The organism is Flavobacterium sp. 9AF (assembly GCF_902506265.1).
Taxonomy (GTDB): Bacteria; Bacteroidota; Bacteroidia; order Flavobacteriales; family Flavobacteriaceae; genus Flavobacterium.
In genome coordinates, this window is sequence record NZ_LR733556.1 from 2504136 (window position 1) to 2561806 (window position 57671).

The following is a 57671-nucleotide window of genomic DNA, read 5'->3' on the forward strand; positions in this document are numbered from 1 at the left end:
CAGTTCGAGTGTTTTTTATGTAAAGTAATGAAATAAAAAATGTATCGAGAATTGTAATTTCGTTTTATGAGTATTCGTCAGTTCGAGTGTTTTTTATGTAATGAAATGAAATAAAAAATGTATCGAGAACCTTTTGATTAATCAAATTATAATTAAATACTATTTTTTTTTAGAAGCACATAAATTAGTTTACAGTAGCATTATCTTACGCTAGTCACTGTATCTTTTTATTTTCTTTTGTTAAATAAAAAAGAAAATAAAAAGATTATTGTAGTAAAAAATTTCAAACCCCATTCATTTATAAACTTTACTATTTATATAAAGTTATCTATCCTAATTTATAACTGATTATTAAATAAAATAATCCATGTCATTTACCATTCACTAAAAGATAGGATAATTACTCAATTTCAGATGTATTAATTACAATATATTATACATTGATTATATGTTTAAAATAAAAACTGAAAAATAGTTGCTTATTGTTGTTGTATATATTATATTTGCGACAACAATAATTTAAATGATAAATAAATGAGACAATTAACTTTTGTATCACTGCAAGTGAAAGAAATAGAAGAATCTAAAAAATTCTATGTGGAGAAATTAGGATTTGAAATTGAAACTACGAATCCACAAGCGTGCGTTTTTAAGTACAATTCTGGAAAAGCAAGTTTTGCAATACGTACACCTCTCGAATCTCTTGAAGATAGACAAGTAGGAATAGGAGTTGCAGTTTGGTTTGCAGTTGATGAAAATGTAGATGAAATAAGAGAAAAATTACTTAAAAAGGGCATAGATACAATAGGAGGTATTATTGAAACTCCTTTTGGTAGAGCTTTTCATGTAAAAGATATTGATGGTTATAAACTTACTTTTTTAAATGAAAAATAAAGAATATGAATAATAAGATATTAATTACTGGAGCAACTGGAGGTTTGGGAAGTAAAGTTATTAATCTTTTAAAACAAAATGTAGCAAGTAAAAATCTAGTTGTTTTAGTTAGAGATTTAGATAATGAGTTAGTTAATCAATATAAAAATGACGGTCTTGAATTAAGAATAGGTGATTATGCTAACTTTGAAAGTTTAGAAAATGCTTTTAAAGACATAGATACTTTGTATTTTGTTTCAGCAGGAGATGATAATAATCGTTCAGAACTTCATAAGAATGTAGTGGATGTTGCCAAAAAAGTGGGTATAAAACATATTTTATATACTAGCGGAGTAAGAAAGAATGAGAGTAATGTATCACCTATAGCTACTTTAATTGCTTCTCATATTCAGACAGAAAATTTTATAAAAGATTCTGGAATAAATTACACAATTTTTAGACATAATTTATATGCTGAAGTGATAGAGATGTTGATTGGCGATAAGAATCAATTAGTAAAAAATAAGGCTATTTATTTACCTACCTCCAATGGAATAACTTCATTTGTTCCTAAAGACGATTTAGCAGAAGCTGAGGTAAAAGTTATTTTAAATCCTTACCTCTATTTAAATAAAACACTCGAATTTAATGGCAGTGAATCTATCTCGTTTTCTGAAATTGCTAAAAACCTCTCCAAAATCTTAAAGGTTACTATTGAGTATAATTCTCCAGAAGTACCTGAATTTGTTAATACTATGAATCGATTTGGTGTGCCAAATCATATTATTGAAATGTTGAGTTCATTCAGTTTAGCAATTGCACAAGGTGAGTTTGATCATCAAACAAATGATTTAGAGATGATTTTAGGAAGAAAAACAAAAACAATTTATGATTTTTTAAAACAGACTTATGAATAAATTGAATTTGAAATAAAATGAAAGAAAGAGAAATAAAATATTGGATAATTGTAGCTTCAAAAGATCATGTTAAAAAAGGAGTTTTTGAAGGTATTTCACAAGCTTGTCATGGAAAAGTGACTCCATTGAAAAAGATGAGAAAAGATGATTTTTTAATTTATTACTCTAGTAAACTAACAATGGATGGATTTGAAAAATGTCAAGAATTTACAGCCTTAGGAAAAGTTGTGGATAACGATATATATCAGGTTCAAGTTTCCGAAAATTTTTGCCCTTCAAGGCGTAATGTTATGTTTTTAAAATGTGATGATATATCGATACTTCCCTTAATTGATGAGTTAGATTTTATTCAAAACAAAAAAAATTGGGGTTATCCATTTCGATTTGGTATTTTTGAAATCAAGGAACACGATTTTCAATTAATCTCATCAAAAATGCTACAAAATTATGTCTAAAAAGATTGATTTCCATTTTAAATCACCTAATGATAGCCCTGGCTATTTATTAGGACAACTTACAATGTTATGGCAACGTAAACAAAAAAGAGTCTTAGATCCTTTAGATTTGACATCAACTCAATTTATTTTATTAGCTTCTTTAGGCTGGCTCTCAAAGAAAAGTAATGCAGTTACACAGGTTGATATTGCTAATCAAGCTAATTTAGATAGAATGATGGTTTCAAAAGTATTAAGAACATTAGAAGAAAAAGATTTTATTACGAGACAAGAACATGGAATGGATACTAGAGCTAAAATTATAGCGCTTACAGATAAAGGTGCAGAAGTTTTACAAAATGCTATAGTAGTTGTAGAAAATGCAGATATTGATTTTTTTTCAACAATTGAAAAAGATTTGGAGTTTTTTAATTTTAAAATGGTTCAGCTGATTAATGAAAATCAAGATGGGAGTTAATTTTTTTACAAAAATAATAACTAAAATAATCTATTTTAATAAATTAAAAAGAGTATCTTGAAATGTTTTATTCTTTAGAAAGATTTTTACTCAATCTAAAAAAATAAAACATACTACTTTATGTACCTCATTAGACATCATCAGGAAAATATCGTAAGCTTATGGAGTTTCAAAAGCATATAAAATATTGGACATTATGCACTTTATACTACTGCTGATTTAAAACTATCAGAATTTGATTTTTAAATGAAAGTAAATCAGAAATGAAAAGAAATAAGTGGGTAACCCTTATGAAGAGCTGTTTTTTATTTAAATTTATAACAATAAAATCAAATAGCTATGGCTTTTAACGAAAACACAATTCAGCGAATCAGGCTTTTTTTTCAGGAGAAAGATGTTCCCTTTTATGAAAAGAAGATGTTTAATGGCATTTGTTTTATGGTAGATGATAAAATGTGTTGCTGTAATCATATCGATAAAGAAACGGGTGAAGATTTTTTATTATGTAGAATAGGAGAAGAGCAGTATTCTCATGCTTTAAAAAAAGACAATGTAATTCCCATGGAATTTACAGGGAAATCAATGAAAGGATATGTATATGTCACCGAGAATGGTTTTTTAAAACCGAAGGATTTACATTATTGGTTGCAACGCTGTTTGGATTTTAATCCTTTAGCAAAATCAAGTAAGAAAAAGTAATTGCTACTTTATAAAACCGTATTTTAATATATCTTGGTTGTATGTTATTAATAAAAGTTTTTCATAAAAATGAGAGCGAGTAAAAGAAATAAAGAAATAAGTTAATTAAATGATAAAACTGCTCTAGAATGTCTGGAGCTTTTTTTTATTATAATAATATCAGTATTTTTGATGTACTAAAATAATTGCTAATGAACTCCATTTGGTATTTTGAAGATGTAAATTTATTCCATATTATGTGTCCCCATAAATTTAAAGATGCGGGTCATAATCATTCGTTTAAAAATTATAAAAAAAATGATTTGATTTATACTGAAGATGATGCTGCGGATAAAATTTATTTGGTAAGTAACGGTAAAATTAAAATTGGTTATATCAATGAAGAAGGAGAAGAAATCATATCGGCTATTTTATCTAAAGGAGAAATCTTTGGTGAAAAAGCAATTTTAGGAGAAGAAAGAAGAAACGAATTTGCATCTGTGCTAGAGAATAATACTACAATTTGTCCTATTGCTGCCGATGAAATGCTTGAGTTAATTAGAGGAAATCGTGAATTAAGTTTGAAAATTTATAAGTTTATAGGTTTTAGACTAAAACGATTGGAACGTCGATTAAAATTACTCTTATTTAAAGATACTAAAACCCGTTTAAAAGAATATTTAAATGAACTCGCGTTAGATTATGGATATAAAAATGCAGTTTCAGGTGATACGGTAATAAAACATCCTTTTACTCAAAAAGAAATTGCGACACTTATTGGTACCTCTAGACCAACGCTAAACATTTTGATAAACGAGTTGCAAGAGGAAGGTTATTTAAAATTTGATAGAAAAGAGATTATTCTAATAAGTAAAATCTCTGCCTAAAATATTTTATTTGATAGCAATTACAACATTATATCTTTTTAAAAAATCTAAGGCTTCTTTAGATTGATAATCGAATTTTTCTTCTAAAGAGGCTAATTTTTTCTTCTGATTAATACGTCTTAAGGCTTCATAAAAACGTCTCACTTCTTCTAAATGGTAGAGAATTAATTGCGGTACTTTTGTAGGATTACCCATTTCATCTTTGGCTACCATAGTAAAATAACTGGAATTGCAATGTTTTACTACGCCAGTTTGTATGTTTTCAGCAATGACTCGAATACCTACAACCATTGAAGTATTTCCTACGTAATTTACCGATGCTTTTAGTGTGACCAATTCTCCAATTTCTATAGGATTTAAAAAATCAACGGTATCTACCGAAGCTGTAACACAATAACAGCCTGAATATTTTGAAGCACTCGCAAAAGCTATTTGATCCATTAATTGTAGCAAATAACCGCCGTGAATTTTACCACTAAAATTAGTATGTGAAGGAAGCATCAATTCGGTTAAAGTAACTTTTGAAGCATCAACAGTGTTTGATTCTTTTTTATTCATTTGTTTTATAAATACCAAGTGTTAGTTTTCCATTTGTGTCAATTGCTGCTCGATACATGCCTGGAGTATTAAATTCCATAACTATGTTTCCTTTTTGATCTAAAGCAATAATGCCACCTGTTCCTCCTAATTGGGTTAGCTTTTTTTGAATCACTTCATGGCTGGCTTTTTCTAAAGAGATTTTTTTATATTCCATTAATGCGGCCATATCATAAGCTACTACATTTCGTATAAAAAATTCGCCCCAACCTGTAGAAGAAACACCACAAGTGTTGTTGTTGGCATAAGTGCCCGCTCCAATAATTGGGGCATCTCCTATACGCCCCCATTTTTTATTGGTCATACCACCTGTTGAGGTTCCAGCAGCAATGTTTCCATTTTTGTCTAGAGCAACACAGCCTACTGTGCCATATTTTGTGTCTTTTATAGTAGGATCATAATATTCGGCTTTATCGTTGTGATCCAATTCAATTTTTTCTTTTTCTTTAGCACGTAGCAAAGATTGATATCTATTCTCAGTGTAGAAATAGGACGGATCAACTAATTCAATTCCATTTTGGAGGGCAAAATATTCAGCTCCTTCTCTAGCTAGCATTACATGTTCCGATTTTTCCATGACAGCTCTGGCTAAATTGATTGGGTTTTTTACAGTAGTAACTCCAGCAATGGCACCTGCTTTCAAAGTTTTGCCATCCATTATAGAGGCATCCAATTCATTTTTACCTTGATTGGTAAAAACAGCTCCCTTACCTGCATTAAAAAGCGGTGAATCTTCAAGAACATTAATGGTTTTTTCTACAGCATCTAAACTACTTCCTCCATTTTGTAAAATAGTATAGCCTGTTCGAATGGCTTCTTCTAAAGCTTTTTTATATTCTCGTTCTAATTCGGGGGTGAGATTTTCTTTTAAAATAGTTCCAGCTCCTCCATGAATAACAATTGCAATTTTGTTATTTGAAATGGGTGAAATAGAAGTTTTACTCGATTTACATTGAGAAAAGATTACTAATAATAAGAAAAATAACACTCTTTTCATTACTCGCCATTATTAAAATAGGGAGAGGTTTCTTTTTCAACTTTGGTTACAAAATAACGGGTATCACCCCACCAAAAGAAAGTTCGTAAGCGCTCTACATATTCTACTTTTACAAATTTTCCTTGTAAAGATTTTAAACTATCAATTATAGGTTTGTCATTATCTAAAACAGAAAATTTGAAAATTTGTGCTCCAGAAATTCCTTGGCTTATTTCTCCTTCCCAAGTTTTGACAAAATATCCTTTGTGGCTAATTTTTATTAATTCTCCAGAACGAATTCCTTCACTGTATGGAACATAATACACATAAGACATATATCCTATTACAGATAGGACGGTTAATAGGGTTCCAAAAAAAACTATTTTTTTAAATACTGTCATGATTTATTCGTTTTCTATTGTTGCGTTACTATCATTTTCTGATGCTCGTTTTAATACATTTTCTGGCAATGCTTTTTTAGCTTTAGCTCCCATTTTTTTCAGTCGTTCAACACTTGTAATCAAATTCCCTTTTCCATCTACTAATTTGTTCATTGCATTGCCATATTCCGATTTTGCTTCGTCCATTTTTTTACCAATCTTAATTAAATCGGATACAAAACCTTCAAATTTATCATACAAAGCACCGGCTTGTCTGGCAATTTCTATAGCGTTTTCTTGTTGTTTTTGATTCGTCCACATGCTATCTATCGTTCGTAAAGTTGCTAATAGAGTAGAAGGTGTAACAATTACAATATTCTTTTCAAATGCTTTATTATATAAAGTATTATCTTCATTTAAGGCTAACGCAAAAGCAGGTTCTATAGGAATAAAAAGCAATACAAAATCAGGACTTTCCATATGGTAAATGTCGTGGTAGTTTTTTTCACTTAATTGATCCACATGACGTTTTACCGAAGTTACATGTTCTTTTAATATGACGGTTTTAGCTACCTCATCTTCTTCATTTACAAATCGTTCATAAGCCGTTAAAGATACCTTAGAATCTACAATCATTTTTTTACCATCAGGAAGATTGATAATTACATCGGGCATCATTCTGTTTCCTTCTTGATTGGTAAAACTTTTCTGTACTTCATATTCTCTACCTTTCTCTAAACCTGATTTTTCTAATACACGCTCTAATACCAATTCGCCCCAATTTCCTTGCATTTTGCTATCGCCTTTTAATGCTTTGGTTAAATTAATCGTTTCTTTCGACATTTTATCATTCATTTCTCTCAGACCTAAAATTTGCTGACGTAATGCTGCGTGATAATCGATACTTTCTTTATGTGTATCTTCTACTTTTTTTTCAAAAAGTTGAATTTTTTCCTGTAAAGGATTTAAGATTATTTTTAAGTTTTCTTTGTTTTGTTCTGTAAACTTGGTGGTTTTTTCTTCTAAGATTTTGTTAGCCAAATTTTCAAACTCTTTCGTAAACTTTTCTTGTAACTCATTTACTTCTTGTTTTTGCTCTTTATTACGTTCCAATAAATTATCAAAATCGTTTTCTTTTTTGGCTAAATGAATGGATAATGATTCTTTCTCTTTTTGAAGATTCTCTTTTTCGATAAGAACTTGCGCTAAGGCTTTTTCAAACTGTAATTTTTCGGATAACAATTGATTTTTAAGTTGCTCGATTTGGTTTACTAAACCAGAAACCCTTTCTTCTAAAGAAGATTTTTCAGCTTGTGCTTGAGTTTTAGAAAGTAATTTACCAAGGTAAAAACCTATGGCTAAGGCGAGGATGAATACGGCTAATACTAAAATAATTTGCGACATATAAAGTAAATAATTTCAATTGTAAATTTAAGGAATTAATTCAACTTTAAAACCAGAATTTATATAAATTGAATACTGTATTTTTGCAGTAAATAATAAAAATGAGTCACCAACATTTTATACTTCATAAACCGCATGGCTATTTGAGTCAGTTTATTTATGAACTGAAAAGAAAAAAGAAGTTATTAGGCGAATTGTATCCTTTTCCAGAAGGCACTATGGCAATAGGGAGACTTGATGAAGATTCGGAAGGTTTGTTATTGCTTACTACAGATGGGAGAGTGAGTGAACATGTGAGAAGTAAAACAGTTGAGAAAGAATATTATGCACAAGTAGATGGTGTAATTACTCAAGAAGCTGTTGACCAATTACAAAATGGAGTAGAAATAGGGATCAATGGAACCAAATACTTAACTCGAAATTGTAACTCAAAATTAATTACTTCATTACCAGATTATATAGGTTCTGGAAAACGAATAAGAGATAAACGACACGGACCTACTTCTTGGGTTTCTATAACGGTTGTCGAAGGTAAATTTCGGCAAGTAAGAAAAATGACAGCTGCTGTTGGCTTTCCCACATTACGATTGGTTCGCGTTAGAGTAGGGAAAATGCATTTGGAAGGAATAAGTGTAGGGGCTGTTCAAGAAGTTCAAGAAATTGTTTTATAAAAATATCCCTTCTTCTAGAAGGGATATTTATGGTTTAATTGAAAATTTCTGTAAAAAAGGCTTTCATCGCTTCCCAACTTCTTTTATTGGCTAATTCATTGTAAGCAGCGCCTTTACTATTGTCTGTACTTAAGTCTTTATGAGTAAATGCGTGTACCGCATTTGCATAAAAATTCATTTGCCAATCTGCTTTTCCAATTCTCATTTCATCTTGAAAGGCTAAGACTTCTTTTTGTGGTACATAAGGATCATCTGCACCATGTAGCACTAATATTTTTGGAGTAATGGGTTGTGTTTGACGCATTGGGTCCTTACCTAATCCACCATGAAAAGAAACCACTCCTTTTACTTTTAAATTTCCTCTTGCCGCTTCTAAAGCACCACTACCACCAAAACAATAACCAATTACAGCAATTTCATCTGGATTTGCTCCTTCTTTTATTAATTGATCAATAGCTAATTGTATTCTTCTTTGGTAATCTTTATAACTGTTTTTAAAATAGCCAGCTAATTTTCCAGCTTCAGTCGTGTTGTTTGGGGTGTTTCCTACACCATAAATATCTGCAACAAAAGCATGATATCCTAATTTAGCTAATGCTTCTGCAGATTCTTTTGCATGTGCATCGATGCCCATCCAAGCAGGTAAAACGATGATACCTATATTTTTTGGGTTTGCCGTTGTAGCTTTTGCAAAAAAACCTTCTAATTTTTGACCGCCATCATTATAAGCAACTGGTTTTAATTGCGCTTGCATAGAAAAATGAATAAGTGTGAGTAGTATTATAATTTTTTTCATATTTAAAATTTTTATAAAATTAGTGAAATAGAAGCGCAAATAGGAAAAACAAATCCTAAAAAATTTGTGGAATTATTGCACTTTAAATTTTCCCAACTCTTTATCGAAGGTAATGGCTTCATTTTGAAATAATTCATTAAAAACATTTTGTTCAATTAATTGACAGGGTTGTCCTTTTGTTAATTGGTTAGGTGTTAAAACTATCATTTCATCACACAGTTGTATGGCTAAATCGATATCATGGGTAGAATAAAGAATTGTTTTTCCAGTTTCTTGCGTTAATTTTTTTAGTAATTTCAGTAAGGATACTTTATGAAGTAAATCCAAATGTGTAGTAGGTTCGTCTAAAATGATAATGGCTGTGTCTTGTGCCAAAGCTCTCGTGATTAACGCTTTTTGAAGTTGGCCATCACTTATTTCGTAATGTTTTTTATCAATGAAATTAGCTATTCCAGTTAGTGCAATAGCTCGGTCAATTTTTTCTTTATCTTCTTTTGCTAATGTGCCTAACCAATTGGTATAAGGTTGTCTGCCAAGAGCCACAATTTCATATACGGATAAGTTACTTGGTGGTAAATGTTCTGTGAGAACGATACTTAATTCTTGCGCTAATTGGCTAGGGGTATATTTTTTTAAAGATTTCCCTTGTAATAGTATTTCACCTTTTAGGGGAGGAATAATTCCTGTTAATGTTTTTAATAAGGTGGATTTACCTATTCCGTTTGCTCCTATAAGTGCTACTAATTGACCTGCTTTTAAATCGATAGTGCAATTTTCAATAATAATTTTTGATCGATTTTTATGGGTATAACCGATGGATAAATTTTCGCTATGTAAAACAGTAGAAGACATTAATAAAAGCTAAATGTTGTTGCGCAAAGTTAAAGGTTTTTAAAGATAAATAATGTTATCTGGTCGTGAAGAGTTATAATGATTTATAATTAATTCATAATAATCTCCTATTAATACACTTGCAACCGATACTTCATTTTTAAATAAGAAAGTTGAAATACTTTTTTCCATATTTTCATCTGCTTCTAGAAGAATTTGAATTCTATTTTTAATTTCTGAGAGCTCTTCTTCTGTAATAGGGAATACATGCCTAGGTAAAGTTAAAGTAAGTCCGAATGCTAAATCTTCAGCAGAAGTATAACCCCAATATTCATAGATATCTTCTTTATCTATTCCTTTATCAATTAAAAGATTGATTTGATCTATTATATCATCCATTTTTTTTACATTAAAGGCATCGAAAGCCTCATCAAATTTTGAGATGAGATCTAATACTATAGGGAATAATCGTTCCGATTTCTCAATATTGGGTTCTAGTTCTTTCCTAAAATTCATATAATTGTTTTTAATTTTATTGAAGATTATTTTTAAACATTTTTATTTTTTTCAAAGACATTTGGGATACAATTCGAAATCCTATTTCTATAATGCTTCTAAATAGAAGCAAAATAAATATAAATGCGAATATTAAACCGTATTCTTTTCTGTTTAGCAAGTCAATTGAGATAAGTGCAACCGTTATTGAAAAAAGCGTAAAGAATATTTTTAGTTTCATACCTGTACAAAGATGCAATGTTAACTTGTTTGGGTATATCTGTCCTTTTATGATACAAAAATTGCCAAAGAAACTAGATAGTTGAATGGTAAATGTATTGGTTTCTATTTCACCTACAAACGTTTTATTTTCCCAATATCCTGTAAACTGTTTACTATCAATTGTATTTTTTTTTAAGTTTACAATTAGGTTATGATGATTTTCTGATAAGGGAATACTTATGTCTTTTTCTGGAAATAGTTTCATTATTTACTGATTTCTGAAAGGAGCGTTTTTAAAGCTTTAAAATTGACAAGTGAGAAAATATAACTTTAATCTTGTTTATAAAAATTAGTTTCCTTTTGGAAAATACAAATAAAAATTACTTCCTTCTTGTATATCGCTTTCAGCTTCAATCCATCCATTTATGTTTTCCATTATAGTTTTACAAATGGCTAATCCCATTCCTGTTCCCGCATATTCATCTTTTGAATGCAATTTTTTAAAGGGTTCAAAAATTTGGTATCGGTATTGGTTGTCAAACCCAATTCCGTTGTCTGCTATTTTAATTTTATAAAACGTTTTAATGGAAGGATTTGTTGGGAAATTAATTTGCTCCTGTGATAGGGTTTCCGAACTTATTTTTATTTGTAAAGGAACGTTTTCTTTACGGTATTTAATAGCATTTTCTATTAGGTTGATGATAAGTTGGGTAATTATCACTTTTGGACCTTTTATAGTAGGTAAATCATGAAATTCAATTTTAAAATTAACGGAATCATGATATTCTTTACAATATTCGCTGGTGTAATTGATCAATTCGTTTAAGTTGCAATCTTCTAATACTTGATTGATATCTTTGGCTGAAGAAAACTTTTGTAAAGATTCAATTAGGTTGCGCATTCTTTGATTGGCATCTAAAATACGGTTTAAGTAAATGTTGGCTTTGTCGTCTAAATCTGAATTTTCTAAAATAAGTTTGCTGAAAAAATTAATTTTTCGAAGTGGCTCTTGTAAATCATGACTTGCGATATGATTAAACATAGCCAGTTCTTTATTTCTTTTTTCTAACTCTATATTTTTCTGTAGTAATTCTTCCGTACGATAGCGAACTTTATCTTCTAATATTATATTTTGATTTTTAATTTTTGCTTCCGACAATTTAAGCTCTGTAATGTCTTTAGAAATTGATAGCAATTGATATACATCTCCTTTTTCTAAAGCAACAGGTGTAATAGTCACATGCCACCATTTAGGTGTGCCTTTTGCTGTTTCACAATAGGCCGAAAATTCTGTAACTTCTCCTGTTAAAGCTTTATTAACAGCATTTTTTACAAGTGTTTTGTTTTCATCTCCCCACAAATTCCACCAATATTGATGTTTGATTTGACTAAAATCATCTATTTCCATGGTGCACATTCCATTGAAATTCATAAATTGTAAACGACCTTCAGTGTCTAAAATTTTTAAACAATCGGAACTACTTTCTAATACAATATCTTTTAAAACCTGAGTTTCAATGAGTTTTTTCTCAATTGAGGGTGTTATATCTTCATTTTCCATTATAATACTAATAATAGATTCAAAATTAGAAAATAATTATTTAGTTTAAGCATCAAACAATTGTGAATAAAATAATAAAATGGGTGTAAATGATTTTGTAGCAATAAAAAACTGCCCAATGATAAATAAAACCATTAGACAGTTGAAAAAGCAAAATAGCAATTGGCTATTATTCTGGACCATTAATGGCATACACAGACGTTGTTTTTTGATTAGGCGTTTTAGGGTCATTAATCACAATGCTTGCATTTCCTCTTAACCCATCTGTTCCTAGAGATAAAACTAATTTTGGATTATTGGCAGGTGCGGCTAAAATATACATAATGGGCACATATACAATACTATTATAGGTTACTGTATCGTTGTTATTGGTATAAGTAATGCTACTTTTATTATTAATAATAACAGATTCACCTGTACTATTTGTCATTGGTACACCACCAAAAACTGTTAATGGAACAGGGTTAAATAAAGTATTTCCTGAAATAGGAGTAGTGCCAATTGTTCCTGAAACAGTGACTAATGAGCCTGTTGTAGCATCATATTTGCGGTTGAAAGTGAGTGTCAATTGTGGATAAGTAGCGGTTGCTGGAACTGTAAGTGTATTGGTATTATTATCAAAATGCATATCGGCTAAAAAATCGAAATAAAATCCTGTGGAAGTTTTGCCATCTAAAGAAAAACTGATCATCACAAAATAAAGATCAAATTCACCAATGATTTTTTCACTAATATATTGCGCTTCAATAGATACAAAAGCAAGTGGATGTGCAGGTAAAGGCGTTTGGTAATAACCACTAAAATCGGCTAAATTAATTCCGCTTAAATCAAACCATTTAGGTTGAGGAGAAGTTCCTGTTGGAATAGTTGTAAGGGATCTAGAAATTAATTTGTTATCTTTAATAATCATGTTGTTACAGGCAAAACCTTTAGCAGAAGCTGTTCCCATAATTAATTTTACTTGAGTTCCATCTTGCTGAAAAAATGAAAAATAATACATATTTAAATTGTATATGTATGTGGGTATTGGAAGTAACGTGCCGTTATTTGTGCCATTGTCATAATGTAATTGATTGTTTACATCAATTTGCATTACTTTAGTTATATTTTCATTATTGTTTTCATAATATTCTCCTGTAAATAATGCAACAGGAATAGGATTGTTATAAGTAGTTCCTTTCACACTAATTGGTGTTTTTTCTGGTAAGGTAATATTTCCAGAACAACTAACTGTGGGTCCACCTGAATTATTATTGCGAGCAAAAATTAGATTAATAGACAAACCATTGGACCATTTTTGTGTTAAGGATGTACCATCAAACTTACCTGTAAACGCATATCGAGTAGATGTTTTACCATCTAAAGATAGTAATAAAGATAAATCATATTCAGGATTTGTTGTAGTAGGTCTCACAATCATATTTGTATCGATTGCAAAAAATGCTCCTGGTGCACAATCTAGATTATAATATCCATTAAAAGGAATTAATTTAGGAGTGTCTGGATTAACAGGAATTAAAAATTTAGCATCATTGCATTGATTCAAAAGGTTTTGGATATACGAAGCAGTTTCGTTCTTAGTGTTCGAAACAGTAGCATCAGTAAAAATGGTGTTATTCATAATTTTAGTTTTAGGTGAATTAAATAATTGTATCAGAAACTAAAATTACTTTTTTATAGAAGTTTGTTTATAAAAATGGTTATGAGTTGCTTTTTTTTGTTAATAAGAACAGTAATTTGTAGAACGAGTCGTTTTATATAATATTGAAAAGGTAAATAGTTGGCTAATTTTTTAATAATTCTTTCCCAAGAAAGTGTTGAAAAAACAGCTACAAATACCATTATATATAGCTTTAAATGAAAACGGAACTCATTTTATTGATTTTCAATTTCTAGAACTTTCTTAAACATAGGGTCTTTTTGTATTAAGAAATTTTTTCCAAAAATGGCTTCCTCAGTAATAGTGCGTTCATGTAAGAAATCGATAGAGTAAGTGATAAAATGTTCTACTTGATTTTGGAATAAATCGGTTGTTGTTTTACAATCTGTAAAATCTATTTGTGGTTCAATTCTAAAAATTACCTTACTATAAGGTAAACAAAATACAGATGTAATGCTTTGCATACCACCCAAAAGATTTGGGGTTTCACCTATACTAATAATCCGATCCATTTTATATGCTAGACTAGATAAATTACTAGTTGCAGAATATATAAACCGGTCTTGTAATAGGTAAATGTTTCCTTCAAAAGGTAAAGTTTCTTTTTCAGGATAAAAATGAGAATAGTTTGGAATAATATTATAGAACATAGAAAGGTTCTTTAGTTTAATTCCATCTTTGGTTAAACTTAGACCATATTTTACAATTGAATCTTTATTCATTTCAAAATATTTACAGTTTAATGAACTAAATATGCGTCCCACGACTACATTAGATTGGAGAGTGTCTTTTATTATCTTTCCTAGAAATTTACCATAAGTATAATCGCTACCACCACCATTACCTCTCACATCTAATACAATAGATTTTATAGAAGAATGATTTAAGATATTTTGAAAACGATGAATTAATGTATCACCTAGTTTTTCTTCCATAGCAGGCAATTTGGCATAAAATATTTTTTCTTTTTCAAAATAATGTGTGATTACTGATGCTAAATTGTTGTTGTAACCAAAACTATTTTTTTTGTCTTCAAGAAAAGTAACGGTGTCATTTCTGACTAATTCTAAAATTTTTTCTTGCTTGTTTGGATCTTGAAAAGTGAATTTTAGTACATCATTGTTATAGATTTCTGCAACGGTATAAAAAGTTTCATTATACACCTTTTTATGAACTCTATCCCATCTTAAAGGAGATATCAGTTGCTCCATATTTTTTACAAAGGAATGTATTTTTTGATTATTACAACTTATTAATTTCATTGAAGCGGGATATTCTTTTCCTTTATAAGAAAAGGGTAATAGATTGTAATAGTCACCATCTATATATACTAATTCTAGTTTGGATTTAGTATAAAAATGGTCTTTAATATACTTATCATATTTATAACTATGAACAAAATCTGAAGTGTCTATCCCTGTAACTATGTTTTGTGGAATCCAAACCGTTTTAACTATATCTAGTAGAGAACGACCTAATCTATTACTGTGTCCATCTTGCGCAGCATTTAAAGTTTTTTCTATTAGAAATAAATATTCTTCTTTAGTTGTTTTTGAGTTAATTTTTGATCTAATTTTTTTAGCATGTTTGTTAAAATCTATGTTTCTTACTTCTTTATTAAATTGAACAATTGGACTTACCTGATTAATGTAAGAAACCAAAGAATCGTAATCAACTAACATTTGGGAAGTAGTAAGTGAAGGTGTGTCTTTAAGTAGATTAGAAATTGAGGTGCTGTTTTGTCCTTGAAAAGTAATAGTAAAACTTAAAAGAAGCACTATTAGAATATGCATTTTATAATTTTTCATTTGTTATCTTTTGATGATACAAATGTATCTTTCTTGAAGCTTTTGTAATTGTAAAAATCTGCCAAGTTTTATTCTAAATTCCAAATGAGTGTGTCTTCTACATGTGAGCTTGTTTGTTTAAATTGTGAAGGAGTTACATAAGTATATTTTTTAAATGTTTTTGTAAAATGGGCTTGATCTGTAAAATTTAATAGATCTGATATTTCTATAAGTGGAATATTTTTTAAAATCATTGGCATTGCTTCTCTAACTTTAATTATTTGTAAGTATTCTTTTGGTGTAGTTTGAAGTTGGTTTACAAAATACCTATGAGTAGATCGGTAGCTTTTGTTTAATAAATCATTTAATTCTTCCATTTGAGTAGCTTTTAAAGTTTTATTGAATAATAAAGTATTGTATAGCATTTTGTCTTGTATCAATGGAATAAAAAAATCTTCCATTTCGGTTACAATTTTCTCTAAAGGATTATTGCTAAACACTATTTCATACAGGGAATCCCAATTTTTATTTGTATTTAAAATATCATTTTGAAAAATATTTTTTGAGAAGCCTTCTCCAAAAAAAACTTCTAATCCCATAGGATTAAAATTGATGCATAATTCCTGATAAGGCTGATTTGCAATTATTTTTATGGGCTCTTTATAAATACCTGTAAGGTAACTACTGTTTTTTGTTGAAGATAGGATGTGATATTCTGAATGGTTTACTGCAACTATTTGCCCTTTTTTTATTAGACCAAGGCAATGATTTGTGTTAGGATAACATAACTGGCTAATATATTCATTATCGTTTTTAGTGATAAACAAAAAATATTGAATACACTCTCTTACTAAAGGATTTCTAGGATAAAATATTTTTGTTTGCATTGCTTAGTAGCTATTCTAAAATAGATTCAGAAATAGTTATCTAAAGTAAAAAAGAAATTAAAATAAAATACTTTAGTTTAAAAAAAAACAGAAAATATAATTATATTAGTGGGTATTTGTTCTTTTTTTAAAAAAAGCAAAACATCTTATTTGGATTTTCTTTCTAATATGTCTAATCTTTCTTTTTCTCGAAATTTCGATATATAAAATAAATTGGAATTTAAAATAGCCTTATGAGTAGCATGTTGTTCTATAAATGGAATAATCTTGGAATCTATTTCAACCAACCAATTATCGGTTGATTGTTCTAATTCTTTTTCTGTAACTCCTTTTATAGTTGGTTTTTTTATTTGTGCCATAACCAAATAAGTGTCCTCTTCTGTTTTTCCAAAATCGGAATCATAATAGGATATAGTAATGTCATAAAACCCTTTTCCAAATGTTTTGTATTCGAAATAAATAAATACAGTTAAATTGGATCCTAAATCTTTGTAAATTCTTTTGGTAGTTTTTGAATATCTGTCAAATCCTCTATTTTCAAAAAAAGGAACAATCTTTTCTTTGAATAGTATATCAAAACATTTTTTTCTCTGTTGAGTAGTTAATTTTTCTGTCATAGTTTTGATAGAATTAATAAATTCCCTTTAAAAGTATAAAATTATTCTAAAGTCAAAGAAAAATAATTTTAGCTATCACTCTATTTTAGTTTTTATCCTATTGATAGTAAATTAATATATTATCTCTTATTCCATAATTCTTCTCCAAAATAGAATTCTTTATTGGATAATAAAAATTCATACACCGAATTTACATTATCACCATTTAAGAAGATAACATATCCATTATTAGATTGAGGAAACCAAATTGCCAATGTGCTTACACCAGGATCTTTGCCTGTATGTAATAAAGCATATTCATTATTACTAAAACCAGTGAGTATTTCCCATCCTAAACCAAAAAAATCATTTTCTTTTAATTTAATCTGTTGTTTAATCATTTCTTGGAATAATTCATTAGAAATTTCCGCACCATTAATAACATAAGCTAAAAACTTTCCATAATCTTCTACTGTTGTAAGGAGGTTTGCAGCTGCATTTGCTTCATAATATTTATCGGTTTCAATTTTATCACCTGTCATATTAAAATTTTGAGCATATCTACTTTCTTCTACATTTGGCTCCCACCAAAAAAAAGTATCATTCATTTCAAGTGGATTAAATAATAATTCTTTGGCTAGTTGTTCTATGCTTTTGTTTAGCTTTTTTTCAATAGCAATTCTTAAATATTCAAATCCTTCTCCAGAATATTGATATTTTGTACCTGGTTCAAATTGAAACCTGAGTTTGTTTTTTTTGTCAAGATAACGCCAATTAGGAAATCCTGTTTGATGAGTTAAAATTATCTTAGGAGTTAGTTTAAGATATCTATTGTCGTCTTTAATGTCAGGATCAATCCAATATTTATATAGCGGTTCATTTAATTCTAATAAACCTTTATCTATTAATTTTAAAGTAATTAAAGTAACAATTGGTTTCGTTAAGGATGCAACTTTAAAAATAGTATTATAAGGAGCAATGTTTTTCTTGTCTAATGTTCCGTAAACAGCTATTTTAGTTAATTTACCCTTTTCTATTATGCCTAATCCTACTGCTGGAACATGATTTTGTTCTAATAGCTGTAAAATGTTTTGAGTATTATTTTCTAAAATAGGCTTTTGATGGTCGTAGCTTAAAACTTCACTTAATTTCCATGTTTCATTTTCTAGCACCCAAACATGTGTGAATTTTGCTGTACTTGTCCAAAGATCTTCTTTATCTTTTTGTCTAAGATAGAAATGATGAATTCCTTTTTGTATGACACCGTATAACTGTTCATCATTATAAAGCGGAAATACCTCAAGACTTTTAATGTCTACTTTACGAATGGGTTTGCTTTCAGTATTTGAACAAATATATTTTTCTATGTTTTCAAAGAAAGTCTTTTTGTCTTGAAAGCCACCTTGGTCATGATAAAATTTTAAATCGTTAACTACTTTGCTTTTTAAATAATTTAAGTCACATTGATTAAAACCTCTTTCAAAAAAAATACTGTCTTCTTTTTTTAAATCGGTAAATAAACTAGTGTTTTTGTCAATTTGGGCATCCAACCTCAAAATGGATAAAACGAAAATAAGAGTAACAATACGGATCATGTTTTTTTTTAGACAAAATTCAGAAGTTTTGATTGACTAATCTAAAAAAACACCCGTCAATAACCTGACAATGCCACGACAACAAGCTAATAATTAGATGAAATCGAAATTTAATTTGAAATACAGTTTTCCCTTTTGGTCTAATGCTGCAGCGTTTCTTAAAACTATAAATAGGTTGGTTATTACTAAGAAAACCATTATTAGTAAAGTGAATTTATTTCCTAGATTAAACCAGTTTTTAGCGAAAGCACTTAGCATGAATAAGACAGGAGCAATAATGGTCCATAGAATTTGAATTGAAATGATACCTTTTGTTAAGGCATTTTTTTGTTTTAAAAGATAGGTAAGGAGCAAAGGAGCAATAATATTAAAAGGAGGTATAAAAAATAAAATAGAAATAAGATTAATAATTTTAATTTTTGAGATTTGTAAAGAAGCAGTAGATGGTTTTTCTATTGTTTCTTCTGCCTCTTTTTTTAATATAGTTTCATCTATTTTTAATGCTTTTGAGAGAGCTTTAAGCGTGTGTCCTTTTGGTGTAATTCCTGCTTCAATTCTTTGAATGGTCCTAACAGAAATACCAGATTGGGTTGCTAACTCATCTTGCGTTAAATTGTTTTTTTCTCTTATCTTTTTTAGTTTAGACATTTGAAAATGTATTACTTGTTTACAATTGTTTTGTGCTTATTCTAAAAAAAAGTGAATTGTTTTCAAGAATAGGGTAAACAAATATATTACAAACATCCGATTTTTTGAAACAAAGAATTATTGACTTTTATAATTTGATATTAATAGGTCCACCATTCTTGCATCCATAGTTTTGAAACTTGTTTTGCCTTTTCTAAATGATCAGGAACAATGATGAGTTGGTTAGAATGGTCGCTATATTGAACTAAGATAGAAATATTTTCTTCAGCTAAACGTTTACAAAATTGTCCTAATTGTCCTGGAACATCTTGTCTAAGTTTTTGAATAATGACTTCATTTATTTTAATTAAGTTTATCCCAACTTCTTTAAGAACCTGTTTGGCTTTCTCAGCATCTTCAACTAAAAAATGCGCAACAGCAACATTTTTGTAAGTAAACACACCACCACCTTCTAAACTAATTTTATGTTTGCCTAATGTTTCGCCTAATAGGGCTAGTTGTCCTATTTTATTTTCTAAAATGATTTCGATATCTTTCATGATTATTTTTTTAAACGATGAACTAATTTACTGTCCTCAGGAGATTGTTCTCTTAGATTCATGCTGTAATCTCTAATAACTGTTGCTACTCGTATTTGATAATCATTAAAAATGCTATTTCTCCCTTTTTTTTGTACTTCTCTGTGCAATTCTAGTGTACGCCACTTTTGAATGCTAGCTTCATCTTTCCAAAAGGAGAGAGAAAGTATTTTGTTAGGATTTGATACGCTTTTAAATCGTTCAATAGCGATAAATCCTTCGATTTTTATTAATTCTGGTTTTAATTCTGTTGCTAAATCTAAATATTCTTCCCATTTATTATCAACAGGAAAAGCTTCAAAAAGTACGACTATCATAGTATTATTAATTTTGTTTGTACGAATGTAAAGACTTTGCTACTTTTACATTTCATTCAATAATGAAGTATGGAAGTTTTGCATCATTTTTCTAAAATTAGTGCATTAATTTGCGAACCTTCTCGATCTAAAATGTTATGGTTTTTATTAGATGGTAAAGCGTATACTGCATCAGAAATAGCCGCATTTGCAGATATTTCAATTACGGCAACAAGTAATCATTTGTCTAAATTATTAGAGGCCGAAATGCTAAAGGTAGAAATTCAAGGACGTCATCGTTATTATACCTTTGCAAATGCAGAAGTAGCTTATGTTATAGAATCATTGGCACAGTTATCAAAAATAAATCGTTCTGAAAGAGAAATCAAGCCTGTTGGAATAAAATTTTGTAGAACCTGTTATGATCATTTGGCAGGTTTTGTAGGTGTTCAATTGGTTGAGGCATTGGAAAAAAAAGATATGGTAAAAAAGAGCGGAAACATCTATCTGGTAACAAATAAAGGTTGGGAGTGGTTTGAAAATTTTGGAATTAAAAAAGAAAACTATAATACGATTCGCAGGCCTTTAACTAGACAATGTTTGGATTGGTCTGAAAGAAAACCTCATTTAGCGGGACAATTAGGTGCAGATTGGTTAATGAGTATGTTTCATAAAAAGTGGTTTAAAAAGGTACAGTTCTCAAGAGAATTAGTGTTGACAGCAAGAGGGAGAAAGGAAATTTATGAATTACTTGGAGTTGTTTTATAGTATTTTATGATGCGTTTGAAAACCAAATGTAAATCGATGATTTAAATTTTTAGATATATGTTATCCCTATTTTGTATTTTTGTATTATTTGAAATTTGCAAAATATGGAAAGTGTAAGTATAAAGGATTTTTATAAAGATATATGTGGGCAATCTAGTTGTCAGTTAGATTACTTTCTAGATAATAAAAATCACTCCGATTTAGGTCATTTTAATGTGTTTGATATTGCAAAATTCTATTTTGATGACAACCCTAAATGTCAAATGAGCTACAATAGAAGATTGTATTATAAAATAAGTCTGATTAAAGGGAAAAATTTAGTTGAATATGCAGATAAAACGATATTGATTGAGCAACAAGGCATCTTATTTGCATCACCCAAAATACCTTACAGATATACCGCATTAGATAATAACCAGCAAGGTATGTTTTGTGTGTTTACTAAAGAGTTTATGTCTAAATCAAAAATGGGTTTGCATATCGATGAATTGCCAATATACCAGCCTTCAAGCGATTTTATATATCAATTAGATGACAAACAATATTTGGAAATAGAAGCGATATTTAAGAAAATGGATACTGAATTGTCTTCAGATTATGAATATAAATATGATTTGCTTAGAAATATTTTAATGCAATTAATTCATACGGGTCAAAAACTTAAACCCATTGTTAGTATGCAAAGCACCACTAATGCGGCCAGCAGAATCACCACGCTTTTTATTGAACTTTTAGAAAGACAATTTCCTATTGAAAATGATGCGCAGAAAGTAGTTCTGCGTAACCCTATTGAATTTGCTACGATTTTAGGTGTACATACAAATCATCTTAATAAAGTTCTAAAAGAGACAACAGGACGAAGTACTAGTGATATTATTAATGCTAGAATTGTAGAAGAAGCTAAAATTCTTTTAAAACAAACACAATGGAATGTTTCTGAAATTGCTTATACATTAGGCTTTGATGAGGTGGCACATTTTTCAAATTTTTTTAAAAAGAAAACAAATCTTTCTCCGTTAAAGTTTAGAAATTGATTGAATTTTACAATTTTTAGATTGTTGTTTGCAAACGTTATATTGTTTTAAATGGGAACTTTGTCATACATTTAAAAACGTAGAAAAATGACAACTAAAACAAGTAAAGTAGCCTTAGTAACAGGCGGAAGTCGTGGACTTGGAAAAGACATGGCTACACAATTAGCAAAAAAAGGTTTTGATATTATACTCACTTATCATAGTCAAGAGCAAGCAGCGAAAAAAGTGGTTGAAGAAATCCAATCTTTAGGAAAAAATGCTGAAGCCTTGCAGTTGGATGTAGTAGATATAAACAGTTATGATCAATTGGTAAATCAAGTAAAAGAAATATTAGAGAAATATGGGGTTACTCATTTACATTCATTGGTAAATAATGCTGGTGTAGGGGCTCATACAAGTATAGTAGATACTAGTGAAGCTGTTTTTGATAACATGGTTGATATTCATTTAAAAGCACCTTATTTTTTAACACAAAAATTGTTACCAATTTTAGAAGACGGTGGAAGTATCGTTAATATATCTTCTGGTTTGGCAAGATTTAGTTTTCCTAATTATGCTCCTTATGCAATTATGAAAGCGGCAATAGAAAGTCTTTCTCGTTACCAAGCACAAGAATTTGGTAATAGAAAGATTAGAGTTAACACGGTTGCACCAGGAGCCATTGAAACCGATTTTGGAGGAGGAGCTCTTCGAAACTCACCCGATTTGCAAAATATAATTGCAGGCAATACAGCGCTTGGTAGAATAGGTTATGCAGATGATTTAGGTGGAGTAGTGGCCTTTTTGTGTAGTGAAGAAGCAAAATGGGTTAATGCACAGCGTATAGAAGTTTCTGGAGGTTTTAATATTTAATTTTTTGTGAATCATTCGTCCTAAAATAAGTAAAACTAAGCTTATTTTAGGGCGATTTTTTTGTTTTTTTATTTCTAAAATTGTAGCTAAATAAATGCAAAAATCACATTGAAAAGATTAGGCTTTACAGACTATTTTGCTCTGTATATTCCTTTCTGAAAAAACAAAGATTAATGGCAATAATTAAAATTGAATAAAAACACTTTTTTATTTTTTTATGTTAGGTAAGATGTAGTCTTCAAAAATTTTCTCGGGTTGCTGTGTTTTTCCATTTCTAAAGTTTCCTGAAGTAATTACCACAACTACTTTTAAACTTGGAATGATAAAAATATATTGACCACCTGCGCCTCTTGCTTCAATAGTTTTGATTTTTTTTCCTTTAGAAAAGTAGGTATTGTGCCACCATAAATAGCCATATCCATTCTTGTCTATTGTATTTTCTAATGCATGATGATTTTTAAATGAGTCGTTTACCCATTTTCTTGATATAATGCGTTTCGAATTCCATTTTCCATAATTTAGATAGAGTTCACCAAAACTTAACATATCTCTAGGAGTTAGATACATACCACCGCCAAAATAAGGTTTTCCTTTCAAATCTGTTTGTATAATATAATTTGAAATGTGCAATTTTTGAAATAGATTTCTATCCATAAACAATTCTAATGGCTCATTTATTATTGAATCCATTGCAATTCCAAGTAAATAAGGATTAGCAGAACCGTAATTGGCTTGTGTATTTGGAGCATTTATCATCGAAGCAGACAAAACGGATCTTGTCCAATCCGTTGTTCTTTGAAAATTTTCTTCAGTTGCTGGGGATTTTGAATTCGCATTTTTTCCATAATCAATAGCATCTAATCCAGAACTCATAGTTAAAAGACTTTGAATGTTAATCTTTGCTTTTAAACTGTCTTTTTGTGTCTGATACTTTGGTGATAAAAAATCAAAAATAGATTGATTAACATTTTTAAACAAAGATTTATCTAATGCGATACCAATAATGGCCGAAGAAATGCTTTTAGATGCCGAGCGCATATCATGAGGAATAGTTGCTGTATAGCCATTAAAATAGTTTTCATAAAAAAGTTTTCCTTTTCTAGAAATTAAAACGGAGTGAGTATTAGGTAATGAATCCTTAAAAATAAGATCTTCCATCTCGGTAAGTTTTAAAACAGAATTTGTGTTTTCTATTTTAAAGTCTCCTATTTTCCAATCCGATTGAGATCTTTTTAAATCTATCTCAGAGATTAAAAAATTATCTAAAAATATATTTAGTTGAATTTTTTTATTTTCTAATTTTCCTTTGAAATGAAGCCCTGTTTTAAAATCTAAAAAAGAAATAACATTGTTATCTTTTTGAAAATTGTCACACCAAGTTCCTGTGAAACGATTGTCTCCTAAAATTGGATATGCTTGATATTCATTTTGTAAACCATTTTCTATACTTAAATATAAATCTTGTGATTTTAATTCATCAATCATCAAAATATTCCAATTTCCTACATAACTATTGTGATTGCTTTGTGTTAATTTTAAATGATAGAGTAGTAAACCCGATTTAATAAAACCATTAATTTCTTTATTATCCTTTGAAAGAACTCCTTCAAATGAAAAATTTTCTGAGAATGCTATTTTGATAGAATTGTTATTTAAGTTGATGGGAACAGGGAAATCTATATTGTTTTTAGTGTTAGAAATTCTGACAAAAGCTTTCTCTGATTTAATATTTAGTATTTCAACTTTTATATTAAATATCTTTGAGTTTTCAATTTTTCCTTCCCAATTATCTGTATATTCAGACATATCTTGGGCATTAATTAAAAAGCAGAAGAATAACAAAAAAATGAAGGTAATATTTTGAATTTTCATTTTGTAATACATTTAAAAAGAAGCGGCAAAGATGCGTTTTTTATCACTATCAAAATTGTATAGAATTAACATTACTTCTATTTTTAAATAATTTTGAAGGTGCGCAATTGTAAAATTTTTTAAAAGTTGAAATGAAATGGCTTTGGTCATAAAATCCACATTGATAACATATTTCTGTCATTGAAAATTTATTTGAGATGATTAAATGAAAAGCCTTATTTATTTTTAATAGTCGAATATAATTTCCAAGACTTGTTCCAAAATAATTACTGAATTCTCTTGATAAATGAACAGGATGAATTCCTAAAAGCGAACTTAAATTCTGCAAAGAATAATCAATTTGTTCTTCAAGTAGAATTTCACGAAGCCTGTTTACCCATTCTGGTTTTTTAGTGCTTTTGTTTTTGTGTTCTTTTATGCTTCTAAAAATCTCAATTAGTAATGTTTCGATGCTTAAATTAGAATATTGATCATCTATTTTAGATTCAACATACACTTTATTCATCCAAATTTTAGTAAAAGGATTTTTGATATTTAGACTACCTTCAAAGTCGGTTGTTTTTATGTCATAATTTGAAAACCATTTATCATTCAATTCAATATGAAATCCTCTTGTATATTCAGGAGGCTTTATATTATAATGAGTGTCTTGCCAATTGTGAAACAATAAACTTCCAGGAGACAAATAATATGATTCTTTTTTGTTAGCTTCAAAAAGTTTGCCTTCAAGTAAATATGTAAAATATGGGTTTTCATGGTAATGCCAATCTACTTTACTATGAGTATATTCGGTATCAGTTATAATAATATTTTGAAAAGTGGACTTTTGATAATGTGTTCCAAAAAACTCTCCTTTTTTTAATATGTTCATTTGGGTATAGTTTCAAATAAAATGAAGACCAAGTTTATACAACAATGCAAATCAAATATAAATAAAAAGCAGTACTATTTAGTTATTATTGATAAAATTACATTTCATATTCTTTTTATATAAACAAAGTACTAGCCATATTTTAAATCAAAAGATGGAAAATTATATTTCATTAAAAACAAAAAATATTTAGCTGTAATAGGTTTATCAATTTCTTTCAGTTATAAAATTTAATTGGCGTTTTTTATTAGAAGTTGAGTCAATATAAATTTTTAGATTTAATTTTCCCTGTTTTCTTAGTTTCTCACCTATATAATCGATAGGTATAAAACGAATAGTGTCATTTTGCGTTACAGCTTTGGCATAACAATAAGGATAAATTTGTTCTACTTTTATGGGTTGAGTAGTTTGTCCATTTTTTAAATTTTCAAAATCAAATCTCTTTTCAAAAATTCCAACTGTTAGCCTTTCAAAATCTTCTTCGCTTTGATTTGTGAATGTTACTTCAACACCAGTTTTACAAGAAACAGTTAGTATAAAAAATGTAAATAATATTATAATCTGATTCTTCATGAGATTTTTAAATTATAACCAATGAATTTTTTAGTTTAGTAACCAATTAACCTCTTAAACAGGTATGATTATTATAATTTACTTGTGTCTTGTTTTTTGAATTCTTCTTTTAAAAAATGATGCCAGTCTTTTTTTTGAAGATTGAACTCTTTTTTAAATAAAATTTCCATGTTATCATAGGTTAAGAGCCTTTTTAAACCATTAACACCTTCTTTTTTATCAATAATCTTGCAAATTAGCCCTATTACAGTATGATTTATATGCAAGGTGATGTCTTTTGTTTCTAGAGTTTCAAACTCACTTAAATCTGTATTGGGATATTTAATCAAATATTCGTTCATTTTGCTAATTAAGAAGTTGAAATTATGACCTAATGAACCACCTAAATAATAAATTAGCCCATGATTAATTGGCGATTTTTCATATAATGGATTGAGGTATAAATGTAAAATTTCATGAAAATTATTTTCACCTGAACCATTACAATAGATAATTTTATCTTTAGGAAATGCCATGCCTGAAGGAAAAATTTGTTCCATACCATAATAATAATCTAGGCCTCTCATTGTACCTAATTGATCTGGAGTGTCAGTAAAAAAATAATCAATTTTAATTGGATTAAAACCCCAATCGGATTCAAATTTTTTAAGAGAAGCAATTAATTGGTCGCTTTTATTTTTGTCAAACGGATGTGTTTTTAAAAAGTGGTAGGTAATGTTTCCGTTTGTTTTTGATGTGTACAATTGTGAATTAACCTCCATTGGATTAATAAAATAGAGTTTGTTTTCTTCATTATTTGTTGAAATATAATGATTTGTAATGGCATAAACCGATATGTTGTTGAATGAATCGGTTTGCGTCATTAATGTTTTCAAATGCACATAATTAGAAAATGCTCTTGCATAAAAAATAGTTTTTTGAATACCAAAATTATAAGTTGGATAGTCTGAAGATATTGAATATACTATGGGATCAGGAGTTTCATATTTTTCATAATCCTTTTTAGACCAATAATTTTTATAATCTATGGACCCATTTTCAAATTCTAATACATATTGTTTATAAAAAACAACGGCTTTTTTTATGTTACTATCGTTAGTGTCTATATAGTTTGAGAAAATTTGACCTTTTATAAATTGGCTGAAGATTAATAATAAAATAGAAACTTTATATTTCATACTTGTTTTTAATTTTAGTTAAATCAACTTGAATGTTTTTAAATTAGAAGAAGACTTGTAAACTTATTTATTTTTTTGACAAGTTATATTTCATATACTCGGCAATAGTTACTTCATTTGTGTCTGTGCTTTTTGATAAGGTGTTAATGATATTTCTTTGCTCTGTATTTGTTCTATTCTGACTCAATTTCATTTTAGCTTGCAAATCAGTAACAAGTATTTCAAATGCCACAATTCCTTTTGACATTTTTAATTTGTAATCTTCAGAAAAATGGGCCCATTTTTGTAGATATGTTGCTTCGTAATTTTTAATTGTCGATTCAATAACTTCAAATGTTTGGTCAGTTTCGGTAATTATTTTCCCTTGTCCGTAAGCATGAACTGAAATATAATTCCAAGTTGGAACATTTAGTTCTTTATCATAATTTTTAGTTGAAATATAGGCGTGAGGTTCACTAAAAATAACTAAAACAGTATTGTTTTCTATAGTTTGCCAATGTTCATTTGCTTTTGCAAAATGTGAAGTCAAAACTATTTTGTTTTCTCGGATAGTTGCCACAAATGGTAAATGTGTTGCTGTTGGAAAATTGTCCTTAGAAGTTATTATTGTAGCAAAACTAAAGCGTTTCATAAATTCAAGAATTTCATTTTTGTCGGTTGCTAAGTTTACTTTCGGAATGTACATTTTACAATTTTATTTATCATTTTTTAAAATAATTTAGTCTTTACATATTCATTAACCATTCGTTGGTATGTAGTAATGTGAAGCTATCAAATTTATGACAAATATAGATTTAATTTCTGTGCATAAACTCATCATGTTGTAGTTATCTAACCTATATTTATATGAGAAATAGAATGTTTTTATGAACAGTTTGTTATTCAATAATTTTTAAATGTAATATGTTTGTTTTGAGATTGTTTATTACAATATTTCTACCCATATTACCCGTTTGATTTGTGAATAATTCACTTTCCCAGTTTCCTTTGGTTAATTTAAATTCAATTGGAAATTTAACTTTTACGACAATTTCTCGTTCTTTTTCAGAGATGTATTTAAATTGTATTTTAGATGGATTCCAATTACCTAGACTTTCTTGATTTCCTGCAATAAAAATTTCATCGTTTTTATTTTGAACAGTGACTTTAATGGTAATTTCTTTAAAATCATTTTTTAGTTGATACGGGTTTTTAGATATGAATTCAACCAATAATTGCAAGCCTTCCGAAATTGAAGGTAAAACTGTAGAGTAATGGTTGTAATTTGGATAATTTTTGAAATAAATACGATATCTGCCTAAATTCTCAGATTCTTCAGTGAAATTTTTAATTTTTTCATTTGCATCCATCCATGTTTTGCCAAATGTAATGTCTTCATCTGCTTGGCTAATAAAAATAAATTTATTTTCTGTGGGTTTGTTAAAATCTATTTTTAAAAATGCATTAGCCAATCTATTCTCATCATATCGTAAGTTTGGAGAAACACAGATTACCCCTTTAAACAAGTCAACATTATGTAAAAATTTATCCAATACAAATGAAGCACTTAATGAATGACCAATTAAGAAATTAACATTAGTTGTTCGATAATTATTATTCACAAATTGTATTAATTCTTCTGAAAAATATTTTCCAAAATTTTCTGCGTTTGGCTTTTCTGTATTATATTTTTCTAATGGAACATTTATTGGTTTTGGTAAATAGTCATAATTTCTATAATATTCTAATTCTTCGTTTGCTGGAGACGATATTCCAACTACAATGAATTTTTTTTCTAATGTTATAAAATTTAAAGCAGAATGGACTAAATCAAAAATTTCTCTATGTTGGGCATCAAAAACATACATTACATCATAAGCAACTAAATCTCTTTCATCATATTCAGCTGGTAAATAAATATAAACTGGACGTTTCTGATTTAGTACTTTTGATTGAAATTCAATTTCTTTTAAAGTAGCAGTTTCTTGACTAAATAATAAATTAGTATTTAAAAAAAGAAAAGAAATAAAGAAAATAGTAATTTGTAATTTTTTCATAGTGCATATTTTAAGTATATTTTCTTTAAAATTTCACATGCTTTTATGTGGCTCGCTATGGTTTACTTAAAAAAAACAAGTAGTTACAAATATAAAACAACATTACCTTAGTGGCTTATTTTTATTAAAGAATTAAGAAGTAGCCTTTTGGCAAACTATTGTTGAAAATGGTTTCTCTATCGCTTGTTATAGGTTGTTTTCTTTAATTAGTAAATAGTTCGCTAACCATTGAAATGCAGTAAACCCAAAAATGAAAACCATAGTCATTAAGTTAAACATATTTCCTGTCAAAAAAGTCAGTCCAATAGCAGTAAGTCCCACAACAGCCAAAATAATTGTATAAATTAATATACCATATTTGTTTTTTGAGGGTGAAAACATTGTTCCTAATGGTAGCATCATGGCAAGACCAAATACGGCAATTGTTAACATTCTCTCATCTGAATATATAAAATACAAGACTAATCCAACTAAAAACATCCCCAAACTTATAGTAACAAAGTTTGAACTCATCTTCTGCTTTTTATTAAGAAGTAATTTTCCGTATTTATTAAATCTTAAAAATAGATTGCTTATTGGTGTAATTATCCATGTTGAAAATGCAATTAAAGCAAGAGCAATAATTAGAGGTATTAAGAAGGGTTGTAGAGATTCATTATTTCTAGCAATTGTTTTTAATAGTCTAAAACCAAGATAAAACCCTATGATTACAGCCCATTGATATTTGGCAGTGAGATTGCTCATGAAAAAAGAATACTTCAAAAACAACCTGTAAATAGGATTAGTTGCTTTAATTGCTTCTAACATACCTGATTGCGCATATTCAAATGTTGGGTCATTGGAAAGTGCTTCCTTAAAATGTTGTAGTGCTTTCTTATGGTTCCCTTTTTCAAGTAAACCCCAACCATAATTGGTGTGAGTATATGCATTGTTTGGGTCTTCGTGTAGTGCTCCTTCAATTGTGTCAAATGCTTCTTCAGTTCGGTTCAATTTATTTAATGTAGTGCTTCTAGCATTTAGAGCCAACAGATTTTCAGCATCAATTTCCAATGCTCTATTTGCTATTTCTAAAGCCTCCATATACTGCTTCCGTCCGAGTTTAATATTTGCGAGTAATGCAAAAAAGTCTGCATTATACGTATCAATTTCTATGGCTTGATTAATGCATTTTTCTGCTTCACTCAATTTGTCTTGGTGTATTTCTATACGAGATTTTATATAGAATAAATAAGCAGAATCAGGAGATAATCCGATAGCGTTTGCTATTATGCTATTAGCAATATCAAATTTATTTTGTTGTAAGTTTACTTCTGCTAATAATGACAAGAAGTGAATGTTATTAGAATCTTCTGTTATTAAATCAGAAAGGATACTTTCTGCTTCTTGAAATTTTTTTTGTTGTATTAGAATTTCAACTTTTGATAGTCTGTTATCTTCTGTCATTTATTTCTTAATTTTTAAATAAGTTAGAATGTCATCATAAAGCCCAGAATCGTTTGCAAACAGCGCAAAATTCTTGGCGGTCGAAAACCATTCTTGTGTGCTTGGTTTATGTTTCTTTAGCGCATTTAATAAATCAGTAGTTTCAAGAGGTTTTGGAATCCCATCGCTAAAAGAAGACTCAAGTTTTTGTTCTATCGCAATGTCAATAATTGCATCAATGTCTGCCCCAGAATAATTCTCTGCTCTTTTTGCAATACTTAGCAAATCAATAGTTTCTGTTGGCTTATTATTGAGTTTTAATCTTAAAATAGCTTCCTTAGTTGTAATATCTGGTGGTGGAACAAAGACAATTCTGTCAAAACGTCCAGGTCGTCTAAAAGCTGGGTCAAGATTCCAAGGAGTATTTGTTGCGCCAATGATTAAAACACCTTCATTTGTATTGTCAATACCATCAAGTTCTTGTAAAAATTGGTTGATTAAATGTCTACCGCTGGATTGTTTCATATCGCTTCTGCTTGCACCTAAAGCATCAATTTCGTCTATAAATAAGACACAAGGTGAGTGTTGTCTTGCTAACTCAAATATTTCATGTAGATTTTTTTCGCTGTTTCCAATCCACATATCTAAAATGTCATTCAAACTCACACTAATAAATTTTGCATTTACCTGTCCTGCTGTTGCTTTAGCAATAAAAGTTTTACCACATCCTGGTGGTCCATAGAGTAAAATACCTCCTCCTATTTTTTTTCCATATGCTTTATAGAGCTCAGGATGGAGTAGCGGTTTTATTATTTTAAGTTCGATTTCTTTCTTTACAGTTTCCATGCCACCAACATCGCTGAAATTGATATTAGGTTTTTGTAAAAAGCGAGAATCAATTTCTTCTTCCGTTTCTATGACCTCATAAGTTCCTTTCTGTCTCAATTGCGTGTCAAGTTCTGCATCAAAGTATTTAGGGTCAATAGTTAATGCTTTTTTATAAGCTTCAATTGCTTTGTTGATTGCATTTTCTTTCAAAAGCCCTTTAGCGTAAAGCGTATAAACATTTATTTCATTTGTCTCTTTTTCTATTATTTCTTCCAAAATAACATTGCATGCAGAGTAATTCCCTTTTTTATAGAAAATGGTAGCAAGTCCAAATTTAGCTTTGCTGTCATTTGAAGTTTTAAGAAGTATGCAATATTCTATTTCGGCTTCTTCGAGTCTATTTAAAGCCAATAAAGTGTCTGCTAGTAATAATCGTAAAGGAATGTTATCAGACGAATGTTTTAATGCTGCACGTAAACTGTCAATAGTATTTTCATTCATATTTTCAATGTTGTTGTATTATAAAGTAAAATTGTCTTCAATGTCTTGTAAATTTTAAACATTATTGAATATTTAATTACACAGATTTACAAATATATCGAAAAGTTTAGAGAGTAAAAGTTGAAAAGAAAGAAGTAAATGCAGATATTTCTATTTTCTATAAATACTGAATTATAATCGCTGTTCTAGTAGTACAGCTCTTTTTTGAGTCTGCTTTTCTTTTATGTTGGATGTTTGTGTTTTTAATTTTTTGACTTTCAATGCTTATTTGTTTAGTAGTTTGTTTTTTATATTTTTTTTAGAATTTTTGAGTTGCGCAACAAGCACCGCTGTTAGCTACCGTTAATAATTAGTTTCTTTTTTTAAATCTAAAAATGGTACTAGAATATTTTCATGAAATATACTCATTTTGCCAGTTTTTTTATCAATTGATACCGCTTTCAAAGCTATTGAATCTCTTTCTTTTAAATCTAATTTTGAATATTCAAAATCTACGATGTAATCTTTATCACATTTTTTGAAATAGACAGCTTTTGAATTTAATCGTCCCTTGCGCTTTTTTAATATTTCATCAAGATTGCTTTGGTCAACAATATCTACATTAAATTGTTTTTTGTCAAACTTAAACTCTTCGTTTGTGTACCCATTTTGTTTTATATAGTTTTCCGCTTTTTCAATGATTTTCTTTTCTTTAGTCGTTTGAGCAAACCCAAAATTTAAATTTAAAGTAAGTAGCAGTAAGAGATTTTTTTTCATTTAAGTTAAGTTTACTTCGAGTTTTGTTTAATGGCAGCTAAAGTCAGTGCATCTTGCACAACTCCACAAATATAACAATTAAGAAACCTTGAAAAGAGCCTTTTTTTGTAAATTCAATCATGCAAGGAAAAAAAATTTACCCCAGAGTTATTTGTTTCGGTTAATTTGTTGGATTTGGCTCCACTAGATAACTATTACAGAAAATTGTTAAGTGAACTCGATTTGCATTTCATTTATGGCTACAAAAAAGTATTATGGCAAAGAAGGGCAAGAGAGTAAAGAACCTGTTGTGTTCTTCAAGATTTTGTCGGTGGGTTATTTGAATAATATTAATTCAGATAGACAATTAATTGCTTATTGTAGTAATAGTTTATTGATGCGTTTTTTTTGAATAAATGCTTATTTATGATCAAAAAAACATCCATTATATCCCAAGTTATTCCCTAAAACAAGGGAAGTGCTTTGCTTTTATAAAAACGCGCTTTTTTGACTTCAAAAACTCTATATTTTAACATTAACTAAAAAGAACCTCTTTTAAAGTGATTTAAAAAAGGTTTTTATAATATGTTTTTTGAAGTTTTTTTGGAATAATGTAGTTGTACAACAATTACTGGTTATTAGCAGTAGTTTTATTCTTGAATTCTAATTTTTAAATCCATTCTAGAGTGTAAAACTCTCGTAACTTCAATTTCATTTGCGGTTAATATTCTGTAGAAAATAATATGTTGCCCAGAATTATATCCTAAAATTTGATTGTTTATTTCATCATAATTCTTTCCTAAATTTTGATTCTCGGCTAATGCTTGACAATCACCTAATAATTCAAAGTAGTATTTATCTGCTTGATTTTCCGACCAAACTTCATATGTATAATCCCAAATTTTGGATAAGTCTTCAACAGCCTTATTAGTTAGAAGATATTTAGCCATTTCGTTTTCTGGCTTTTAAAGATTCAAGATGTTTTTTTGGGTCAAAATTTTCCGCAATTCCACTTTGAACCCCTTCATTAATAGCTTTTTTTAGAGCCAAAATCTTGTTTTCTTCTTCTTCTAAAAGTCTTAATCCAGCTCGAATAACTTCACTTGCATTTTTAAACCTACCTTCGGTAATTCTGTTATCAACAAAATTCTCAAAATGATCTCCCAAAGAAACAGATGTATTTCGTCCCATGATTTTTAATTTTTAGCAAAGTTACCAAAATTTGGTAAAATTATCAAAAAAGTTATTTTTTTATTAGGATGAAAAATTAGTGCCAAGTTTCTGTGCATCTTGCACAACTAATCAAATATAACAATTAAGAAACATTTCAAATGGTATTTTTTTGTAAATTTAATTATGCAAGGAAAGAAGAATTTTACCCCAGAGTTATTTGTTTCGGTTAATTTGTTGGATTTGGTTCCACTAGATAACTATTACAGAAAATTGTTAAGTGAACTCGATTTACATTTCATTTATGGCTACAAAAAAGTATTATGGTAAAGGAAGTCAGGCAAGTATTGATCCTGTTGCGTTCTTCAAGATTTTGTTGGTAGGTTATTTGAATAACATCAATTGAGATAGACGATTGTTGGCTTATTGTTGTGATAGTTTATTATTCGTTTTTTTCTTTTTAGAAATATTTGCGCTTTACAATCAAGAAACCATCTATTATATTCCAAGTTATTTCCTTTAAACAATTGAAACGCTTAGCTTTTGTAAAAAAGGTCTATCAAGACTTTAAAAACTCGATTGTAAGCTATTAAATTTCAATATCTTAAAAAAAAAACTCCTTTAGTTGCTTTAAAAGAGGTTGATTTTTATGTTTTTTTAAAGTTGTATTGGAAAAATAATTGTACAATACATACAGATTTGGTAACTATCTTTCAAAAATAAACAGTTTGTTATCTTTCAAATTTAAAATCTCCATTTTATGTTTATTCAAGATTTTAATTTCAAATTCGCCATCAAATGACTTTAAAGATCGGTCATCTCCATAATATGTTAACGATATTTTTTTCTATTAATTTGCCAAGTAAACTGATTGGCAATTTTAGTTTGTGTATTTATACACGTACCATTATAATTTGCTTTGAATTCAAGTATAGTTTTACCAATAAATCCTGAGGTTCTTTTTTGATAAAGATTGTCCCCGATTTTCTCTATTGATAATACTGTTTTTACATATCTCCATTCTCCAAGGATCATCTTTTCTTTAGATATATTAAGCAAAAATAAATTTGAAATTAACAAAGTAAATATTAAAAGTTGTTTCATATATCGATTTAAAAAAATATTTGCTAATGACATTCTATAAAATACAAGCAAACTATTTTCAAATATAGTTAAAATGATTTCTTAAAATGTAAGGGATTTAATTTGAAGACTACAATACTTGTAAATATGCATTTTACTTATATTATGAACTTATTTACAAATATATTTTAACAAAATCTTAACTTTCTATAAATAAATTCATTTGGTTGTTGATGTTTATTTCTTGTTTTTATAGATTGATTGCACTTAATGTTGTTAATGACGTTGTATCGTGAAAAAATGACATATTTCAGTTTCAAAAGCAATTAATCAATTAAAGACGGTGAAGATATTACTCTTGATTCTGAAGTTATTGATGAGTATATCTATACAACTGATGGGACTAAATACGAATAGGAAAGATTAAAAAATAAAATATTAATTGCTTCATTCCTAGCGTTTGTGTCAGGAATGGTTTATTAAAGAACATGTTTGTAAGTTACTATTGTATAATTTTTTGTTTCTAAATATAGAATTACTATTTAAGGCTGGATTTTTTGATTTAGTTAATGATTAGAAATTTAGAATGCTCTTTTAAAAGACATGAAGAAGTGTTGCATTGATTTTTTATAAAATAAGTAGATAACCTTATAACCTATAATGGAAGGCTGTTTAAAGCATACGGTTGGTTAAAAGAACAAAAGCTGAATAATGGTGGGATTAGATTTTAAAAAAATAAAAGTCTTAACTCTTTGTAAATAAAGACTAAGACTTTTTTAAGTGACCATGATCAGATTCGAACTGACACGTCTTGCGACACCACCCCCTCAAGATGGCGAGTCTACCAATTCCTCCACATGGCCAAAAACAAAAAAAGCTATCCTAATGTGGATAACTTTTCTAGTGACCTGGCTGGGATTCGAACCCAGGACCCCATCATTAAAAGTGATGTGCTCTACCAGCTGAGCTACCAAGTCGGATGCATTCAGTAAGGATTTTCTTAGTGACCTGGCTGGGATTCGAACCCAGGACCCCATCATTAAAAGTGATGTGCTCTACCAGCTGAGCTACCAAGTCGATTTGTTTCCTTGAATGCGGGTGCAAATATATTAACTTAAATTTATTTTCCAATGTTTTTTTCTTATAAATTTGTCTTTTTTTTTAAATTATTTTTTAACTGCTTAATTTTAAGTTAATTATTAAAACATGAAAATACTTTTAATTGGTTATATGGGTTCGGGTAAATCAACAATAGGGAAAGAGCTTTCTAAAAATGTAGGAATTCCCTTTTATGATTTAGATAAAATTATCGAAGAAAATGAAAAAGATACTATAAAAAACATATTCAAGAATAAAGGCGAAGTTTATTTTAGAAAAATTGAAAGTCTAATTTTTAAAAATTTTGTAAGCAATAACGATGAATTTATTTTGGCTTTAGGTGGAGGAACTCCTTGCTATGGTAATAATCACGAGATTTTAAAACAAGAGGGAGTGTTGTCTTTTTATCTAAAAGGATCTATAGTCACACTTACTGAGAGGTTGTTAAACGAAAAACAAAATAGACCCCTTATTTCAAATTTAAATAAAGAAGAATTGGAGGAGTATATTACTAAACATCTTTTCGATAGAAGCTATTATTATTTGCAAGCACAAAATATAATTTCAATTGATAATAAATCAATTCGTGTTATTTGTGAAGAAATTAATAACAAACTAACTTAAATAAGCATAACTATTGTTATCTTCAAAAACTACTTGGATATGTTCTTGTAAAGAGGTAGACAATGAAAGACCTTTAAAATCTGCTTTCACAGGATATTTTTTGTGATTTCTATCTACAAGTACTGCAGTCTTGAATTTGTTTAAAGGAACGTCTAAAAAATGCTTTACACCATAAATTAATGTGGTTCCAGAGTTTAAGACATCATCAACTAGTATTAGTGCTTTGTTTTTGTATGTTTCAGAACTTATAGAGGTTGTGATTTGTTCTTGAGGGTTTTGTTTGTTAATATAAACTTCACAAAGGATCACATTCAAATCGGATATACTTTCTAGTTCTTTAGCTATCTTTTGGGCGAGTATAAACCCACTTTTTGAAATTCCAGCTACAATAACCTCTTTTTCATCTACAAAAGTTTCAAAAATTTGATAACTTATTCTCTTGATTTTATGTTCGATTTCTTGATGGGTTAAGATAATATTTTGCATGTGTTGTTATTTTTTTTCAAATATAAAAAAGAGTTCTCTTCCTTGACGTGGTTTTATAGAATTATATGCTTTTTCAAGTTTTTTTATTGTAAATAGGCTGGAGAATAATTGCAAGTATTCATCTGTATTACCGCCAAAAGGAGGCCCTTCAGTTGTTAGTGGAAAATCAAAAAGTAAACCTATAATTTTTCCTTTTGGTTTTAGTAGAGAATGCATTTTTGTAGCATATTTTTCTCTAAGTTTAGGTTCTAATGCGCAAAAAAATGTTTGTTCAATAATTAAATCATAAGCATTGGTAAGATTAAAAAAATCATCTAAGACTATTTGATTATGTAAATCTTTGTGTTTCGATTTTAGCATTTCAATTGGTGAATTTGCAATATCAATTACATAAGTGTTTTTAAAGCCTTTTTCAATTAAATAATCATATTCATGACCATTCCCAGCTCCTGGAATTAGAATTTTAGCTGTCTTATCTTTAATTTGGTCGATATATTCTTTCAATGGCGGTGTGATTGTACCTGTATCCCAACCTGTATCATTATTTTGATATCTATTTTCCCAATATTCTTTATTCAAAATCATCTTCAAAATCAATATCGTTAGTATATTCGTCTATATCTCTTCGGTCTTTTTTGGTAGGCCTTCCTTCCCCTTTGGCACGATAATGTTCTTTACTTAGTTTTAGCATTTCTAAATGAGCAAATGCTTCTTCAGGTGTGGTATCTTTTCTGTAAACATCTACTAATTTGGCACCCACTCGATTTTGTGGAATATCTAAAATGGTAAATTGATAATTAATCTGGTCTTTGCGTAAAACTATTTTATCTGTAGGATATACTTCTCTAGAAGCTTTTGCTGTTTGTCCATTTACGGTTACATGACCTTTCTTTATTGATTCGGTAGCCATGTTTCGCGTTTTAAAATATCTAGTACACCATAAATACTTGTCTATTCTCATTGGATTCAAAAATCAATGTTAATTTTTTATACAAAAATAAAGGAAAATTGTATCTTGCGGCTCAAATTTTATGAAAATGAAGAATATTTTAAAGATTAGCTTAACACTTAGTTTAATTTTATTATTAGTATCTTGTAAAAAAGATGATGGAGCTGATACTACATTTAGTTTAAGAGATCGTCAAGAAGTTTATAATGAAGATATAGCAGAGATTGAGGCTTATTTGCAAGAAAATTACTTAGTTGTAGATGTAAATTTAAATGCCTCAGTAAAAGAGATAGATAATGGACAAACTTCTATATGGAATAATACTACTTATCCATTACAATCTATGATTGTTAAAAATGATGTGAGAGTATCCAGTTATATTACTGGGGTTTCTACCGATGTAGTGGAATATAAACTATATTATATTATTTTAAATGAAGGAGGAGGAGCGTATCCAACTCAAGTGGATTCTGTTTTCACAGCTTATAAAGGTTGGGATTTGGAAAATGAAGTGTTTGATCAAAATAATCAAGGAATGTGGTTTACTTATCCTCAAACAACCGCTTTTGATCCCGTATCTATTTCAGGTTATAGACAGGTGTTGACTAAAATTAAGACAGAAGCTTCTTCTGCTCTCAATAGTAATGGAACATTAACACATAACGATTATGGTAATGTCTTAGTGTTTATTCCTTCTGGTTTAGGATACTTTAGCGGTTCTAATATAAATGGTGTTTCTTATAATCCAGCGGTATTTCAAATTAAATTGTTCAATAGAAAAGAAAACGATCAAGATGGTGACAGAATATTGAGTAATTATGAAGATATTAATGGAGATGGTGATTTTTATAATGATGATACTGATGGAGATAATATACCTGATTTTTTAGATAGAGACGATGATAATGATGGGGTGATTACTAAATTTGAAATTATACAATCTAATGATGGTAATGGAAATATAGTTTACTATTCTTTTAATAATATTCCATTTTGTGGAAGTGGTTCTGTGAAAAAGCATTTAGACAATTCTTGTCATTAATCAAAAATACAATAAATAAAAAAGCCCAATTTTTTAAAAATTGGGCTTTTTTATTTATGTTGTGATAGACTTAAAATTATTTTCTTTTTATAGCTTTTTCAGCTGCTTTAATTATAGCGTCTGCATTTAATCCATATTTTTCCATTAATTGAGCAGGCGTTCCACTTTCACCAAAACTATCATTTACAGCCACAAATTCTTGTGGAGCAGGATTATTTAAAACTAAAGTTCTAGAAACACTTTCACCTAAACCTCCTAAAACATTGTGTTCTTCAGCAGTTACAATGCAACCTGTTTTAGCAACCGATTTCAAAATTGCTTCTTCGTCTAATGGTTTAATAGTATGAATATTAATAACTTCTGCTGAAATACCTTTTTCTTCTAATTTTTCCGCTGCAATTAGAGCTTCCCAAACTAAATGCCCGGTTGCTACAATGGTTACATCAGAACCTTCATTTAAAAGTATTGCTTTTCCGATTACGAAAGGTTCGTTTTCAGGAGTGAAATTAGCAACACTTGGTCTTCCAAAGCGCAAATAAACAGGTCCGTGATGGTCTGCAATTGCAATGGTTGCTGCTTTAGTTTGGTTGTAATCACAAGGGTTAATTACAACCATGCCTGGCAACATTTTCATTAAACCAATATCTTCTAAAATTTGATGCGTTGCACCATCTTCTCCTAAAGTTAAACCAGCATGTGAAGCACAGATTTTTACGTTTTTATCGGAATAAGCAATAGATTGACGAATTTGATCGTACACTCTACCGGTTGAAAAATTAGCAAATGTACCCGTAAAAGGAATTTTTCCACCAATTGTTAAACCAGCAGCAATTCCCATCATATTGGCTTCTGCAATTCCTACTTGAAAGAAACGTTCTGGGTGATTTTTTTTGAAATCATCCATTTTTAAAGAACCAATTAAATCTGCACAAAGTGCTACTACATTTTCATTTTTTTGACCTAATTCAGTTAGTCCTGCACCAAATCCTGAACGAGTATCTTTATTTCCTGTATTTGTATATTTTTTCATTTTAATTTTGCTGTATGCTATAAATGGTATAAAATAAGTTGTACTTCTTATTTATATAAAATTTACATTATTAATAATCACCTAAAGTTTCTGGGTTTTGCGCTAAAGCATTCGCTAATTGCTCATCATTTGGAGCTTTACCATGCCATGCATGTGTATGCATCATAAAATCTACACCATTACCCATTTCAGTATGTAATAAAACACATACAGGTTTTCCTTTACCTGTTCTCGATTTTGCATCAGTCATTCCTGCAATAATAGCATCAATATTGTTTCCTTCTTTAATATCAAGAACGTCCCAACCAAAAGCTTCAAATTTTGCTTTTACACTTCCCATGTTTAAAACTTCATCTGTAGAACCATCAATTTGTTGTCCGTTAAGGTCAACTGTTGCGATAAGATTATCTACTTTTTTTGCAGCGGCATACATAATCGCTTCCCAATTTTGACCTTCTTGTAATTCGCCATCACCTAAAAGTGCATATACTAAATTTAAATCTTTATTTAGTTTTTTTGCTTGTGCAGCACCTAATGCTACGCTTAATCCTTGACCTAATGATCCAGAAGCCATTCGAATTCCTGGTAAGCCTTCATGTGTTGTAGGATGACCTTGTAATCTTGAGTTTAATAATCTAAAAGTAGCTAATTCACTAACTGGGAAATAACCGCTTCTAGCTAAAACACTATAAAAAACTGGTGAAATATGTCCGTTTGAAAGGAAGAAAACATCTTCGTTTTTGCCATCCATATCAAAACCTTCTTTGCGATTCATAAGGTGTTGATAAAGGGTTACAAAAAACTCGGTACAGCCTAATGATCCTCCAGGATGTCCTGAATTTACAGCGTGTACCATTCGTAAAATGTCTCTTCTTACTTGAACTGTTAATTCTTGTAGTTGTTGTGTGTTTGGTTTCATTTTTAATGTTAAAATTTAAAAGCACAAATATAAGCAGATTATTATTATTAATTTCAAGAGAATCTTGAGGACTTTTCAAAAGTTATCTACAATAAAATGCGACTTATTATGTTGAAAAATAAGGTTGTAGTATTTATTGTTAGGTTAATTCATCCTCAAAATGGCATATTTTAGAATACAATACAAAGCTCTAAAACCATCTTTCCATGATATTTTCTTTCCTTCTTGATAGGTTCTACCATAATATGAAATACCAACTTCATAGATTCTAATATTGGATATTCGAGCAATTTTAGCGGTAATTTCTGGTTCAAAACCAAATCTTTTTTCTCTTAAATTAATGTTTTTAATGATTTCTGATCTGAAGATTTTATAGCAAGTCTCCATATCGGTTAAATTAAGATTGGTAAACATATTGGATACAAACGTTAAAAACTTGTTGCCAATGGTGTGCCAAAAGAATAAAATGCGGTGCGGTTTTCCTCCTACAAATCTTGAGCCATAAACTACATCAGCAAAGCCTTCAACTATGGGTTTTAAAAGAATATTGTACTCTTGTGGGTCATATTCTAAATCGGCATCCTGAACAATGATATAATTACCTGTGGCTTTTTGTATTCCTGTGTGTAAGGCGGCTCCTTTGCCTTTATTGCTTTCATGAGAGTAATATTGAAGTGTTACTTCAGGATTTTGTTCTTTGTACTCTTGAATGGCATGATCTGTATTATCAGAGGAACAATCATTTACCACTATAATTTCTTTTTGAATGGAATTTATTAGACTAACGTCTTTAATCTTATCTAGAATAAGATGAATGGTCTGTTCTTCGTTATATGCCGGAATTATAATGGATAGTTTTTCCATTTTCTATTGATCTATTTGGATTAAATATCGGTAATTTAAAACATCTTTTCTCTTGTTTTCTAATAAAAAATTCAGTTTTAAAATGGTGATGCGATATTGATTAAATGCTTTTTTGGAAATTATTTTCAAATTGGAATCTTCTATGTCTTTTAATTCTTCTTCATTTATATAAATCCAAGTTTTTTCATTACAATTTTTTAATTCCTCTTTACCAATGACTTTGGTAAACGAATTTTGGGAATAAAAATTAAATAAATGGGAAGATTTATTATATAATACGACCTTTTCTGAAGGATGATTTTCTCGAATCCATTTTGCAGCCATGGCATCTGATTGGAAGGTGACTAATTTTGGGTAAAATAGAAAGGACATTAATACATTTAAAATGAGTATGGGACTAATGTATTGTATAATAAAATCTTCAGATTTCTTTCTGAAAAAGAAAAGAATGAAAATTTGTATTAGTATTAAAATAATTAGCAGAAAATAATTTTCTTTAAAAAAAAGAATTGGATATATAATAAGAAGTATCAAAACGATATAGCCAAAACTTACATTCACTACAATCCAATTTTTCATGCTTTTCATTGAAATTTTGGATAGATATTCACCAACTAAAATAGCTGCAAAAGGAAAGGTTACAAAAACATAATGTGGTAATTTGTATTTAGATAGTGATAAAAAGAAAAATAAAGCGGTAAAACCAACAAAACTGATAATTTCAGGACTTGCTTTTTTATCAAAAAATAATTGCTTTATCTTAAAGTATACTGCAAATAGTAAAGGGAAAAACCATGGAAAAAAGTCCCATAGACTAGTTCCTATAAAGAAATGCCAAGGAGTATTATTGTTCCAAATATTTTCACCCGTAATTCTTCCAAAACTTTGCAACCAATAATAAAAATACAATCCTTTTTGTCCTTTGATTCCATTTGTAATTTTATCGGGTTGTAAATCAAATTGATGGTACAAACCATACGACATGGGAAATAATACTAATGCCACAACAAGTACTGCTAAAAGCCATTGGAATGAAAATAGATGCCTCCATTGCTTTTTATAAATAAGATGTATGCCAATAGGGAACAAGATAGCTACCAATCCAATTGGGCCTTTCGCTAACATGGCCAGTCCAATAAATGCAGAAGCAAAAATAAGATGCTTTATTTTTCCAAAGGAGAAATACAGTCCAAATAACCAACAACTAACCATAACACAAGAGGTTAAAATAGCGTCTGTTCGTACGTCATTGGTCATTAAAAAATAAGCTTGAGAGGTTGCTAATATGAATAAGGCATATTTGGCTATTTTTGGAGTATAATAAAGGATACAAAAGCGGTATAAAGCATACAAGGAAAACAGTAAAAATAGAAAAGAAGGTAGTTTGTAAGCAAAATTTGAACTACCAAATATCTTTATACTAGTACTTGAGAGCCAAAACAATAATGGAGGTTTATCTAAATAATCCTTTCCAAATTCTTTGACTTCTAAATAGGAATTGGTTTGAGCCATTTCAGCTGAAATTCCTGCATATTGTGCTGCATCTACAGCCATAATATCTAAAAACAAGTTGTGAATATATACAACCAATATTGTTAGAAGAATGATTTTTTCAAATTTGGTAAACGACTTCAAAAAAGAAAACATAAAATACAATTGTTATGTTGCAAAGAAACAAATAAAAAAAGGATTGTATTTTATGTTTTTTGAATTTTACTTTAATTAAAATTTATAAAAGAAATTCTTTATAAGCTTTCACCTTCTTTAAGAATGCGAATTAATTTTTTATTTACGAATTCATCAATACCTAACGGTGACATTTCTCTTCCATAACCAGATCTTTTGGTACCACCAAATGGAAGTTCGACTGAAGATTTAGTAGGATGATTGATGAAAACCATTCCAGAATCAATTTGATGTGCTATTTCCTTTCCTTTTTCAATATCTTTTGTAAATACGGAGCCTCCTAAACCAAATTCAGTGTCATTAGCCAAAGCTATAGCTTCTTCTACAGTTTTAACAATATAAAAACTAGCTACTGGTCCAAAAAGTTCTTCTTTATAGATTTTCATTTTTGGCGTAATATGACTAATAATTGTCGGTTCTATAAAAGCCCCTTTTAGCTTCGCTCTTTTTCCACCAATTTCAATTTTTGCCCCTTCTGAAACAGCAGTTTCTACCTGCTTTAATATAGTTTCAAGTGCATTTTCACTTGAGAGAGGCCCTAATTCTGTATCCGCTTCTAAAGGATTACCAAGTTTTAACTTGCTCATGGCGGTTTTAAATTGAGTTAAAAATTCGGAAGCAATTTTTTCCATCACAATAAAGCGTTTGGCCGCAATACAACTTTGTCCATTGTTAACTGTTCTCCCTTTTATAGCTAAAGAAACGGTCCTTTCAATATCAGCATCTTCTAAAACAATAAAAGGATCACTTCCTCCTAATTCTAATACCGATTTTTTTATATATTTTCCAGCCATCATGGCTAATTCAGAACCTGCTTTTTCACTTCCAGTTAAAGAGGCACCTTGAATCCGTTTGTCTGCAATAAGTTTAGTTACTTTGGAACCTCTTACAAATAAATTGGTATATACGCCTTCAGGAGCACCAGCTTCTTTGAAAATATCTTCAATAGCTTTAGCACATTGAGGTACTATAGAAGCATGTTTTAATACAATAGTATTTCCAATCATGATATTGGGTGCTGCAAAACGAGCTACCTGATAAAACGGAAAGTTCCATGGTTCAACTCCTAATAAAACACCAATAGGTGTTTTTTTTATATAAGCTTCACCTGAATCAACCTCTATTTTTTCATCTTTAAGGAATGTTTCACCATGTTTTGCATAATATTCAAATATAGAAGCAGCATAATCAATTTCGCTTTCAGCTTGTGCTAAAAGTTTTCCCATTTCTAAGGTAATTAATTTGGATAATTCTGCTTTTTTGGAACGTAAAATAGTACCTACTTTGTTTAAAATAGTAGCCCTTTCTTGGTAACTACTTGTTCTCCAGTTTAAATATGCAGTATGTGCTTTTTCAAGAGCATGATCAATTTGTTCATTAGTCATTTCGTCAAAAGACTTTAAAATTTCTAATGTAAAAGGATTTGTAGATTTTATAGACATCATAGTATTGTTTATTTTGTGTCTGCCTGACTGTAATAGTTGTTCTCTTCATCTTCACTTCCAATGGCTTCTTGTTGATCGTCTAAGGAAGCTCCTGGAACATCTAAATCAGCACCCAAAGTTACAGTTTTATCAATAGCTTGAGGATTTTTTTTAACTTTAGAAGTGTCTTCTGGATCCACATCCATTTCTTTTTTGTCTTGATTATAGATGTCTTCAGATGCAGGATAGTTTAAGTCTTTTAAATTAGACTCAATTTCACTTTCTTTTGGATTTTTTATATTTTTCATGATAGAATATTTAAATAAGTTTCATACAAAGTTCTTACTTTTTTAATTTTTTTAAGTTACATATTTTTTATCAAATCTTCTATAATTATGATGTCATTTCTGTTCTTATCTGTTAAATAATAGTATAAATTATAAATCTTCGTTTGGAAAACAATTATATTTGCCCTGTAAAATTTTTATATGAAGTTTGAATTATTAAGTAAAGACCCAAAAAGTAAAGCAAGAGCTGGAAAAATTACGACAGATCATGGTGTTATTGAAACACCTATTTTTATGCCAGTTGGAACAGTTGCATCGGTAAAAGGAGTGCACCAAAGAGAGTTGAAAAACGATATTAATCCAGATATTATTTTAGGAAATACCTATCATTTGTATTTACGTCCACAAACGGATATTTTAGAAAAAGCAGGAGGTTTGCATAAGTTTATGAATTGGGATAGAAATATCTTAACTGATTCAGGAGGTTATCAAGTATATTCACTGTCTTCGAATAGAAAAATTAAAGAAGAAGGTGTAAAATTTAAATCTCATATCGATGGTTCGTATCATTTTTTTTCTCCAGAAAATGTAATGGAAATACAGCGTACCATTGGAGCAGATATTATCATGGCTTTCGACGAATGTACCCCTTATCCCTGTGATTATCGATATGCAAAACGTTCGATGCATATGACACATCGTTGGTTAGATAGATGTATTACGCATTTAGATAAATTGCCTTTTAAATATGGATATGAACAAACTTTTTTTCCAATTGTTCAAGGAAGTACTTATAAAGATTTACGAGAACAATCTGCTGAATATATAGCGAATGCTGGTGCACAAGGAAATGCTATTGGAGGATTATCTGTAGGAGAACCCGCAGAAGAAATGTATGCCATGACCGAGGTTGTTACAGCTATTTTGCCAGAAGATAAACCAAGGTATTTAATGGGAGTTGGTACACCCATAAATATTTTAGAAAATATTGCTTTAGGAATCGATATGTTTGATTGTGTAATGCCTACTCGAAATGCTAGAAATGGAATGTTATTTACGGCAAACGGTTCTATAAATATTAAGAATAAAAAATGGGAAGCAGATTTTTCACCCATTGACGAAATGGGGCATACTTGGGTAGATTTAGAATATTCAAAAGCTTATTTAAGACACTTATTTGCTGCTAATGAATTTTTAGGAAAGCAAATTGCAACCATTCATAATTTAGGCTTCTATATGTGGTTAGTACGTGAAGCGAGAAGACAAATTCTCGCGGGTACATTTAGAGAATGGAAAGATAAGATGGTTATTCAAATGAGTCAACGATTATAAAGCAAATTGCAAAATGAAATTAATAGACAAATATATTTTAAAACGTTATTTGGTTACATTTTCTGTAATGTTACTTTTATTCATTCCAATTGGAATTGTTATTGATGTTTCAGAAAAAGTAAACAGAATGATTGAGCGGAAAGCTCCTTTTAATGAAATTGTTGTCTATTATGGAGATTTTATTATTTATTTTGCCAATTTATTATTCCCTATTTTTTTGTTTTTATCCGTTATTTGGTTCACTTCTAAACTAGCGAATAATACTGAAATTATAGCTATATTAAGTTCGGGTATCTCTTTCCAGCGTTTTTTAAGACCATTTTTAATTGGAGCAACAATCGTTTGTATTTTTGCTCTATTGATGGGTTTTTTCTTGGTGCCAAAAGCAAGTAAAGGATTTTTGGATTTTAGGAATACCTATTTGAGAGGAAATAGTAGTAAAACGATGGAAACATCTGATATATTTAGACAAATAAGTGAAGGTGAATATATTTATATAAGTAATTATAATTTTTTATCTAAAACAGGTTTTAATTTTACTTATGAAAAATTTAAAGGCAACAAGTTAGTAGAGAAAGTAAATGCTAATAGAATAAAATATAATGAAAAAAATAAAAATTATACTTTGTATAATTATATAAAGAGAGATGTAGGTATAAATAATGACATTTTAGAATCAAGTGAGAAAAAAGAGGTTAATTATAGTTTCGCTCCTGATGAGTTGACCCCCGTTTTTTATATAGCAGAAACTATGACTATTGGCGAATTGTACTCTTTTATTAATAAAGAAAAGAAAAAGGGAAATACTCGTATTAATGCATATCAAGTTATATTGTATAAAAAATTTAGTTTACCCGTTTCGGCTTTTATCTTAACTATTATTGCAGTAGCAGTTTCCTCTATGAAAAGAAGAGGAGGTATGGGAGTTAATTTGGCAATTGGAATTGTAATTGCATTTACATTTATTTTCTTTGACAAAGTATTTGGTACTATAGCAGAAAATTCAGATTTCTCACCATTGTTAGCAGTTTGGATTCCTAATATTGTTTTTGGTACTTTAGCTTTTTATTTACTTCGCAATGCAAAAAGGTAACTATTTAAAGAATTATTTGCATCTTCATCTAATTGTGTTTATTTGGGGATTTACGGCTATATTAGGAAAACTAATTTCTCTAAAAGCATTAGATTTAGTTTGGTATCGCATGTTTTTTGCAACTATTTTTATTGCTTTATTTATAGGATTAAAAAAGCAATCTGTTAAAATTTCTTTGAAAACTTTTGTAGGATTTGCATTATCAGGAATTATAATTGCTGGACATTGGTTTACTTTTTATGAAGCTATAAAAGTGTCTAACATTTCTATAACTTTAGCATGCTTGTCTACTGGGGCTTTTTTTGCTTCTTTAATTGAACCCATTTTATACAAAAGAAAAGTGGTGGGTTATGAAGTCTTGTTTGGAATTATAACTGTAATTGGTTTAAGTATTATTTTTAAAGTTGAAACGCAGTATAAAATGGGTATCTATCTTGCTGTAACTTCCGCATTTTTATCTGCTCTTTTCTCTGTAATTAATGGAAAATATGCTAAAGAATACAATGCAAATATTATTTCTTTTTATGAATTAGGTGTTGGTGTACTATTTTTAAGCTGTATTATGTTATTTAATCAAAAGTTTGATGCCTCTTTTTTTTCTTTATCTACTAAAGATTTAATTTGGTTACTAGTGCTTTCATCTATATGTACTGCTTATGCTTTTTCGGCTTCTGTAAAAGTGATGAAAATTATAAGTCCTTTTACGGTTATGTTAACCATTAATTTAGAACCAATTTATGGAATTATTCTAGCCTTAGTTATATTTAGTGACTCCGAGCACATGAATTCTATGTTTTATGTGGGAGCATTCATTATTCTAGCAACAGTTATTGCTAATGGTGTTGTTAAAAATTATAAAAAAAGAAAACTAAATCAGCGTCAATACAACGTTAATTAATTTGAAAATTTTATCTTTGTAAAGACAAACGAAACCCAAAATTTAGTCCAATGGAATATTTAGATTTTGAATTACCTATCAAAGAACTTGAAGACCAATTAGATAAATGTGTTATCATTGGCCAAGAATCAGATGTTGATGTTACTCAAACCTGTCAACAAATAGAAAAAAAATTAGAAGAAACTAAGAAGAATATATATAAGAATTTGACTGCATGGCAACGTGTTCAAATGTCAAGACACCCTAATCGTCCCTATACTATGGATCATATTAAGGCATTGTGTGGAGATACTTTCTTAGAACTTTTCGGAGACCGTGCTTTTAAAGATGATAAAGCAATGGTAGGAGGATTGGGAAAGATTGATGGTCAATCTTATATGATTATTGGTCAACAAAAAGGATATAATACTAAAACGCGTCAGTATCGTAATTTTGGTATGGCAAATCCTGAAGGTTATCGAAAAGCATTACGCTTGATGAAAATGGCAGAAAAATTTGGAATCCCTGTAGTTACTTTAGTAGACACTCCAGGTGCTTATCCAGGATTAGAGGCTGAAGAAAGAGGTCAAGGTGAAGCTATTGCTAGAAACATTTTGGAGATGATTCGCCTTAAAGTGCCAATTATTACTGTTATAGTGGGAGAAGGAGCTTCTGGAGGTGCTTTAGGTATTGGAGTAGGTGATAGAGTATATATGTTAGAAAATACATGGTATTCAGTTATTTCACCTGAGTCTTGTTCTTCTATTTTATGGAGAAGTTGGGAATATAAGGAGCAAGCTGCTGAAGCTTTAAAATTGACTGCTACAGATATGAAAAAACAAAAATTGATTGATGATATTATTCCTGAACCATTAGGAGGAGCGCATCATGACAGAGAAACCACTTTCAGAACAGTTGAAAAATACATTACTAAAGCATATAACGAATTGAAAGAGTTATCAACAGAAGATTTGATAATGCAACGTATGGATAAATATAGTAAAATGGGTGAATTTAAAGAATAATTCATTTTGCCTTCGATTTTAAGTCCGAAGCATGATTGTTTCGGATTTTTTTTGCGTTATAAACAAAGTTAAAGAGGTTATAAACAGTTTTTTAACAGACCGATATTAATAATTACAATTCAAAATAGTTAAATTTTGGTTACCTTCGCGTTATGGAAAATATCAGAAATAGTAGTCCTTTAAAAGTAGATAAAACGACTATAATTAATTTAGAAAGAGGAAAATTGCCTCCACAAGCAGTTGATTTAGAGGAAGCTGTGATAGGTGCAATGATGATTGATAAGAAAGGAGTTGATGAAGTAATTGATATTTTACAACCAGATGCTTTTTATAAGGAATCGCACAAGTATATTTTTGAGGCTATTGTGCAATTGTTTAATGATACACAACCTATAGATTTACTTACGGTTTCTGCTCAATTAAAGAAAAATGGTAAATTAGATTTAGCGGGAGGAGATTTTTATTTGATTCAATTAACCCAAAAGATATCTTCTTCCGCACATATCGAATTTCATTCTAGAATTATACTACAAAAATTTATCCAAAGAAGTTTAATAAAAATATCTAGTGAAATTATTGAGGAATCATATGATGAAACGACTGATGTTTTTGATTTGTTAGATAAAGCAGAATCTAAATTATACGAAGTAACGCAAGGAAACATTAAAAGAAGTTCAGAAACGGCTCAAAGTTTGGTTATTCAAGCCAAAAAAAGAATTGAAGAAATAGCAGGGAAAGAAGGTTTGAGTGGTATTCCTACCGGTTTTCATGATTTAGATAAACTAACTTCTGGCTGGCAACCATCCGATTTAATTATTGTTGCTGCGCGTCCTGGTATGGGTAAAACGGCTTTTACACTATCTATGGCTAGAAATATGGCTATTGATTATCAAGCGCCTGTTGCTTTTTTCTCTCTTGAGATGTCGTCAGTACAGTTAATTACTCGATTGATTTCTTCAGAAACTGGTTTGTCTTCTGAAAAATTGCGTACTGGAAAATTAGAAAAACACGAGTGGGAACAATTGTCTATTAAAGTAAAAGATTTAGAAAAAGCGCCTTTGTATATAGACGATACACCTTCTTTATCGATTTTTGATTTACGTGCCAAAGCTAGACGATTAGCTTCTCAATATGGAATTAAAATGATTGTAATTGATTATCTTCAATTGATGACAGCAGGAGGAAATGGAAAAGGAGGAGGTAATAGAGAGCAAGAAATTTCAACTATATCTAGGAATTTAAAAGCTTTAGCTAAAGAATTAAATGTGCCTGTTATTGCCCTCTCTCAGTTATCTCGTGCTGTGGAAACACGTGGTTCAAGTAAAAGACCTTTGCTTTCAGATTTAAGGGAATCGGGAGCTATTGAACAGGATGCAGATATAGTATCTTTTATATATAGACCAGAATATTATAAAATTGATGAATGGGATGATGAGGAAAGAAGCCCTACTCAAGGTCAAGCGGAATTTATTGTAGCTAAACATAGAAATGGTGGTTTAGATAACATCCGATTGAAATTTGTGGGAAGTTTAGGAAAATTTGATAATCTAGATGATTTTAGTTCTCCATTTGATGAATTACCTTCTAAAATGAATTTAGATGATCAAAACCCATTCGCAACACCTAATCTACCTTCTCCAAATGAAGCTTTTGGCAGTAGTTTTAATTCTGACGATGATGATTCTGATGTACCTTTTTAAAAAAATCAATAAAAAAAGAGATTTCAATTTGAAATCTCTTTTTGTTTGTCATTATTATTTTATTAAATGAAAATTAAATTTTGATAAAGTATAATTTTCTCTAAAATCATTTTTTGGACTATCTTCAATTTTTAAATTTGGATTATATTTCCAAATAGAGCAATGTATATTGCAACCAAATTTTGATAAATATATTTCACTTATTAATGGTTTATAGCCCTCAGCAGTTATTTCAATTTCAATTTTTTCTATAACTTTATTGTTTATACTAGAAAAGCCAGTTTTAATTTCATAAAAGCTATCTTCAGTCTCTAAATATTGATCATATGATAATCTACTTTTGAGAGGTTTTATTTTCATGGAAACTTTATTAATTGGTTCTAAAGTTATCGCATCAACAAAATTACCTTTAAGAATAATCTCTCTATTTGAAAAACTTGATGATAAATTTATCTTATTATTAATTTTTTTTTCTGTTTCAAATGAGTATAAATTGGAACCCGATAATAAAAGTGAACCAGTTGTAAAGGCACTCATTTTTTTTACAAAATTTCTTCTTTCCATAATGTTTGGATTGGTTATTAATGCAGTAATACTGATAAAAAAATAAAAGGGTTGTTACGAGAATTCATAACAACCACTTTTAAAATTATCGTTAGTTAAAAGTAATCATTATTTTTTAATTATAAGTCTCTGAGCTTTCATTTGATTGTTCGATAAACTCTTGATAAAATAGATACCATCTGCTAAATTATCAATATTAATATTGTTTTCAATATTCGAAACCACCTTGAAATTTCTAACAGTTTGACCTAGTTGATTTACTATTACAAAATCATCTTCTTTATCCGATTCAATTGTAATTATTCCATTACTAGGGTTTGGATAAATGATAAAATTAATATTGTTTTCAAATCCTTTTATATCTAAGGCTGTAACGGTATAACAAGTTGATTCTACATTACATCCATTAAAAGTTATAGAAACTTTATAATCTCCAAGACTTGAAGGTGTAAAATCTTGATTGGTTTCTCCAACTAATAATGTATTTGGACATTCATACCATTGGTAAGTCATACCTGCATCACTAGCATTTGCTGATAGAATTCCTGTTGTGTTTTCAGAAATTGTATTGTCAATTGCTGTTGGTTGTGTAATTGTAAAGTTAACTGAAGTAGTACAGCTATTCGCATCGGTTACAGTACAAGTCCATGTGCCAGCAGTTAAACCGGTTACAGAAGGAGTTCCATCTCCAGTTGGGTTACCAGGCGTCCAATTATAAGTATATCCACCAGCACCACCAGTTGCTACATTTACAGCTGCTGCACCATTCGCTTCTCCATTACATGCTACATCTGTTTGAGAAGCAGGAGTAAGGGATAAAGCTGTTGGTTGTGTAATTGTAAAGTTAACTGAAGTAGTACAATTATTCGCATCAGTTACAGTACAAGTCCATGTGCCAGCAGTTAAGCCAGTTACAGAAGGAGTTCCATCCCCAGTTGGGTTACCAGGAGTCCAATTATAAGTATATCCACCAGCACCACCAGTTGCTACATTCACAGCCGCAGCACCATTCGCTTCTCCATTACATGCTACATCTGTTTGAGAAGCAGGAGTAAGGGATAAAGCTGTTGGTTGTGTAATTGTAAAGTTAACAGAAGTAGTACAGCTATTCGCATCGGTTACAGTACAAGTCCATGTACCAGCAGTTAAACCGGTTACAGAAGGAGTTCCATCACCAGTTGGGTTACCAGGAGTCCAATTATAAGTATATCCACCAGCACCACCAGTTGCTACATTCACAGCTGCAGCACCATTTGATCCACCATTACAAGCAATATTGGTTTGAGAGGCAGGAGTAAGTGAATTGATACACCTATCAAAATTTTTAGTTTTTATTTATTAAGTATTTTAGTTATCCAAATATTTGTAAGTGTTTTACAGTATTTAAAAGAAAATAATCTTTATTTGTCTCATTTTTATTTTATCATTCAATTTCTTCTTTTAAGTCTTTTTTATTACAAAATTTTAAATAATTCTTTTCAAAGGAAAATAATTAAAATTACCGTACCACTTTGTTTAGGAATACTCAGTTTACAATATTATTTAAACTTTGAGTCATTTGATAAGTTTAATTTGTTTGAAATTTTTATTACCTCATTCCTTATTATTATTTTTTCTATGTTTCATTTTTATAATATTCTAAATGAAAAGAAAGAATATTATTATTTAAATACTGGAATACTATTATATTTGTTTGGTAGTACAGTATTATTTATTTCTGGGAATTTAATTACAAGATTAGAACTTGCTTCAAGTGAGATAATATGGATTTTAAATTCTTTTCTTTATATAATTTATCAAATATTTATACTGCTAGAATGGAAGGAAATTTTTTACAATAAAAAGGAATTAAATTATGATAAATGATAGAGAACTTGTATCAGCAATTGTTTACACTTTTATTGCTTTTATTTTATTAACGGTTTCTCTATTGGTCTTTATCTATTATTCCAGAAAAAAAATTATTCAAAAAGAAATTGAAAAAAAAGACTTAGAGATTAAATACCAAAAAGAAATGTTGAATGCAGCGATTCTTACACAAGAAAAAGAACGCAAAAGGATAGCACGCGATTTGCACGATGATATTAGTTCTAAAATAAACATTATTTCATTAAACAGTCATTTCTTAACAGTTCCTAATCTTTCTGAGCAAGAAATTAAAAATATAACGTCTAATATTGTTGATGTTTCTGCTAAAGTATTAGAAAGTACCAGAAGAATTTCTCATGATTTATTGCCACCAATCTTTGAAGAATTTGGAATTCATGTGGCAATTGAAGAACTTTGTAGTAATTATACTATTCCAGGTGACCTTATGGTAAATTATTCTAATCCATTTAAACAGGAAATCTTTGATGAAATTGATAGAAAAACGCATTTGCATCTTTTTAGAATTATTCAAGAATTAGTTAATAATTCTATTAAACATGGTAAAGCAACAAAAATTGATATTTATTTGGAAAAGAAGAAAAAAAATCGATTATTAAAATATAAAGACAATGGAGTAGGTTTTGATATGCAAAAGGAAAATGCCAAAAAAGGATTAGGAATGAAAAATATAGAAAGTAGAGTAGAATTTTTAGATGGTAAATTTAAATTTGATAGTGCAGTTAACCAAGGAGTACAAGTAACTTTAAGTTTTTAATGAAATCAAAATATTTTGATTAAAATCGATCGACAATGAGCACTATAAAAATTATTTTAGCAGATGATGAACTTCTTTTTAGAAAGGGAATTCTTTTTATGCTGGAGAGAGAAAGTAACATCGAAATTATTTATGAAGCTTCTAACGGTGAAGAATTGGTCAATTATTTAAACGAAAATCAAGACAATTTACCTGATATTATTTTAATGGATTTAAAAATGCCTATGCTAAATGGTGTAGAAGCAACAAAAAAAGTTCATAAAAAATTTCCAGAAATACGAATTATAGCTTTAACAAGTTATGATACTAAACCGTTTATCATCAATATGATTCAAGAAGGAGCTTCTTCCTACTTAGTCAAAAATGCCTCACCCAAAGAAATGATTTCTACCATTAATGAAGTGGCATCCAAAGGTTTTTATTACAACGATTTAATTATGAGTATTATTCATGAGGGGTTAATTTTTGGTACAAAGAAAACCAAAAGTACTTTTGATGAAGAATACCTCACTACCAGAGAAAAAGAAATATTAGAACTCATTTGTGAACAATTAAGTACCAATGAAATAGCTGAAAAACTATTTATTAGTCCGAGAACTGTGGATGGACATAGAAACAATTTGTTGCTAAAAACGGAATCTAAAAATATAGCAGGATTAGTTGTTTATGCTATTCAAAATAAAATTGTAACTTTAAAGAATATAACTGATAAAATGTAAATCATAATTTGATTTAACTTAGTTATTAATTTATGATATTTTTAAATTCAATATATAACATTTTATTTATCTTTGAAAAAACTGTTGTTGCATTGAAAAAATATCTTTTCATAGTATTTATATTATTCACTTTTTCAGCGAATGCCTCTTTTATTTTGTTGCCAATGGAAGCTGAGGGACAACAAAATCATTTAAAAGCCTATGGAATAACCTATTGGGCTTTAGATAAAAGTTATAAAGTGAGTTGGCTACTCAATTATCGTGGAGGGGCTTTCCTTTTACCCGACGATGGTGTTATAAGAAAAGAATGTCAAATAAGAGGCGTGAGTTTCGAAATTTTATCAGATGCTGCTGCCAATTCAATCTTAGAAGAAATAAGTAGTCCATCCCAAAATATGGAAACTGTTGTGTTAGAAAAAGCACCTAAAATTGCTGTTTATACACCTAAAGGCAAACAACCTTGGGATGATGCAGTAACTATGGTTTTAACTTATGCAGAAATTCCTTATACTGAAATATATGATGAAGAAGTTTTAAGTGATCAATTGGTTTTATATGATTGGTTGCACTTGCATCATGAAGATTTTACTGGACAATATGGTAAATTTTTTGGAGCTTATAGAAATGCACCTTGGTATATTGAACAAAAAAAACAAGCGGAAGATTTAGCTAAAAAATTGGGTTATTCTAAAGTTTCAGAAGAAAAATTAGCTGTATCAATTAAAATTCGTGACTATGTTATTGGAGGAGGATTCATGTTTGCCATGTGTTCTGCGACAGATAGTTTTGATATTGCATTAGCAGCTGAAGGTGTAGATATTTGTGAGTCTATGTTTGATGGAGATCCTAGTACGCCTAATTATCAAACAAGGATAGATTATACCAATTCATTTGCTTTTAAAGATTTTATTCTTGAGAGAAATCCTGAAAAATACGAATTTTCAAATATTGATACTACTGAAGATCGAGTAAAAAAAAGAGTTCCTTTTGAAAAAGATTATTTTTCTCTAATGGATTTTTCAGCAAAATGGGATCCAATTCCCACCATGCTCTGCCAAAATCATACCCAGTTAGTAAAAGGTTTTATGGGGCAAACTACAGCTTTTAATGCAAGTACTGTAAAAGCTAATGTGTTAACTTTAGGTGAATGTAAAATTAATGGAGAAGCAAGATATATTCATGGTACAAAAGGAAAAGGGATGTTTACTTTTTATGGAGGACATGATCCAGAAGATTATCAACACCATGTAGGTGATGCTCCTACAGTTTTAGATTTGCATCCAAATTCTCCTGGATATCGTCTTATTTTAAATAATGTATTATTTCCTGCGGCTAGAAAGAAAAAACAAAAAACATAATATATTCCATTTTAAATTTAATTTACTTTGAAATTAATATACAAACTTCTGCGTTCCGTCCCAAAAAACTAAAAAGTCTTTTTTTTTAGTTTAATTTTGCTTTATAAATATAAAGCTCTAATCTTATGAAACTAAAACATTACTTATTATTAATGGTACTTTTTGTTCATTTAATTTCCTTTGGACAAATTTTAGATCAATTCAATACACCTGCAGGAACAGGTGGAGGTGGTTTTGTTGTATCTCCTACTCAAAACGTAGGACAATCTTTTATTGCTGGATTAACAGGTAGATTAGTTCAAATAAATGTATTTTATAATGATGACGCAAGTTATTACGTTGCTGGAGAATTTCAATTAACCATCTATGAAGGAGAAGGTTATAATGGAACTATTCTTGGTACTGAAAATTTCACTTTGAATACTTCTCCAGCTGATGGAGAATATATAATACCTATTACATCTAACATTCTTATTTCTGCAAATGCGACATACACTATACGATTAGACGGTATTACAGGTAGTGGAATTTTCTTAGGAACTACTAATGGTGCGACTGGTACTTATGCCAATGGAACATTGTATGTTTATAATAGTCAATCTTACAATGAATATGACTTATGGTTTAAATCTTTTATAGCAGCGGCATCTCATTTAAATTTTGATGGTATTGACGATTTTGTGGTCTTAAATAATTTTGAAAGACCTGAAGCATTCACTTTTGAAGCGATGATAAAAACGAATACAACTAGTGCAGATGCTTGTTTATTTTCTTGGATGA

At 29.4% G+C, this 57671-nt stretch carries 62 protein-coding genes and 3 tRNA genes (1 of these 65 only partly in view); 22 read left to right on the top strand and 43 right to left on the bottom strand.

Annotated features, from left to right (window positions below; all coding sequences use genetic code 11):
* Positions 1–534 precede the first annotated feature (534 nt).
* From HALO113_RS11415 to HALO113_RS11440, 6 genes are all read left to right on the top strand, one after another.
* Positions 535–894 carry a VOC family protein gene (locus HALO113_RS11415; protein ID WP_159779141.1) on the top strand — a complete coding sequence of 120 codons (360 nt, stop codon included), beginning with the start codon at positions 535–537 and terminating at the stop codon, positions 892–894.
* A 5-nt stretch (positions 895–899) separates the two neighbouring features.
* The gene (locus HALO113_RS11420; RefSeq protein WP_159779142.1) at positions 900–1790 is read left to right on the top strand and encodes an SDR family oxidoreductase; all 891 of its coding nucleotides are present in this window, start codon (positions 900–902) and stop codon (positions 1788–1790) included.
* A 17-nt stretch (positions 1791–1807) separates the two neighbouring features.
* Positions 1808–2245, top strand: coding sequence for an EVE domain-containing protein (locus HALO113_RS11425; RefSeq protein ID WP_159779143.1), 438 nt, complete (start codon positions 1808–1810; stop codon positions 2243–2245).
* Positions 2238–2702 carry a MarR family winged helix-turn-helix transcriptional regulator gene (locus tag HALO113_RS11430; RefSeq protein WP_159779144.1) on the top strand — a complete coding sequence of 155 codons (465 nt, stop codon included), beginning with the start codon at positions 2238–2240 and terminating at the stop codon, positions 2700–2702. The genes HALO113_RS11425 and HALO113_RS11430 overlap by 8 nt, the downstream gene beginning before the upstream one ends.
* Positions 2703–3041: 339 nt before the next feature.
* Positions 3042–3401 carry a TfoX/Sxy family protein gene (locus tag HALO113_RS11435; protein WP_159779145.1) on the top strand — a complete coding sequence of 120 codons (360 nt, stop codon included), beginning with the start codon at positions 3042–3044 and terminating at the stop codon, positions 3399–3401.
* 191 nt (positions 3402–3592) lie between these two features.
* The gene (locus tag HALO113_RS11440; RefSeq protein WP_159779146.1) at positions 3593–4267 is read left to right on the top strand and encodes a Crp/Fnr family transcriptional regulator; all 675 of its coding nucleotides are present in this window, start codon (positions 3593–3595) and stop codon (positions 4265–4267) included.
* Positions 4268–4273: 6 nt separating this feature from the next.
* Here HALO113_RS11440 and HALO113_RS11445 read toward each other — a convergent pair whose 3' ends face one another.
* From HALO113_RS11445 to rmuC, 4 genes are read right to left on the bottom strand one after another with little or no spacing between them, the layout of a single operon-like run.
* Complete coding sequence (locus tag HALO113_RS11445; protein WP_159779147.1) at positions 4274–4825, bottom strand: acyl-CoA thioesterase; 552 nt, start codon at positions 4823–4825, stop codon at positions 4274–4276.
* Positions 4818–5861, bottom strand: coding sequence for an isoaspartyl peptidase/L-asparaginase family protein (locus HALO113_RS11450; protein ID WP_159779148.1), 1044 nt, complete (start codon positions 5859–5861; stop codon positions 4818–4820). Before HALO113_RS11450 ends, HALO113_RS11445 begins: the two co-directional genes overlap by 8 nt.
* Positions 5861–6241 (bottom strand): 6-phosphogluconate dehydrogenase, encoded by a 381-nt coding sequence (locus HALO113_RS11455; RefSeq protein ID WP_159779149.1) that lies wholly within the window; start codon positions 6239–6241, stop codon positions 5861–5863. The genes HALO113_RS11450 and HALO113_RS11455 overlap by 1 nt, the downstream gene beginning before the upstream one ends.
* 3 nt (positions 6242–6244) lie before the next feature.
* Positions 6245–7624 carry a DNA recombination protein RmuC gene (gene rmuC, locus HALO113_RS11460; protein ID WP_159779150.1) on the bottom strand — a complete coding sequence of 460 codons (1380 nt, stop codon included), beginning with the start codon at positions 7622–7624 and terminating at the stop codon, positions 6245–6247.
* 101 nt (positions 7625–7725) lie between these two features.
* On the opposite strand from rmuC, the gene HALO113_RS11465 reads away from it, so the two are divergent.
* A complete protein-coding gene (locus HALO113_RS11465) occupies positions 7726–8295 on the top strand; it encodes a pseudouridine synthase (RefSeq protein WP_159779151.1) in 570 nt (189 codons plus the stop codon).
* Positions 8296–8329: 34 nt separating this feature from the next.
* Here HALO113_RS11465 and HALO113_RS11470 read toward each other — a convergent pair whose 3' ends face one another.
* The 13 genes from HALO113_RS11470 to HALO113_RS11530 form a co-directional block, all read right to left on the bottom strand.
* Entirely contained in the window at positions 8330–9091 is a 762-nt protein-coding gene (locus tag HALO113_RS11470; RefSeq protein ID WP_159779152.1) for a dienelactone hydrolase family protein, read from the bottom strand.
* A 72-nt stretch (positions 9092–9163) separates the two neighbouring features.
* Positions 9164–9943 (bottom strand): ABC transporter ATP-binding protein, encoded by a 780-nt coding sequence (locus tag HALO113_RS11475; RefSeq protein ID WP_159779153.1) that lies wholly within the window; start codon positions 9941–9943, stop codon positions 9164–9166.
* Between the two features lie 39 nt (positions 9944–9982).
* Positions 9983–10438, bottom strand: a complete 456-nt coding sequence (locus HALO113_RS11480) for a hypothetical protein (RefSeq protein ID WP_159779154.1) — start codon at positions 10436–10438, stop codon at positions 9983–9985.
* A gap of 16 nt (positions 10439–10454) precedes the next feature.
* Complete coding sequence (locus HALO113_RS11485; protein ID WP_159779155.1) at positions 10455–10904, bottom strand: hypothetical protein; 450 nt, start codon at positions 10902–10904, stop codon at positions 10455–10457.
* Positions 10905–10988: 84 nt separating this feature from the next.
* The gene (locus HALO113_RS11490; RefSeq protein WP_159779156.1) at positions 10989–12200 is read right to left on the bottom strand and encodes an ATP-binding protein; all 1212 of its coding nucleotides are present in this window, start codon (positions 12198–12200) and stop codon (positions 10989–10991) included.
* 169 nt (positions 12201–12369) lie between these two features.
* Positions 12370–13821 carry a hypothetical protein gene (locus HALO113_RS11495; protein ID WP_159779157.1) on the bottom strand — a complete coding sequence of 484 codons (1452 nt, stop codon included), beginning with the start codon at positions 13819–13821 and terminating at the stop codon, positions 12370–12372.
* 254 nt (positions 13822–14075) lie between these two features.
* Entirely contained in the window at positions 14076–15668 is a 1593-nt protein-coding gene (locus HALO113_RS11500) for a S41 family peptidase (protein ID WP_159779158.1), read from the bottom strand.
* 68 nt (positions 15669–15736) lie between these two features.
* Positions 15737–16534 carry an AraC family transcriptional regulator gene (locus tag HALO113_RS11505; protein WP_159779159.1) on the bottom strand — a complete coding sequence of 266 codons (798 nt, stop codon included), beginning with the start codon at positions 16532–16534 and terminating at the stop codon, positions 15737–15739.
* A gap of 146 nt (positions 16535–16680) precedes the next feature.
* Positions 16681–17151 carry a hypothetical protein gene (locus tag HALO113_RS11510; RefSeq protein WP_159779160.1) on the bottom strand — a complete coding sequence of 157 codons (471 nt, stop codon included), beginning with the start codon at positions 17149–17151 and terminating at the stop codon, positions 16681–16683.
* A gap of 119 nt (positions 17152–17270) precedes the next feature.
* Positions 17271–18725 carry a serine hydrolase gene (locus HALO113_RS11515; protein WP_159779161.1) on the bottom strand — a complete coding sequence of 485 codons (1455 nt, stop codon included), beginning with the start codon at positions 18723–18725 and terminating at the stop codon, positions 17271–17273.
* Positions 18726–18818: 93 nt separating this feature from the next.
* The gene (locus HALO113_RS11520; protein WP_159779162.1) at positions 18819–19373 is read right to left on the bottom strand and encodes a helix-turn-helix domain-containing protein; all 555 of its coding nucleotides are present in this window, start codon (positions 19371–19373) and stop codon (positions 18819–18821) included.
* 140 nt (positions 19374–19513) lie between these two features.
* Positions 19514–19912, bottom strand: coding sequence for an amino acid-binding ACT domain-containing protein (locus tag HALO113_RS11525; RefSeq protein ID WP_159779163.1), 399 nt, complete (start codon positions 19910–19912; stop codon positions 19514–19516).
* Between the two features lie 2 nt (positions 19913–19914).
* Positions 19915–20268 (bottom strand): antibiotic biosynthesis monooxygenase, encoded by a 354-nt coding sequence (locus HALO113_RS11530; RefSeq protein WP_159779164.1) that lies wholly within the window; start codon positions 20266–20268, stop codon positions 19915–19917.
* Between the two features lie 69 nt (positions 20269–20337).
* Between HALO113_RS11530 and HALO113_RS11535 the strand changes: the two genes are divergently transcribed.
* The 3 genes from HALO113_RS11535 (at position 20338) to HALO113_RS11545 (ending at position 22901) form a co-directional block, all read left to right on the top strand.
* Entirely contained in the window at positions 20338–21015 is a 678-nt protein-coding gene (locus HALO113_RS11535) for a helix-turn-helix transcriptional regulator (protein ID WP_159779165.1), read from the top strand.
* A gap of 104 nt (positions 21016–21119) precedes the next feature.
* Positions 21120–22049 (top strand): AraC family transcriptional regulator, encoded by a 930-nt coding sequence (locus tag HALO113_RS11540; RefSeq protein WP_159779166.1) that lies wholly within the window; start codon positions 21120–21122, stop codon positions 22047–22049.
* An 87-nt stretch (positions 22050–22136) separates the two neighbouring features.
* Positions 22137–22901: an SDR family NAD(P)-dependent oxidoreductase gene (locus tag HALO113_RS11545; protein WP_159779167.1), complete on the top strand. Its 765-nt coding sequence runs from the start codon at positions 22137–22139 to the stop codon at positions 22899–22901.
* A 207-nt stretch (positions 22902–23108) separates the two neighbouring features.
* On the opposite strand, the gene HALO113_RS11550 is transcribed toward HALO113_RS11545, so the two are convergent.
* The 9 genes from HALO113_RS11550 to HALO113_RS11590 all read right to left on the bottom strand — a co-directional run bounded on the left by HALO113_RS11550 (position 23109) and on the right by HALO113_RS11590 (position 32938).
* Positions 23109–24707 carry a serine hydrolase gene (locus tag HALO113_RS11550; RefSeq protein WP_159779168.1) on the bottom strand — a complete coding sequence of 533 codons (1599 nt, stop codon included), beginning with the start codon at positions 24705–24707 and terminating at the stop codon, positions 23109–23111.
* Positions 24708–24822: 115 nt separating this feature from the next.
* Complete coding sequence (locus HALO113_RS11555) at positions 24823–25644, bottom strand: helix-turn-helix transcriptional regulator (RefSeq protein WP_159779169.1); 822 nt, start codon at positions 25642–25644, stop codon at positions 24823–24825.
* 207 nt (positions 25645–25851) lie between these two features.
* Positions 25852–26217 (bottom strand): hypothetical protein, encoded by a 366-nt coding sequence (locus HALO113_RS11560; protein WP_159779170.1) that lies wholly within the window; start codon positions 26215–26217, stop codon positions 25852–25854.
* Between the two features lie 71 nt (positions 26218–26288).
* The gene (locus HALO113_RS11565) at positions 26289–27395 is read right to left on the bottom strand and encodes a hypothetical protein (RefSeq protein WP_159779171.1); all 1107 of its coding nucleotides are present in this window, start codon (positions 27393–27395) and stop codon (positions 26289–26291) included.
* Positions 27396–27462: 67 nt separating this feature from the next.
* Positions 27463–28080, bottom strand: coding sequence for an FMN-binding negative transcriptional regulator (locus HALO113_RS11570; RefSeq protein WP_159779172.1), 618 nt, complete (start codon positions 28078–28080; stop codon positions 27463–27465).
* Positions 28081–28273: 193 nt separating this feature from the next.
* On the bottom strand, positions 28274–29431 hold the full coding sequence (locus HALO113_RS11575; protein WP_159779173.1) for an alpha/beta hydrolase-fold protein: 1158 nt from the start codon (positions 29429–29431) through the stop codon (positions 28274–28276).
* 186 nt (positions 29432–29617) lie between these two features.
* The gene (locus tag HALO113_RS11580) at positions 29618–30874 is read right to left on the bottom strand and encodes a tetratricopeptide repeat protein (RefSeq protein WP_159779174.1); all 1257 of its coding nucleotides are present in this window, start codon (positions 30872–30874) and stop codon (positions 29618–29620) included.
* Entirely contained in the window at positions 30875–32182 is a 1308-nt protein-coding gene (locus HALO113_RS11585) for an ATP-binding protein (RefSeq protein ID WP_159779175.1), read from the bottom strand. It lies immediately after the preceding gene.
* A 342-nt stretch (positions 32183–32524) separates the two neighbouring features.
* Complete coding sequence (locus tag HALO113_RS11590; protein ID WP_159779176.1) at positions 32525–32938, bottom strand: hypothetical protein; 414 nt, start codon at positions 32936–32938, stop codon at positions 32525–32527.
* Between the two features lie 235 nt (positions 32939–33173).
* Between HALO113_RS11590 and HALO113_RS11595 the strand changes: the two genes are divergently transcribed.
* Complete coding sequence (locus HALO113_RS11595; RefSeq protein WP_236554660.1) at positions 33174–33329, top strand: transposase; 156 nt, start codon at positions 33174–33176, stop codon at positions 33327–33329.
* Positions 33330–33567: 238 nt separating this feature from the next.
* On the opposite strand, the gene HALO113_RS11600 is transcribed toward HALO113_RS11595, so the two are convergent.
* The 6 genes from HALO113_RS11600 to HALO113_RS11625 form a co-directional block, all read right to left on the bottom strand.
* A complete protein-coding gene (locus HALO113_RS11600; RefSeq protein ID WP_159779177.1) occupies positions 33568–33867 on the bottom strand; it encodes a type II toxin-antitoxin system RelE/ParE family toxin in 300 nt (99 codons plus the stop codon).
* Complete coding sequence (locus HALO113_RS11605) at positions 33860–34108, bottom strand: type II toxin-antitoxin system ParD family antitoxin (RefSeq protein WP_159779178.1); 249 nt, start codon at positions 34106–34108, stop codon at positions 33860–33862. The genes HALO113_RS11600 and HALO113_RS11605 overlap by 8 nt, the downstream gene beginning before the upstream one ends.
* Positions 34109–34918: 810 nt before the next feature.
* Positions 34919–35191, bottom strand: a complete 273-nt coding sequence (locus HALO113_RS11610) for a hypothetical protein (protein WP_159779179.1) — start codon at positions 35189–35191, stop codon at positions 34919–34921.
* Between the two features lie 760 nt (positions 35192–35951).
* Positions 35952–36033 (bottom strand) — tRNA-Leu (locus HALO113_RS11615).
* A 41-nt stretch (positions 36034–36074) separates the two neighbouring features.
* Positions 36075–36147: transfer RNA gene (locus HALO113_RS11620), tRNA-Lys, on the bottom strand.
* Positions 36148–36174: 27 nt separating this feature from the next.
* Positions 36175–36247 (bottom strand) — tRNA-Lys (locus tag HALO113_RS11625).
* Positions 36248–36376: 129 nt separating this feature from the next.
* Here HALO113_RS11625 and HALO113_RS11630 point away from each other — a divergent pair.
* On the top strand, positions 36377–36892 hold the full coding sequence (locus HALO113_RS11630; protein WP_236554662.1) for a shikimate kinase: 516 nt from the start codon (positions 36377–36379) through the stop codon (positions 36890–36892).
* On the opposite strand, the gene HALO113_RS11635 is transcribed toward HALO113_RS11630, so the two are convergent.
* Genes HALO113_RS11635 through HALO113_RS11645 form a run of 3 tightly spaced genes read right to left on the bottom strand, consistent with a single transcriptional unit; the run spans position 36884 to position 38339 of the window.
* Entirely contained in the window at positions 36884–37378 is a 495-nt protein-coding gene (locus tag HALO113_RS11635) for a phosphoribosyltransferase domain-containing protein (protein ID WP_159779180.1), read from the bottom strand. The genes HALO113_RS11630 and HALO113_RS11635 overlap by 9 nt on opposite strands.
* 6 nt (positions 37379–37384) lie before the next feature.
* Positions 37385–37963, bottom strand: coding sequence for a methyltransferase domain-containing protein (locus tag HALO113_RS11640; protein ID WP_159779181.1), 579 nt, complete (start codon positions 37961–37963; stop codon positions 37385–37387).
* The gene (locus HALO113_RS11645; protein ID WP_159779182.1) at positions 37950–38339 is read right to left on the bottom strand and encodes an RNA-binding S4 domain-containing protein; all 390 of its coding nucleotides are present in this window, start codon (positions 38337–38339) and stop codon (positions 37950–37952) included. Before HALO113_RS11645 ends, HALO113_RS11640 begins: the two co-directional genes overlap by 14 nt.
* A gap of 76 nt (positions 38340–38415) precedes the next feature.
* Here HALO113_RS11645 and HALO113_RS11650 point away from each other — a divergent pair, with 76 nt between their 5' ends.
* Complete coding sequence (locus HALO113_RS11650) at positions 38416–39369, top strand: FKBP-type peptidyl-prolyl cis-trans isomerase (protein ID WP_159779183.1); 954 nt, start codon at positions 38416–38418, stop codon at positions 39367–39369.
* A gap of 76 nt (positions 39370–39445) precedes the next feature.
* On the opposite strand, the gene HALO113_RS11655 is transcribed toward HALO113_RS11650, so the two are convergent.
* The 6 genes from HALO113_RS11655 to HALO113_RS11680 form a co-directional block, all read right to left on the bottom strand.
* Positions 39446–40399 (bottom strand): transketolase family protein, encoded by a 954-nt coding sequence (locus tag HALO113_RS11655; RefSeq protein WP_140999496.1) that lies wholly within the window; start codon positions 40397–40399, stop codon positions 39446–39448.
* A gap of 70 nt (positions 40400–40469) precedes the next feature.
* Positions 40470–41318 (bottom strand): transketolase, encoded by an 849-nt coding sequence (locus tag HALO113_RS11660; protein ID WP_159779184.1) that lies wholly within the window; start codon positions 41316–41318, stop codon positions 40470–40472.
* A 144-nt stretch (positions 41319–41462) separates the two neighbouring features.
* The gene (locus tag HALO113_RS11665; RefSeq protein WP_159779185.1) at positions 41463–42182 is read right to left on the bottom strand and encodes a glycosyltransferase family 2 protein; all 720 of its coding nucleotides are present in this window, start codon (positions 42180–42182) and stop codon (positions 41463–41465) included.
* 3 nt (positions 42183–42185) lie between these two features.
* Positions 42186–43829: a glycosyltransferase family 39 protein gene (locus HALO113_RS11670; protein ID WP_159779186.1), complete on the bottom strand. Its 1644-nt coding sequence runs from the start codon at positions 43827–43829 to the stop codon at positions 42186–42188.
* A gap of 98 nt (positions 43830–43927) precedes the next feature.
* Positions 43928–45313, bottom strand: a complete 1386-nt coding sequence (locus HALO113_RS11675) for an NAD-dependent succinate-semialdehyde dehydrogenase (protein ID WP_370519369.1) — start codon at positions 45311–45313, stop codon at positions 43928–43930.
* Positions 45314–45321: 8 nt separating this feature from the next.
* Entirely contained in the window at positions 45322–45600 is a 279-nt protein-coding gene (locus tag HALO113_RS11680; RefSeq protein ID WP_159779187.1) for a hypothetical protein, read from the bottom strand.
* A gap of 180 nt (positions 45601–45780) precedes the next feature.
* Here HALO113_RS11680 and tgt point away from each other — a divergent pair, with 180 nt between their 5' ends.
* From tgt to dnaB, 5 genes are all read left to right on the top strand, one after another.
* A complete protein-coding gene (tgt, locus tag HALO113_RS11685; protein ID WP_159779188.1) occupies positions 45781–46911 on the top strand; it encodes a tRNA guanosine(34) transglycosylase Tgt in 1131 nt (376 codons plus the stop codon).
* A 13-nt stretch (positions 46912–46924) separates the two neighbouring features.
* A complete protein-coding gene (locus tag HALO113_RS11690; RefSeq protein ID WP_159779189.1) occupies positions 46925–48004 on the top strand; it encodes an LptF/LptG family permease in 1080 nt (359 codons plus the stop codon).
* Positions 47991–48902, top strand: a complete 912-nt coding sequence (locus HALO113_RS11695) for a DMT family transporter (RefSeq protein ID WP_159779190.1) — start codon at positions 47991–47993, stop codon at positions 48900–48902. The genes HALO113_RS11690 and HALO113_RS11695 overlap by 14 nt, the downstream gene beginning before the upstream one ends.
* A 50-nt stretch (positions 48903–48952) precedes the next feature.
* Positions 48953–49906: an acetyl-CoA carboxylase carboxyltransferase subunit alpha gene (locus HALO113_RS11700; protein WP_159779191.1), complete on the top strand. Its 954-nt coding sequence runs from the start codon at positions 48953–48955 to the stop codon at positions 49904–49906.
* A 152-nt stretch (positions 49907–50058) separates the two neighbouring features.
* Complete coding sequence (gene dnaB, locus HALO113_RS11705) at positions 50059–51606, top strand: replicative DNA helicase (RefSeq protein WP_159779192.1); 1548 nt, start codon at positions 50059–50061, stop codon at positions 51604–51606.
* Between the two features lie 54 nt (positions 51607–51660).
* On the opposite strand, the gene HALO113_RS11710 is transcribed toward dnaB, so the two are convergent.
* Together HALO113_RS11710 and HALO113_RS11715 are read right to left on the bottom strand one after the other, a co-directional pair.
* The gene (locus HALO113_RS11710; RefSeq protein WP_159779193.1) at positions 51661–52170 is read right to left on the bottom strand and encodes a hypothetical protein; all 510 of its coding nucleotides are present in this window, start codon (positions 52168–52170) and stop codon (positions 51661–51663) included.
* A 108-nt stretch (positions 52171–52278) separates the two neighbouring features.
* Positions 52279–53505 carry a T9SS type A sorting domain-containing protein gene (locus tag HALO113_RS11715; RefSeq protein WP_370519381.1) on the bottom strand — a complete coding sequence of 409 codons (1227 nt, stop codon included), beginning with the start codon at positions 53503–53505 and terminating at the stop codon, positions 52279–52281.
* A gap of 520 nt (positions 53506–54025) precedes the next feature.
* Here HALO113_RS11715 and HALO113_RS11720 point away from each other — a divergent pair.
* The 4 genes from HALO113_RS11720 to HALO113_RS11735 form a co-directional block, all read left to right on the top strand.
* Entirely contained in the window at positions 54026–54814 is a 789-nt protein-coding gene (locus HALO113_RS11720; RefSeq protein ID WP_159779195.1) for a sensor histidine kinase, read from the top strand.
* Positions 54815–54849: 35 nt separating this feature from the next.
* On the top strand, positions 54850–55533 hold the full coding sequence (locus tag HALO113_RS11725; protein ID WP_159779196.1) for a response regulator transcription factor: 684 nt from the start codon (positions 54850–54852) through the stop codon (positions 55531–55533).
* A gap of 164 nt (positions 55534–55697) precedes the next feature.
* On the top strand, positions 55698–56891 hold the full coding sequence (locus HALO113_RS11730) for an asparagine synthetase B (protein ID WP_370519382.1): 1194 nt from the start codon (positions 55698–55700) through the stop codon (positions 56889–56891).
* Positions 56892–57016: 125 nt separating this feature from the next.
* Positions 57017–57671, top strand: the 5' end (the start) of a protein-coding gene (locus HALO113_RS11735) for a T9SS type A sorting domain-containing protein (protein WP_159779198.1). The gene runs 938 nt beyond the window's last position; the window shows 655 of its 1593 coding nt (coding positions 1–655); it begins with the start codon at positions 57017–57019; the stop codon falls past the right edge of the window.

Excerpts from the sequence above, each read along its gene's own strand:
- HALO113_RS11415 (WP_159779141.1), top strand. The coding sequence starts at position 535 with ATGAGACAATTAACTTTTGTATCACTGCAAGTGAAAGAAATAGAAGAA.
- HALO113_RS11420 (WP_159779142.1), top strand. The coding sequence starts at position 900 with ATGAATAATAAGATATTAATTACTGGAGCAACTGGAGGTTTGGGAAGT.
- HALO113_RS11425 (WP_159779143.1), top strand. The coding sequence starts at position 1,808 with ATGAAAGAAAGAGAAATAAAATATTGGATAATTGTAGCTTCAAAAGAT.
- HALO113_RS11430 (WP_159779144.1), top strand. The coding sequence starts at position 2,238 with ATGTCTAAAAAGATTGATTTCCATTTTAAATCACCTAATGATAGCCCT.
- HALO113_RS11435 (WP_159779145.1), top strand. The coding sequence starts at position 3,042 with ATGGCTTTTAACGAAAACACAATTCAGCGAATCAGGCTTTTTTTTCAG.
- HALO113_RS11440 (WP_159779146.1), top strand. The coding sequence starts at position 3,593 with ATGAACTCCATTTGGTATTTTGAAGATGTAAATTTATTCCATATTATG.
- HALO113_RS11445 (WP_159779147.1), bottom strand. The coding sequence starts at position 4,825 with ATGAATAAAAAAGAATCAAACACTGTTGATGCTTCAAAAGTTACTTTA.
- HALO113_RS11450 (WP_159779148.1), bottom strand. The coding sequence starts at position 5,861 with ATGAAAAGAGTGTTATTTTTCTTATTATTAGTAATCTTTTCTCAATGT.
- HALO113_RS11455 (WP_159779149.1), bottom strand. The coding sequence starts at position 6,241 with ATGACAGTATTTAAAAAAATAGTTTTTTTTGGAACCCTATTAACCGTC.
- rmuC (WP_159779150.1), bottom strand. The coding sequence starts at position 7,624 with ATGTCGCAAATTATTTTAGTATTAGCCGTATTCATCCTCGCCTTAGCC.
- HALO113_RS11465 (WP_159779151.1), top strand. The coding sequence starts at position 7,726 with ATGAGTCACCAACATTTTATACTTCATAAACCGCATGGCTATTTGAGT.
- HALO113_RS11470 (WP_159779152.1), bottom strand. The coding sequence starts at position 9,091 with ATGAAAAAAATTATAATACTACTCACACTTATTCATTTTTCTATGCAA.
- HALO113_RS11475 (WP_159779153.1), bottom strand. The coding sequence starts at position 9,943 with ATGTCTTCTACTGTTTTACATAGCGAAAATTTATCCATCGGTTATACC.
- HALO113_RS11480 (WP_159779154.1), bottom strand. The coding sequence starts at position 10,438 with ATGAATTTTAGGAAAGAACTAGAACCCAATATTGAGAAATCGGAACGA.
- HALO113_RS11485 (WP_159779155.1), bottom strand. The coding sequence starts at position 10,904 with ATGAAACTATTTCCAGAAAAAGACATAAGTATTCCCTTATCAGAAAAT.
- HALO113_RS11490 (WP_159779156.1), bottom strand. The coding sequence starts at position 12,200 with ATGGAAAATGAAGATATAACACCCTCAATTGAGAAAAAACTCATTGAA.
- HALO113_RS11495 (WP_159779157.1), bottom strand. The coding sequence starts at position 13,821 with ATGAATAACACCATTTTTACTGATGCTACTGTTTCGAACACTAAGAAC.
- HALO113_RS11500 (WP_159779158.1), bottom strand. The coding sequence starts at position 15,668 with ATGAAAAATTATAAAATGCATATTCTAATAGTGCTTCTTTTAAGTTTT.
- HALO113_RS11505 (WP_159779159.1), bottom strand. The coding sequence starts at position 16,534 with ATGCAAACAAAAATATTTTATCCTAGAAATCCTTTAGTAAGAGAGTGT.
- HALO113_RS11510 (WP_159779160.1), bottom strand. The coding sequence starts at position 17,151 with ATGACAGAAAAATTAACTACTCAACAGAGAAAAAAATGTTTTGATATA.
- HALO113_RS11515 (WP_159779161.1), bottom strand. The coding sequence starts at position 18,725 with ATGATCCGTATTGTTACTCTTATTTTCGTTTTATCCATTTTGAGGTTG.
- HALO113_RS11520 (WP_159779162.1), bottom strand. The coding sequence starts at position 19,373 with ATGTCTAAACTAAAAAAGATAAGAGAAAAAAACAATTTAACGCAAGAT.
- HALO113_RS11525 (WP_159779163.1), bottom strand. The coding sequence starts at position 19,912 with ATGAAAGATATCGAAATCATTTTAGAAAATAAAATAGGACAACTAGCC.
- HALO113_RS11530 (WP_159779164.1), bottom strand. The coding sequence starts at position 20,268 with ATGATAGTCGTACTTTTTGAAGCTTTTCCTGTTGATAATAAATGGGAA.
- HALO113_RS11535 (WP_159779165.1), top strand. The coding sequence starts at position 20,338 with ATGGAAGTTTTGCATCATTTTTCTAAAATTAGTGCATTAATTTGCGAA.
- HALO113_RS11540 (WP_159779166.1), top strand. The coding sequence starts at position 21,120 with ATGGAAAGTGTAAGTATAAAGGATTTTTATAAAGATATATGTGGGCAA.
- HALO113_RS11545 (WP_159779167.1), top strand. The coding sequence starts at position 22,137 with ATGACAACTAAAACAAGTAAAGTAGCCTTAGTAACAGGCGGAAGTCGT.
- HALO113_RS11550 (WP_159779168.1), bottom strand. The coding sequence starts at position 24,707 with ATGTCTGAATATACAGATAATTGGGAAGGAAAAATTGAAAACTCAAAG.
- HALO113_RS11555 (WP_159779169.1), bottom strand. The coding sequence starts at position 25,644 with ATGAACATATTAAAAAAAGGAGAGTTTTTTGGAACACATTATCAAAAG.
- HALO113_RS11560 (WP_159779170.1), bottom strand. The coding sequence starts at position 26,217 with ATGAAGAATCAGATTATAATATTATTTACATTTTTTATACTAACTGTT.
- HALO113_RS11565 (WP_159779171.1), bottom strand. The coding sequence starts at position 27,395 with ATGAAATATAAAGTTTCTATTTTATTATTAATCTTCAGCCAATTTATA.
- HALO113_RS11570 (WP_159779172.1), bottom strand. The coding sequence starts at position 28,080 with ATGTACATTCCGAAAGTAAACTTAGCAACCGACAAAAATGAAATTCTT.
- HALO113_RS11575 (WP_159779173.1), bottom strand. The coding sequence starts at position 29,431 with ATGAAAAAATTACAAATTACTATTTTCTTTATTTCTTTTCTTTTTTTA.
- HALO113_RS11580 (WP_159779174.1), bottom strand. The coding sequence starts at position 30,874 with ATGACAGAAGATAACAGACTATCAAAAGTTGAAATTCTAATACAACAA.
- HALO113_RS11585 (WP_159779175.1), bottom strand. The coding sequence starts at position 32,182 with ATGAATGAAAATACTATTGACAGTTTACGTGCAGCATTAAAACATTCG.
- HALO113_RS11590 (WP_159779176.1), bottom strand. The coding sequence starts at position 32,938 with ATGAAAAAAAATCTCTTACTGCTACTTACTTTAAATTTAAATTTTGGG.
- HALO113_RS11595 (WP_236554660.1), top strand. The coding sequence starts at position 33,174 with ATGGCTACAAAAAAGTATTATGGCAAAGAAGGGCAAGAGAGTAAAGAA.
- HALO113_RS11600 (WP_159779177.1), bottom strand. The coding sequence starts at position 33,867 with ATGGCTAAATATCTTCTAACTAATAAGGCTGTTGAAGACTTATCCAAA.
- HALO113_RS11605 (WP_159779178.1), bottom strand. The coding sequence starts at position 34,108 with ATGGGACGAAATACATCTGTTTCTTTGGGAGATCATTTTGAGAATTTT.
- HALO113_RS11610 (WP_159779179.1), bottom strand. The coding sequence starts at position 35,191 with ATGAAACAACTTTTAATATTTACTTTGTTAATTTCAAATTTATTTTTG.
- HALO113_RS11630 (WP_236554662.1), top strand. The coding sequence starts at position 36,377 with ATGAAAATACTTTTAATTGGTTATATGGGTTCGGGTAAATCAACAATA.
- HALO113_RS11635 (WP_159779180.1), bottom strand. The coding sequence starts at position 37,378 with ATGCAAAATATTATCTTAACCCATCAAGAAATCGAACATAAAATCAAG.
- HALO113_RS11640 (WP_159779181.1), bottom strand. The coding sequence starts at position 37,963 with ATGATTTTGAATAAAGAATATTGGGAAAATAGATATCAAAATAATGAT.
- HALO113_RS11645 (WP_159779182.1), bottom strand. The coding sequence starts at position 38,339 with ATGAGAATAGACAAGTATTTATGGTGTACTAGATATTTTAAAACGCGA.
- HALO113_RS11650 (WP_159779183.1), top strand. The coding sequence starts at position 38,416 with ATGAAGAATATTTTAAAGATTAGCTTAACACTTAGTTTAATTTTATTA.
- HALO113_RS11655 (WP_140999496.1), bottom strand. The coding sequence starts at position 40,399 with ATGAAAAAATATACAAATACAGGAAATAAAGATACTCGTTCAGGATTT.
- HALO113_RS11660 (WP_159779184.1), bottom strand. The coding sequence starts at position 41,318 with ATGAAACCAAACACACAACAACTACAAGAATTAACAGTTCAAGTAAGA.
- HALO113_RS11665 (WP_159779185.1), bottom strand. The coding sequence starts at position 42,182 with ATGGAAAAACTATCCATTATAATTCCGGCATATAACGAAGAACAGACC.
- HALO113_RS11670 (WP_159779186.1), bottom strand. The coding sequence starts at position 43,829 with ATGTTTTCTTTTTTGAAGTCGTTTACCAAATTTGAAAAAATCATTCTT.
- HALO113_RS11675 (WP_370519369.1), bottom strand. The coding sequence starts at position 45,313 with ATGATGTCTATAAAATCTACAAATCCTTTTACATTAGAAATTTTAAAG.
- HALO113_RS11680 (WP_159779187.1), bottom strand. The coding sequence starts at position 45,600 with ATGAAAAATATAAAAAATCCAAAAGAAAGTGAAATTGAGTCTAATTTA.
- tgt (WP_159779188.1), top strand. The coding sequence starts at position 45,781 with ATGAAGTTTGAATTATTAAGTAAAGACCCAAAAAGTAAAGCAAGAGCT.
- HALO113_RS11690 (WP_159779189.1), top strand. The coding sequence starts at position 46,925 with ATGAAATTAATAGACAAATATATTTTAAAACGTTATTTGGTTACATTT.
- HALO113_RS11695 (WP_159779190.1), top strand. The coding sequence starts at position 47,991 with ATGCAAAAAGGTAACTATTTAAAGAATTATTTGCATCTTCATCTAATT.
- HALO113_RS11700 (WP_159779191.1), top strand. The coding sequence starts at position 48,953 with ATGGAATATTTAGATTTTGAATTACCTATCAAAGAACTTGAAGACCAA.
- dnaB (WP_159779192.1), top strand. The coding sequence starts at position 50,059 with ATGGAAAATATCAGAAATAGTAGTCCTTTAAAAGTAGATAAAACGACT.
- HALO113_RS11710 (WP_159779193.1), bottom strand. The coding sequence starts at position 52,170 with ATGGAAAGAAGAAATTTTGTAAAAAAAATGAGTGCCTTTACAACTGGT.
- HALO113_RS11720 (WP_159779195.1), top strand. The coding sequence starts at position 54,026 with ATGATAAATGATAGAGAACTTGTATCAGCAATTGTTTACACTTTTATT.
- HALO113_RS11725 (WP_159779196.1), top strand. The coding sequence starts at position 54,850 with ATGAGCACTATAAAAATTATTTTAGCAGATGATGAACTTCTTTTTAGA.
- HALO113_RS11730 (WP_370519382.1), top strand. The coding sequence starts at position 55,698 with ATGGAAGCTGAGGGACAACAAAATCATTTAAAAGCCTATGGAATAACC.